Annotated in this window: 62 protein-coding genes (1 of these 62 cut by a window edge); 43 read left to right on the forward strand and 19 right to left on the reverse strand. The window is 71.9% G+C overall.

The window, feature by feature from the left end:
• The 19 genes from AB0J87_RS40555 to AB0J87_RS40645 form a co-directional block, all read left to right on the forward strand.
• The coding region (locus tag AB0J87_RS40555; protein WP_363963076.1) for an aldehyde dehydrogenase family protein at window positions 1-129 on the forward strand (129 nt) is incomplete at its 5' end.
• Entirely contained in the window at window positions 122-943 is an 822-nt protein-coding gene (locus AB0J87_RS40560) for an aldehyde dehydrogenase family protein (RefSeq protein ID WP_363974926.1), read from the forward strand. The genes AB0J87_RS40555 and AB0J87_RS40560, both read left to right, overlap by 8 nt.
• A 77-nt stretch (window positions 944-1,020) precedes the next feature.
• Window positions 1,021-1,962, forward strand: a complete 942-nt coding sequence (locus tag AB0J87_RS40565; protein WP_363974929.1) for a ribokinase — start codon at window positions 1,021-1,023, stop codon at window positions 1,960-1,962.
• Entirely contained in the window at window positions 1,959-2,363 is a 405-nt protein-coding gene (gene rbsD, locus AB0J87_RS40570; RefSeq protein ID WP_350735829.1) for a D-ribose pyranase, read from the forward strand. The genes AB0J87_RS40565 and rbsD overlap by 4 nt, the downstream gene beginning before the upstream one ends.
• Window positions 2,364-2,376: 13 nt before the next feature.
• Entirely contained in the window at window positions 2,377-3,870 is a 1,494-nt protein-coding gene (locus tag AB0J87_RS40575) for a sugar ABC transporter ATP-binding protein (protein WP_363974933.1), read from the forward strand.
• Entirely contained in the window at window positions 3,867-4,862 is a 996-nt protein-coding gene (locus AB0J87_RS40580; protein ID WP_350735823.1) for an ABC transporter permease, read from the forward strand. Before AB0J87_RS40575 ends, AB0J87_RS40580 begins: the two co-directional genes overlap by 4 nt.
• Window positions 4,863-4,873: 11 nt before the next feature.
• Window positions 4,874-5,875 (forward strand): substrate-binding domain-containing protein, encoded by a 1,002-nt coding sequence (locus AB0J87_RS40585; RefSeq protein ID WP_355199931.1) that lies wholly within the window; start codon window positions 4,874-4,876, stop codon window positions 5,873-5,875.
• 272 nt (window positions 5,876-6,147) lie between these two features.
• The gene (locus AB0J87_RS40590; RefSeq protein WP_363974937.1) at window positions 6,148-6,759 is read left to right on the forward strand and encodes a TetR/AcrR family transcriptional regulator; all 612 of its coding nucleotides are present in this window, start codon (window positions 6,148-6,150) and stop codon (window positions 6,757-6,759) included.
• 108 nt (window positions 6,760-6,867) lie between these two features.
• Window positions 6,868-8,442 carry an ABC transporter substrate-binding protein gene (locus tag AB0J87_RS40595; protein ID WP_363974940.1) on the forward strand — a complete coding sequence of 525 codons (1,575 nt, stop codon included), beginning with the start codon at window positions 6,868-6,870 and terminating at the stop codon, window positions 8,440-8,442.
• The gene (locus AB0J87_RS40600) at window positions 8,439-9,386 is read left to right on the forward strand and encodes an ABC transporter permease (protein ID WP_363974943.1); all 948 of its coding nucleotides are present in this window, start codon (window positions 8,439-8,441) and stop codon (window positions 9,384-9,386) included. The genes AB0J87_RS40595 and AB0J87_RS40600 overlap by 4 nt, the downstream gene beginning before the upstream one ends.
• A 1-nt stretch (window position 9,387) precedes the next feature.
• The gene (locus AB0J87_RS40605) at window positions 9,388-10,278 is read left to right on the forward strand and encodes an ABC transporter permease (protein ID WP_363974946.1); all 891 of its coding nucleotides are present in this window, start codon (window positions 9,388-9,390) and stop codon (window positions 10,276-10,278) included.
• Window positions 10,275-12,287: an ABC transporter ATP-binding protein gene (locus AB0J87_RS40610; protein WP_363974949.1), complete on the forward strand. Its 2,013-nt coding sequence runs from the start codon at window positions 10,275-10,277 to the stop codon at window positions 12,285-12,287. Before AB0J87_RS40605 ends, AB0J87_RS40610 begins: the two co-directional genes overlap by 4 nt.
• On the forward strand, window positions 12,284-13,216 hold the full coding sequence (locus tag AB0J87_RS40615) for a formylglycine-generating enzyme family protein (RefSeq protein ID WP_363974952.1): 933 nt from the start codon (window positions 12,284-12,286) through the stop codon (window positions 13,214-13,216). Before AB0J87_RS40610 ends, AB0J87_RS40615 begins: the two co-directional genes overlap by 4 nt.
• Before the next feature lie 20 nt (window positions 13,217-13,236).
• On the forward strand, window positions 13,237-14,805 hold the full coding sequence (locus AB0J87_RS40620; RefSeq protein ID WP_363974955.1) for a sulfatase: 1,569 nt from the start codon (window positions 13,237-13,239) through the stop codon (window positions 14,803-14,805).
• Window positions 14,806-14,852: 47 nt separating this feature from the next.
• Window positions 14,853-16,244: a sulfatase gene (locus tag AB0J87_RS40625; RefSeq protein ID WP_363974957.1), complete on the forward strand. Its 1,392-nt coding sequence runs from the start codon at window positions 14,853-14,855 to the stop codon at window positions 16,242-16,244.
• Between the two features lie 215 nt (window positions 16,245-16,459).
• Window positions 16,460-17,425, forward strand: a complete 966-nt coding sequence (locus tag AB0J87_RS40630; protein ID WP_363974960.1) for a sugar kinase — start codon at window positions 16,460-16,462, stop codon at window positions 17,423-17,425.
• Window positions 17,397-18,158 carry an IclR family transcriptional regulator gene (locus tag AB0J87_RS40635; protein WP_363974963.1) on the forward strand — a complete coding sequence of 254 codons (762 nt, stop codon included), beginning with the start codon at window positions 17,397-17,399 and terminating at the stop codon, window positions 18,156-18,158. The genes AB0J87_RS40630 and AB0J87_RS40635 overlap by 29 nt, the downstream gene beginning before the upstream one ends.
• On the forward strand, window positions 18,145-18,750 hold the full coding sequence (locus tag AB0J87_RS40640) for a bifunctional 4-hydroxy-2-oxoglutarate aldolase/2-dehydro-3-deoxy-phosphogluconate aldolase (protein WP_363974966.1): 606 nt from the start codon (window positions 18,145-18,147) through the stop codon (window positions 18,748-18,750). The genes AB0J87_RS40635 and AB0J87_RS40640 overlap by 14 nt, the downstream gene beginning before the upstream one ends.
• A 230-nt stretch (window positions 18,751-18,980) precedes the next feature.
• Window positions 18,981-19,382 (forward strand): cupin domain-containing protein, encoded by a 402-nt coding sequence (locus tag AB0J87_RS40645; protein ID WP_363974969.1) that lies wholly within the window; start codon window positions 18,981-18,983, stop codon window positions 19,380-19,382.
• Here the strand turns inward: AB0J87_RS40645 and AB0J87_RS40650 are convergent.
• The gene (locus AB0J87_RS40650; RefSeq protein ID WP_363974972.1) at window positions 19,379-20,062 is read right to left on the reverse strand and encodes an NAD(P)-binding domain-containing protein; all 684 of its coding nucleotides are present in this window, start codon (window positions 20,060-20,062) and stop codon (window positions 19,379-19,381) included. The genes AB0J87_RS40645 and AB0J87_RS40650 overlap by 4 nt on opposite strands.
• A gap of 10 nt (window positions 20,063-20,072) precedes the next feature.
• Here AB0J87_RS40650 and AB0J87_RS40655 point away from each other — a divergent pair, with 10 nt between their 5' ends.
• The 4 genes from AB0J87_RS40655 (at window position 20,073) to AB0J87_RS40670 (ending at window position 23,945) form a co-directional block, all read left to right on the forward strand.
• Complete coding sequence (locus AB0J87_RS40655) at window positions 20,073-21,149, forward strand: fumarylacetoacetate hydrolase family protein (protein WP_363974975.1); 1,077 nt, start codon at window positions 20,073-20,075, stop codon at window positions 21,147-21,149.
• Window positions 21,146-22,036, forward strand: a complete 891-nt coding sequence (locus tag AB0J87_RS40660; RefSeq protein ID WP_363974978.1) for an acetaldehyde dehydrogenase (acetylating) — start codon at window positions 21,146-21,148, stop codon at window positions 22,034-22,036. Before AB0J87_RS40655 ends, AB0J87_RS40660 begins: the two co-directional genes overlap by 4 nt.
• Entirely contained in the window at window positions 22,033-23,052 is a 1,020-nt protein-coding gene (dmpG, locus tag AB0J87_RS40665) for a 4-hydroxy-2-oxovalerate aldolase (protein ID WP_363974981.1), read from the forward strand. Before AB0J87_RS40660 ends, dmpG begins: the two co-directional genes overlap by 4 nt.
• A gap of 128 nt (window positions 23,053-23,180) precedes the next feature.
• On the forward strand, window positions 23,181-23,945 hold the full coding sequence (locus AB0J87_RS40670; protein ID WP_363974984.1) for an SDR family NAD(P)-dependent oxidoreductase: 765 nt from the start codon (window positions 23,181-23,183) through the stop codon (window positions 23,943-23,945).
• Between the two features lie 11 nt (window positions 23,946-23,956).
• Here the strand turns inward: AB0J87_RS40670 and AB0J87_RS40675 are convergent, their stop codons facing one another.
• Both AB0J87_RS40675 and AB0J87_RS40680 read right to left on the reverse strand, forming a co-directional pair.
• Window positions 23,957-25,237, reverse strand: a complete 1,281-nt coding sequence (locus AB0J87_RS40675) for a serine/threonine-protein kinase (RefSeq protein ID WP_363974987.1) — start codon at window positions 25,235-25,237, stop codon at window positions 23,957-23,959.
• Between the two features lie 63 nt (window positions 25,238-25,300).
• A complete protein-coding gene (locus AB0J87_RS40680) occupies window positions 25,301-25,921 on the reverse strand; it encodes a TetR/AcrR family transcriptional regulator (protein ID WP_363974990.1) in 621 nt (206 codons plus the stop codon).
• 93 nt (window positions 25,922-26,014) lie between these two features.
• On the opposite strand from AB0J87_RS40680, the gene AB0J87_RS40685 reads away from it, so the two are divergent.
• The 4 genes from AB0J87_RS40685 to AB0J87_RS40700 are packed head-to-tail and all read left to right on the forward strand — an operon-like array spanning window position 26,015 to window position 27,949.
• Complete coding sequence (locus AB0J87_RS40685; RefSeq protein WP_363974993.1) at window positions 26,015-26,296, forward strand: hypothetical protein; 282 nt, start codon at window positions 26,015-26,017, stop codon at window positions 26,294-26,296.
• Window positions 26,297-26,332: 36 nt separating this feature from the next.
• Window positions 26,333-27,472: an alcohol dehydrogenase catalytic domain-containing protein gene (locus AB0J87_RS40690; protein WP_363974996.1), complete on the forward strand. Its 1,140-nt coding sequence runs from the start codon at window positions 26,333-26,335 to the stop codon at window positions 27,470-27,472.
• A 42-nt stretch (window positions 27,473-27,514) separates the two neighbouring features.
• Window positions 27,515-27,676, forward strand: coding sequence for a hypothetical protein (locus tag AB0J87_RS40695; RefSeq protein ID WP_363974999.1), 162 nt, complete (start codon window positions 27,515-27,517; stop codon window positions 27,674-27,676).
• A 24-nt stretch (window positions 27,677-27,700) separates the two neighbouring features.
• Window positions 27,701-27,949 (forward strand): tautomerase family protein, encoded by a 249-nt coding sequence (locus tag AB0J87_RS40700; protein ID WP_363975002.1) that lies wholly within the window; start codon window positions 27,701-27,703, stop codon window positions 27,947-27,949.
• 8 nt (window positions 27,950-27,957) lie between these two features.
• Here the strand turns inward: AB0J87_RS40700 and AB0J87_RS40705 are convergent, their stop codons facing one another.
• On the reverse strand, window positions 27,958-29,145 hold the full coding sequence (locus AB0J87_RS40705) for an ROK family transcriptional regulator (protein WP_355199908.1): 1,188 nt from the start codon (window positions 29,143-29,145) through the stop codon (window positions 27,958-27,960).
• 107 nt (window positions 29,146-29,252) lie between these two features.
• On the opposite strand from AB0J87_RS40705, the gene AB0J87_RS40710 reads away from it, so the two are divergent.
• Both AB0J87_RS40710 and AB0J87_RS40715 read left to right on the forward strand, forming a co-directional pair.
• Window positions 29,253-32,789, forward strand: a complete 3,537-nt coding sequence (locus AB0J87_RS40710) for an alpha-N-acetylglucosaminidase TIM-barrel domain-containing protein (protein ID WP_363975005.1) — start codon at window positions 29,253-29,255, stop codon at window positions 32,787-32,789.
• Between the two features lie 79 nt (window positions 32,790-32,868).
• Window positions 32,869-33,099 (forward strand): hypothetical protein, encoded by a 231-nt coding sequence (locus tag AB0J87_RS40715; protein WP_350735747.1) that lies wholly within the window; start codon window positions 32,869-32,871, stop codon window positions 33,097-33,099.
• A gap of 67 nt (window positions 33,100-33,166) precedes the next feature.
• On the opposite strand, the gene AB0J87_RS40720 is transcribed toward AB0J87_RS40715, so the two are convergent.
• From AB0J87_RS40720 to AB0J87_RS40745, 6 genes are all read right to left on the reverse strand, one after another.
• Window positions 33,167-33,559, reverse strand: coding sequence for a DUF3147 family protein (locus tag AB0J87_RS40720; protein ID WP_363975009.1), 393 nt, complete (start codon window positions 33,557-33,559; stop codon window positions 33,167-33,169).
• Entirely contained in the window at window positions 33,556-33,897 is a 342-nt protein-coding gene (locus AB0J87_RS40725; protein ID WP_363975011.1) for a DUF3147 family protein, read from the reverse strand. Before AB0J87_RS40725 ends, AB0J87_RS40720 begins: the two co-directional genes overlap by 4 nt.
• A 69-nt stretch (window positions 33,898-33,966) precedes the next feature.
• Entirely contained in the window at window positions 33,967-34,386 is a 420-nt protein-coding gene (locus AB0J87_RS40730; protein WP_363975884.1) for a glycoside hydrolase family 15 protein, read from the reverse strand.
• A complete protein-coding gene (locus AB0J87_RS40735; RefSeq protein WP_363975014.1) occupies window positions 34,269-35,528 on the reverse strand; it encodes a glycoside hydrolase family 15 protein in 1,260 nt (419 codons plus the stop codon). Before AB0J87_RS40735 ends, AB0J87_RS40730 begins: the two co-directional genes overlap by 118 nt.
• A complete protein-coding gene (locus AB0J87_RS40740) occupies window positions 35,525-36,688 on the reverse strand; it encodes a heterodisulfide reductase-related iron-sulfur binding cluster (RefSeq protein ID WP_363975017.1) in 1,164 nt (387 codons plus the stop codon). The genes AB0J87_RS40735 and AB0J87_RS40740 overlap by 4 nt, the downstream gene beginning before the upstream one ends.
• A gap of 5 nt (window positions 36,689-36,693) precedes the next feature.
• The gene (locus AB0J87_RS40745; RefSeq protein WP_363975020.1) at window positions 36,694-38,148 is read right to left on the reverse strand and encodes an FAD-binding oxidoreductase; all 1,455 of its coding nucleotides are present in this window, start codon (window positions 38,146-38,148) and stop codon (window positions 36,694-36,696) included.
• A 158-nt stretch (window positions 38,149-38,306) separates the two neighbouring features.
• Between AB0J87_RS40745 and AB0J87_RS40750 the strand changes: the two genes are divergently transcribed.
• The 13 genes from AB0J87_RS40750 (at window position 38,307) to AB0J87_RS40810 (ending at window position 45,531) form a co-directional block, all read left to right on the forward strand.
• The gene (locus AB0J87_RS40750) at window positions 38,307-38,945 is read left to right on the forward strand and encodes a hypothetical protein (RefSeq protein ID WP_363975023.1); all 639 of its coding nucleotides are present in this window, start codon (window positions 38,307-38,309) and stop codon (window positions 38,943-38,945) included.
• A 73-nt stretch (window positions 38,946-39,018) separates the two neighbouring features.
• A complete protein-coding gene (locus AB0J87_RS40755) occupies window positions 39,019-39,573 on the forward strand; it encodes an SRPBCC family protein (protein ID WP_363975026.1) in 555 nt (184 codons plus the stop codon).
• A 109-nt stretch (window positions 39,574-39,682) separates the two neighbouring features.
• On the forward strand, window positions 39,683-40,003 hold the full coding sequence (locus tag AB0J87_RS40760) for a plasmid stabilization protein (RefSeq protein ID WP_355199900.1): 321 nt from the start codon (window positions 39,683-39,685) through the stop codon (window positions 40,001-40,003).
• 265 nt (window positions 40,004-40,268) lie between these two features.
• Window positions 40,269-40,757: a hypothetical protein gene (locus AB0J87_RS40765; RefSeq protein ID WP_363975029.1), complete on the forward strand. Its 489-nt coding sequence runs from the start codon at window positions 40,269-40,271 to the stop codon at window positions 40,755-40,757.
• 5 nt (window positions 40,758-40,762) lie between these two features.
• A complete protein-coding gene (locus AB0J87_RS40770) occupies window positions 40,763-41,923 on the forward strand; it encodes an SRPBCC family protein (RefSeq protein ID WP_363975032.1) in 1,161 nt (386 codons plus the stop codon).
• A 45-nt stretch (window positions 41,924-41,968) separates the two neighbouring features.
• Window positions 41,969-42,349: a gas vesicle protein GvpJ gene (gvpJ, locus tag AB0J87_RS40775; RefSeq protein ID WP_363975886.1), complete on the forward strand. Its 381-nt coding sequence runs from the start codon at window positions 41,969-41,971 to the stop codon at window positions 42,347-42,349.
• A 2-nt stretch (window positions 42,350-42,351) separates the two neighbouring features.
• Entirely contained in the window at window positions 42,352-43,161 is an 810-nt protein-coding gene (locus AB0J87_RS40780; protein WP_363975035.1) for a GvpL/GvpF family gas vesicle protein, read from the forward strand.
• On the forward strand, window positions 43,161-43,424 hold the full coding sequence (locus tag AB0J87_RS40785; protein WP_363975038.1) for a gas vesicle protein GvpG: 264 nt from the start codon (window positions 43,161-43,163) through the stop codon (window positions 43,422-43,424). The genes AB0J87_RS40780 and AB0J87_RS40785 overlap by 1 nt, the downstream gene beginning before the upstream one ends.
• Window positions 43,425-43,428: 4 nt before the next feature.
• Complete coding sequence (gene gvpO / locus AB0J87_RS40790; protein ID WP_363975041.1) at window positions 43,429-43,800, forward strand: gas vesicle protein GvpO; 372 nt, start codon at window positions 43,429-43,431, stop codon at window positions 43,798-43,800.
• Complete coding sequence (locus AB0J87_RS40795) at window positions 43,797-44,216, forward strand: gas vesicle protein (protein WP_363975044.1); 420 nt, start codon at window positions 43,797-43,799, stop codon at window positions 44,214-44,216. The genes gvpO and AB0J87_RS40795 overlap by 4 nt, the downstream gene beginning before the upstream one ends.
• On the forward strand, window positions 44,209-44,982 hold the full coding sequence (locus AB0J87_RS40800; protein WP_363975047.1) for a GvpL/GvpF family gas vesicle protein: 774 nt from the start codon (window positions 44,209-44,211) through the stop codon (window positions 44,980-44,982). Before AB0J87_RS40795 ends, AB0J87_RS40800 begins: the two co-directional genes overlap by 8 nt.
• The gene (locus tag AB0J87_RS40805) at window positions 44,982-45,221 is read left to right on the forward strand and encodes a gas vesicle protein (RefSeq protein ID WP_350735713.1); all 240 of its coding nucleotides are present in this window, start codon (window positions 44,982-44,984) and stop codon (window positions 45,219-45,221) included. Before AB0J87_RS40800 ends, AB0J87_RS40805 begins: the two co-directional genes overlap by 1 nt.
• Entirely contained in the window at window positions 45,202-45,531 is a 330-nt protein-coding gene (locus AB0J87_RS40810) for a gas vesicle protein K (protein WP_350735710.1), read from the forward strand. Before AB0J87_RS40805 ends, AB0J87_RS40810 begins: the two co-directional genes overlap by 20 nt.
• Before the next feature lie 6 nt (window positions 45,532-45,537).
• Here the strand turns inward: AB0J87_RS40810 and AB0J87_RS40815 are convergent, their stop codons facing one another.
• From AB0J87_RS40815 to AB0J87_RS40845, 7 genes are all read right to left on the reverse strand, one after another.
• Window positions 45,538-45,897: a hypothetical protein gene (locus AB0J87_RS40815; protein ID WP_363975051.1), complete on the reverse strand. Its 360-nt coding sequence runs from the start codon at window positions 45,895-45,897 to the stop codon at window positions 45,538-45,540.
• Window positions 45,884-46,261, reverse strand: coding sequence for a hypothetical protein (locus AB0J87_RS40820; protein WP_363975054.1), 378 nt, complete (start codon window positions 46,259-46,261; stop codon window positions 45,884-45,886). The genes AB0J87_RS40815 and AB0J87_RS40820 overlap by 14 nt, the downstream gene beginning before the upstream one ends.
• Window positions 46,258-47,487 carry a divalent metal cation transporter gene (locus tag AB0J87_RS40825; RefSeq protein ID WP_363975057.1) on the reverse strand — a complete coding sequence of 410 codons (1,230 nt, stop codon included), beginning with the start codon at window positions 47,485-47,487 and terminating at the stop codon, window positions 46,258-46,260. Before AB0J87_RS40825 ends, AB0J87_RS40820 begins: the two co-directional genes overlap by 4 nt.
• Window positions 47,484-47,915: a hypothetical protein gene (locus AB0J87_RS40830; RefSeq protein ID WP_363975060.1), complete on the reverse strand. Its 432-nt coding sequence runs from the start codon at window positions 47,913-47,915 to the stop codon at window positions 47,484-47,486. The genes AB0J87_RS40825 and AB0J87_RS40830 overlap by 4 nt, the downstream gene beginning before the upstream one ends.
• Before the next feature lie 163 nt (window positions 47,916-48,078).
• Window positions 48,079-48,642: a hemerythrin domain-containing protein gene (locus AB0J87_RS40835; RefSeq protein WP_363975063.1), complete on the reverse strand. Its 564-nt coding sequence runs from the start codon at window positions 48,640-48,642 to the stop codon at window positions 48,079-48,081.
• A 64-nt stretch (window positions 48,643-48,706) separates the two neighbouring features.
• A complete protein-coding gene (locus AB0J87_RS40840) occupies window positions 48,707-49,549 on the reverse strand; it encodes a family 16 glycosylhydrolase (protein ID WP_363975066.1) in 843 nt (280 codons plus the stop codon).
• Between the two features lie 209 nt (window positions 49,550-49,758).
• Window positions 49,759-50,154 carry a hypothetical protein gene (locus AB0J87_RS40845; protein WP_350735705.1) on the reverse strand — a complete coding sequence of 132 codons (396 nt, stop codon included), beginning with the start codon at window positions 50,152-50,154 and terminating at the stop codon, window positions 49,759-49,761.
• A 166-nt stretch (window positions 50,155-50,320) separates the two neighbouring features.
• Here AB0J87_RS40845 and AB0J87_RS40850 point away from each other — a divergent pair, with 166 nt between their 5' ends.
• Window positions 50,321-52,441 carry a hypothetical protein gene (locus AB0J87_RS40850; RefSeq protein WP_363975069.1) on the forward strand — a complete coding sequence of 707 codons (2,121 nt, stop codon included), beginning with the start codon at window positions 50,321-50,323 and terminating at the stop codon, window positions 52,439-52,441.
• 2 nt (window positions 52,442-52,443) lie between these two features.
• On the opposite strand, the gene AB0J87_RS40855 is transcribed toward AB0J87_RS40850, so the two are convergent.
• Both AB0J87_RS40855 and AB0J87_RS40860 read right to left on the reverse strand, forming a co-directional pair.
• Entirely contained in the window at window positions 52,444-53,772 is a 1,329-nt protein-coding gene (locus tag AB0J87_RS40855; RefSeq protein WP_363975072.1) for a hypothetical protein, read from the reverse strand.
• Between the two features lie 17 nt (window positions 53,773-53,789).
• Window positions 53,790-53,848: the end of a hypothetical protein gene (locus AB0J87_RS40860; RefSeq protein WP_363975074.1), read on the reverse strand. It continues 235 nt past the right edge of the window; the window shows 59 of its 294 coding nt (coding positions 236-294); its start codon lies off the right edge, out of view — the gene reads right to left on this strand; its stop codon occupies window positions 53,790-53,792.

The following is a 53,848-nucleotide window of genomic DNA, read 5'->3' on the forward strand; positions in this document are numbered from 1 at the left end:
CGGGCCGGGGTGGTGTGGGCCAACACGTTCAACAAGTTCGATCCGGCCTCGCCGTTCGGCGGTTACAAGGAGTCCGGCTATGGCCGCGAAGGCGGGCTGCACGGATTGGAGGCATACCTCGATGTCTGATCGACGAGTGACCGTGCGCAAAACGTACAAGCTCTTCATCGGTGGAGCGTTCCCGCGCTCGGAGAGCGGGAGGTCCTACCCCGTGACGCGAACGGAGCACGCCGCCAGGGCCTCGCGCAAGGACGCCCGCGACGCCGTGGTGGCCGCGCGCAAGGCGTTCCCCGGCTGGTCGGGCGCCACCGCCCACAACCGGGGCCAGATCCTCTACCGGGTCGCCGAGATGCTGGAGGGCCGCCGCGCCCAGTTCGCCGACGAGCTCGGCGGCCCGCGCAAGCAGGCGCTGGAGCAGGTGGACACCGCCGTCGACCGGCTCGTCTGGTACGCGGGCTGGTCCGACAAGATCGCCGCCGTGCGCGGCACGGCCAACCCGGTCGCGGGCCCGTACTTCAACCTGTCCTCGCCGGAACCGGCCGGGGTGGTCGCGGTCATCGCGCCCGCCGAGCCCCTCCTCGGCCTCGTCACCGCCGTCGCACCCGTGATCGTCACCGGCAACACCTGCGTCGTGGTCGCCTCGGAGCGCGCGCCGCTGCCCGCGATCACGTTCGCCGAAGTGCTGGCCACCTCCGACCTGCCGGGCGGCGTCGTGAACATCCTCACCGGGCACCAGGCCGAGCTGGCCCCGTGGCTGGCGGCGCACATGGACGTCAACGGGCTCGACCTCACCGGCGTGGCGGCCCCCGAGCTGAAGCAGGCCTGCGAACAGGCCGCGGCCGAGAACTTCAAACGCGTGCTCACCGCGGCGGAGGACCACGGGACGAGACGCATGACCACGTTCATGGACACCAAGACGGTCTGGCACCCCGCCGGGATCTGATCGACCCCGCACCCGCAAGGACACGGCACATGGGCCGTGCCCTCGGCTCATCCATCCCCGAATCTGGAGGAACCCCCATGGAACCCACCGGTGTTCTCGTCGTCGGGAGCATCACCGCGGACGTCACGGCGTTCAGCCGGCGACTGCCGCGGCGCGGTGAGACCGTGCTCGGCGACGACTTCACCCTCGTGCTCGGCGGCAAGGGCGCGAACCAGGCCGTGGCCGCGGCCCACTCGGGCGCGCCGACCTGGATGGCCGCGTGCGTGGGCCAGGACCCGTTCCGCGACATCGTGCTGTCCGGCCTGGAGACGCACGGCGTCACGCTCACCGAGGTCCGCACGGTCGAAGGCCGTACGGGCGTCGCCCACATCCGCGTGGACGCCTCGGGCGAGAACGACATCGTCATCACGCCGCTCGCCAACACCTCCCTCGACGAGGCGATGGTCACGGAGAGCATCGAGCGCGTCCGCGACCGGGTCGGAGTCCTGCTGCTCCAGCTCGAGATCCGGACGGAGGTCGCCTGCCACGCGGCGCGGGAGGGCGCGACGGCCGGGCTGACCGTGGTCCTGGACCCGGCGCCCGCCCAGGAGCTGCCGGACGACGTGTGGCCGTACCTCGACATCGTGACCCCGAACGAGAGCGAGGCCACCGTGCTGACCAGCGTGCAGGTCACGGACCTGGAGTCGGCGGAGCGCGCGGCGGCCTGGTTCCTGGAGCGCGGCGTGAGCCACGCGATCATCACCCTCGGCGCGGGCGGCGCCCTGTCGGTCACGAAGGAACGCACCCGCCACTTCCCCGCGTACGCCGTGACGCCCGTGGACACCACGGCGGCCGGCGACGCGTTCACCGGCTTCTTCGGCGGCGCCCTCGCCGCCGGCCTCGACGTGGACACCGCCATCCAGTACGGCATGGCGGCCGGCGCCCTGGCCACCACCAAGGCGGGAGCCAGCCCCTCGCTCCCCGGCAGGGACGAGGTCGAGCCAATGGTCAACACCTCCATGGAAGGAGCCACCCGATGAGGCGCAACCAAGGAACGCTCAACGCCCAGCTCGCCCGCGTGATCTCCGAGCTCGGCCACACGGACACGATCGTGGTCACCGACGCGGGACTGCCCATCCCGAGGGAGGTGGAACGCGTGGACCTGGCCGTCAGGGAGAACCTGCCGCGTTTCCTCGACCTGCTGGACGCGGTGCTCGACGAGGTGGCCGTGGAGGGCGTGCGGCTGTCCGAGGAGATCAAGCAGCACAGCCCGGACATGCTGGCCGCGATCGAGGAGCGGTTCGACAGGCTCGGCCTGACGCTGGAGTTCCTGCCGCACACCGAGTTCAAGCAGGCCACCGCCGGAGCCAGGGCGGCCGTGCGCTCCGGCGAGTTCACCCCGTACGCCAACGTCCTGCTCACCGCGGGCGTCGTGTACTGATCGGGAGCCTGGCATGCATCTCCAGCTGGCCGATGTGCGCAAGTCCTTCGGCGACAACAGCGTTCTGCGCGGCGTCAGCTTCGACGTCGGACCCGGCGAGGTCGTGGCCCTCGTCGGGGAGAACGGGGCGGGCAAGTCCACGCTCACCCGGGTGATCTCCGGCGCGCACCAGCCCGACTCGGGACGGCTGCTGATCGACGGGACCGCGACGGTGCTCAAGGACCCGCAGGCCGCGATGGCACAGGGCATCGAGGTCATCTACCAGGAGTTCCAGCAGAACCTGTTCCCGCACCTCAGCGTGGCCGAGAACATGTACGTGCTGGACCGCGAGCGCGTCTTCGGCCGCCTGTTCGTCTCCAAGCAGCGCATGGCCGCCGAGGCCAGGCAGGCGCTGCGCCGCCTCGGCATGGAGATCGACGTGCATCGCCAGGTCAGCGAGCTGAGCGTGGCCGAGCGGCAGATGCTCGAGATCGCCAAGGCGATGACGCACGAACTGCGGCTGATCATCCTCGACGAGCCGACCGCGGCGCTCGACGAGCAGGAGTCCGAGCAGCTCTTCGCGCAGGTGAACCGGCTGCGCGAGGCCGGCGTCTCGGTGATCTACATCAGCCACCGGCTGGACGAGGTCTTCGCCCTGTCGGACCGCATCGTCGTGCTCCGCGACGGCCGGGTCACGCTCGACGCCCCCACCGAACGGCTCACCCCGGCCGAGGTCGTCACCGCGATGGTCGGCGACGCCGTGGACGACTTCTACCCCAAGGACCGCAACGCCGGGGACGAGGTCGTGCTGGAGGTGCGCGGCGGTGGCGGCACCCGCTTCCACGACATCGACCTCCAGGTCAGGGCCGGCGAGGTGGTCGGCATCGGCGGCGTGGTCGGCTGCGGGCGCAGCGACCTGCTGCGCGCGCTGTTCGGCCTGCAGCCGATGACCGGCGGGTCCGTGCTCGTGGACGGCTCCGGCGTACGCGTCGCGAGCGTCCAGGACGCGATCGGCAGCCGGATCGCCTACCTGTCGCCCGACCGGCAGGCAGAGGGCCTGTGCATGGGCCAGTCTGTCGAGGCGAACGTGTCGCTGGCCTCGCTGCGCGACTTCAGCTCCGGGAGCGGAGTCGTACGGCGCGGCAAGGAGCGCGCCGCCACCGGCGCGGTCATCTCGGAGCTGCGGGTGCGCGCCGCCTCCCCGTCGATCGCGGTCAGCTCGCTGTCCGGCGGCAACCAGCAGAAGGCCCTGTTCGCCAAGTGGGTGATGACCCGGCCGCGGGTGCTGCTCATGGACGAGCCGACCCGCGGCGTGGACGTCGGGGCCAAGACCGAGATCTACCGGATCATCAACCAGCTCACCGCGGACGGCGTCGCCGTCCTGCTCGTGAGCTCCGACCTGCCGGAACTCGTCGCCATGTCCGACCGCGTGGTCGTGATGCGCGAGGGATGGCTCGTCGCCGAGCTGACCGGCGACGACCTCGACGAGCAGTCCATCCTCAAGCACGCACTGGTAGGTGCCGCATGACCTCGAAGCTCAAGACCGTCGCGGGCCGGCTGCGCGCGGTGTGGATGCTCCTCCTGGTAGGGATCGTCCTCTCGGTGGCCTCGCCGGTCTTCCTCACCCCGACGAACCTGCTCAACGTCGCGCTCGCGACCTCCGTGGCCGCGCTGCTCGCGGCCGGGCAGACCTATGTGATCATCCTTGCCGAGATCGACCTGTCCGTGGGCTCGGCGCTCGGCTTCTCCGCCGTCGTCACCGCCCTGACGCTCGGCCCGTACGGGCTGATCCCCGCCCTGGCCGCGGGCCTGGCGACCGGCGCGGCCATCGGGCTGGTCAACGGCCTGCTCGTGACCAGGACCAGGATGCCGTCGTTCATCGCGACGCTGGCCACGATGTCGGTGTTCGCGGGGCTCACCCTGCACATCACCTCGGGCAACCCGATCCCGGTGACGGACTACGACTTCCAGGGGATCGGGCAGGCTCGGTTCGCGGGCGTGCCGGTGCCGGTGTGGATCATGCTGGTGGCGTTCGGGATCTTCGGGTACGTCCTGGCCCGCACCCGCTTCGGCCGTTACGTCTACGCCACCGGCGACAACGTCGAGGCCGCCCGGCTGTCCGGCATCAGGGTGCACCGCGTCAAGATCCTCGCCTTCGTCATCAGCGGCGTGCTGGCGTCCCTGGCCGGGTTCATCATCACCGCCCGGCTGTCCACGGCCCAGCCGACCGCCGGCGCCGGCCTGGAGCTGGACGCGATCGCGGCCGTCATCATCGGCGGCACCAGCCTGGCCGGCGGTCGCGGCACCCTGCTCGGCACCCTCGTCGGGGCGCTCGTGCTCGGCGTCATCGACAACGGCATGAACCTGCTCGACGTCTCCCCGTTCCTTCAGGACGTGGTGAAGGGCCTGGTCATCCTCCTGGCCGTCTTCCTCGACCGCAATGTGGACATCCTGCGCAGGCTCGTGCCACGCAGAGCCGAATCCCCCGTCCGTACCCCAGAACTCGCCCAGCACATCTAAAGGAAAGATCCATGCGCACTCCCCGCAAACTCGTCGCCGTCGCGATCCTGGCCGCCGTCTCCCTCACCGCCTGCAGCCGGGGCGGCGAGGAGGCGACCACGGGCGCCTCCCAGGCGTCCGGCAAGAAGGACGCCACGATCATCATGAGCACGCTCGGCAACCCGTTCTTCATCAGCGTGAAGGACGGCGCCGAGGCCCAGGCCGCCAAGAGCGGCATCACCCTGAACGTGCAGAACGCCGACAACTCCGACGCCACCTTCCTCAACCAGGCGACGACCGCCATCTCCAAGCAGACCGGGATCCTCATCCTCGACCCGGTGGGCAGCCAGTCGGCCAGCAGCTCCGTCACCCAGGCGAACTCGGCGAGCATCCCCGTGATGGCCTTCGACCGCAAGCCGTCCGGCGGCAAGCTGGCCACGTTCGTCGGCTACGACGCCGTCCAGGCCGGCAAGAACGCGGCCGACGCGCTGGCCGAGGCCGTCGGCGGCAAGGGCAAGGTCGTCGAGATCCAGGGTATCCTCGGCACCAACGTGGCCCAGGACCGCAGCAAGGGCTTCCAGCAGCAGATCGCCACGCACAAGGACATCAAGGTCGTCGCCACGCAGGCGGCCGACTTCGACCGGGCCAAGGCCCTGAACGTCATGACGAACGTGCTGCAGGCCAACCCCGACATCGACGGCGTGTACGCGGCCAACGACGAGATGGCCATGGGCGTGCTGTCCGCGCTCAAGGCCCGCAACCTGGTGGGCAAGGTCAAGGTCGTCGGCAACGACGGCATCGCCGACGCGCTGGCCGCCGTCGCGGCGGGCGAGATGTACGCCACGAACGCCGAGTCGCCGTTCGCGCTCGGGCAGAAGGTGGTCTCGCTGGCCTCCGACGTCCTGGGCGGCAAGCAGGTGCAGGCCGACGAGACGCTGCAGGGCAAGCTCGTCAAGAAGGACAACGTGAAGGAGTACGCGGACTACCTCGTCGGCCTCGGCGACAAGTCCGGCGTCCCGGACAGCCTCAAGTAGGAGCTCCCTGGCCCATGGCGACCCCCGGTTCCGGGGGTCGCCATTACGGCTTTGTGGCGGTATCGCGGGTGGGGGCCCCTGGTCGGCCTGCCGCGGGACCTGCCGGCCGATCCGTGCGACGCGCTGCCGCGACCGCGTACGGAAGTCGCCGCCAAGCCGTAAGTTACTGACAAGTAGGGCTTCCTTACTTACCGAGTACTCGGTAAGTTGCGAGTAATTCACACCGTGATAACCGGACCAGTGAGCCGGTCGGCGTCGAAGAGGAGGCACGCATGGCACGAGCGGAGAGTGGCCGGGTCCGCCGCCCGGCCGCCGCGCGACGGGAGCAGATCCTCGCCGTCGCCGCGGACGCGTTCGCCGTCGCGGGCTTCCGGGGCACGAGCCTGGCCGACGTGGCCCAGAAGGTCGGAGTCTCCCAGCCGGGGCTGCTGCACCACTTCGACAGCAAGGAATCCCTCATCCTCGCGGTGCTCCAGCAGCGCGACCTCCAAGACGAGCAGCACGTCGAAGCGCAGTTCCAGGGTGTGGAGGTTACCACCAGGGAATGGCTGATGGCGTTCTGCCGCCGCAACGAGACCCAACCCGGCCTCGTCCGGCTGTTCACCGTCCAGTCGGCCGAGAGCCTCAACCCGGCGCACCCGGCCCACGACTTCTTCTACCAGCGCAACCAGCGAGTCCGCGGCCGGATCGCCCGGCTGGTCATCGCCGACCAGGAGAAGGGGCGGCTGTCCCCGTCCCTCGATCCGGCCGCCACGGCCGCCGAACTGGTCTCTCTGATGAACGGCCTGCAGCTGCAATGGCTCCGCGACCCCGCGATCGACATGTGCGGGCTCTTCGAGACGAGTCTGCTGCGGCTCGAAGCGATCCCGAGCACGAAGGCCTGACCTTCCAGAAACACCCCCCGGCGCCGGTCCCGCGTGGACCGGTGCGTCAGTCGGCATGACGGCGCAAGCGCAGGCGGCGTCGTCCCCGGCTTCACGAGGAGTTCCACCATGCGCACAGGCGTACAAAGCCGTCCATACTCCCGTACGAATCTCCGAGTCCTGCTGGCGCTGGCCCTGTCGTCCGCGTTGACGGCAGGCTGCCAGTCCGCGGTCCAGCTGGAGCGGCAACAAGCCGCCGGCGGGTCCACCGCGAGCTGCCGCGAGGGCGGCACGCTGGTCGTCGCCAGCGCCCAGCCGCCCATCCCCGGCCGGGTGCTCGCCCAGGGCGCCGCGAACCTGTTCTGGGTACGCGGGGTCTTCGAACCGCTCATGAGCGTCAAGGACGGCGACATTGCGAACCCGGTCCCGTTGCTGGCCACCGCGTGGAAGGTCGGCGCCGACGACCGGACCGCCACGCTCAGCCTGCGCCAGGGCGTGACCTTCCATTCCGGCCGCCCCTTCACCTCGGCCGACGTGCTGTTCACCTTCAAGCAGGCGCTCGAACCGGCGAGCCCGTCGAACGACAAGCAGATCATCGGCGGCTGGCGGCTCAAGGCGACCGGCGACCATGAGGTGACGATCGAGTCCGAGACACCCCTGTCGCCCGTGCTGGCAAGCGTCCTCGACGACACACCCATCGTGGACTCGCAGACCTACAAGGACCTCGCCGACGGCTCGAAGTTCGTCGGGACCGGGCCGTACAAGGTGGAGCGGTACCAGCCGGGCGCCCAGCTCGTGCTGGTCCGCAACGACCGCTACTGGCAGCGGGGCCTGCCACACCTCGACCGCATCGAGAACGTGGTCATCGCGGACTCGACCGCTCAGCTCGCCGCGCTGCGGTCCGGGCGGACGCAGCTGGCCTCCGGCCTGACGACGCAGGACGCCGCCACCGTCACCCAGAAGGGCGGCCAGTTCCAGCTCTACGAGGGCCAGCAGGTGCTGTACTCCCTCGTCCTGGACACCGCGAGCGGAGCGTTCGCCAAGAAGGAGGCCCGCCAGGCCGTCGGGTACGCCATCGACCGCGACCGCATCAAGCAGCAGGTCTTCAGCGGCCTCGGCGAGACCAGCGGCCTGGTGTGGCCGGCCGGACCGGAGTACCCCAAGGACCGAGAGAACGCCTACCGCCACGATCCCGCCCGGGCACGGGAGCTGATCAAGGAAGCCGGCGCGAGCGGGGCCGAGGTGCCGATCACCATCATCAACAACCCCCAGTTGCAGGCCGTGTACCAGATCATCGCCAACAACCTCACCGACGTCGGGCTCCGGCCGAAGCTGATCGCCCTGCCCGCGCCGGACTACCAGTCGCGGCTGGCCGCCGGGAAGGGCGGCAACTACCTGTCCTTCCGCGGGCAGGTGCCCAGCCCGTCGCTGGTCGCGCAGACGAATCCGGACGTACGCCTGCAAGGCGCCCACCGCACCTTCACCAGCAAGGAGTACACCGCCCTCGTGCGCGGGGTGATCGAGGCGGGCGGCGGGCAGGCCGGCGCGGACGCGGTGCAGAAGCTCACCGCGTACATGCTCGACCAGGCGGTCCAGCACGTGCTGGCGACGACGCCGGCCATCACGGTCAAGTCCACGGCCGTCCAGGGGTTCTCCCTGGTCTCCGGCGGGCTCCTCTCGCGTGAGACGTGCCTGGTCCGATGATTCGTTACCTGGTCAAGCGCGTCCCGTCGGTGGTCCTGGTGCTGCTGGCCACCAGCGTGATCGCGTTCCTGCTGCCGCGGCTGACCCCCGGCGATCCGGCCGCCGTGATCGCCGGCCCGGAGGCCACCCCCGAGACCATCGCCGCCGTACGCGCCCAGCTGGGCCTGGACCAGCCGCTGGTGTCGCAGTACCTGAGCTGGATGGGCGGCCTGTTCACCGGCGACCTCGGGCGGTCCTTCCAGTACGGCCGTCCGGTGGCCGAGCTGATCGCGACCCGGGTCGGCAGCACCGTGGAGCTGGCGGTGCTGGCCGGGCTGTTCCTGGCCGTGGTCGGGATCGGCCTGGGCGTGCTGGCCGGCTCCGCCCGCTCGCGGTGGTCGCGTGCGCTCGCCGACGCGACGAACACCAGCCTGCTGGCCGCGCCCCCGTTCCTGGTCGGGCTGCTGCTCATCCTGGCGTTCGGGGTCGCGATCCGGATCCTGCCGATCAGCGGGGAGATGTCGGTGCTGGAGCGCCCGGACCTCGGGCTGCAGTACCTGCTGCTGCCCTCGCTGGCGCTGGCCCTGCCGATGTCGGCCGGGGTGGCGCGGCTGGTGCAGACCTCGATGCTGGCGGTGCGCCAGGAGGACTTCGTCGACCTGGCGGTGGCCAAGGGCGTGCCGACCCGGCGGATCAGCGTCCGGCACGTGCTGCGCAACAGCCTCGGCCCGGCGGTGGTGGCGATCGGGATCAGGTTCGGCGACCTGCTGGCCGGCGCGGTGGTCATCGAGGCGATCTTCGCCAGGAACGGGCTGGGGCAGCTGGCCGTCTCGGCCGCTCAGAGCGCCGACTACGCGGTCATCCAGGTGCTCATCGTCGGCACGGTGCTCATCGCCGTGATCGCGCAGCTGCTGACGGAGATCTCCCTGGCCGCCCTCGACCCCCGCATCCGATTGGGGCAGTGACATGACGATTGCGAAGAGAGTGCCCGTGATCGCGGCGGGGGAGAGGCCGGTCCGGCGGCGGCGCGAGCGCGGCGGCGCGCCGGCCCGCTACGCGCAGGCGTTCCGGACCCCGAAGGGGCTCGCGGGGGCCGTCCTGCTGACGCTGCTGGTCGCGCTGGCCCTGCTCGCGCCGGTGCTCGCCCCCGGTGGCTACGACCAGCAGGCCAGGGACGCGCTCGCCGGGCCGTCCATGGGACACCCGCTGGGCACCGACGAGTTCGGGCGCGACATCGTGGTGCGGACGCTGTACGGCCTGCGTACCGACCTGAGCCTGATCCTCACCGCGGTGCCGGTGAGCATGGCGATCGGCACCCTGCTCGGCCTGTCCGGCTACGTGTCGCGCAGGCTCGGCTCGGTGACCCAGCGCGTGCTGGACATCATCCTCGGCTTCCCCGGCCTGATCCTCGGCATCATGATCGTCATGATGATCGGCGCCGGCTGGAAGGCGCTGTTCACGGCGATCGTCATCGCCGGTCTGCCCGGCTTCGGCCGGCTCGCCCGCGCGGGCCTGCTCGCCCAGCAGCAGCGGGAGTACGTGCTGGCGGCCCGGGTGCTCGGCGTGCCGCGCTCGACGGTGATGGTCCGCCACATCCTGCCCAACGTGGCCGACCCGATCCTCGTGCAGGCCACCGTGTTCATGGTGGTCGCGATCTTCATCGAGGCCGGGCTGAGCATCGTCGGGCTCGGGATCAACCCGCCGAACCCGTCGCTGGGCGCGATGCTCAACGTGGGCGCCCGCTACATCGACAGCCTGCCCTCCTACGTGCTCGGCCCCGGCCTCGTCCTGCTGCTGCTCGCGCTGGCCTTCACCCTCCTGTCCGACGCTCTGAACCAGGCGGCGAACCGACGATGAACGACTCCCTGCTGGAGGTGCGCGGCCTGCGTACCCAGTTCGACACGCCGGACGGCGTGGTCCACGCGGTCAACGACGTGACGTTCTCGATCAGCCCCGGGCAGATCATCGGCATCGTGGGCGAGTCGGGCTCCGGCAAGTCCGTGGCCGCCCGCTCGATCCTGCGCATGGTGCGTCCCCCGGGACGGATCACCTCGGGGGAGGTGCGCTACCGCGGCACGGATCTGCTGACCCTGCCGGAGAAGCGGATGCGGGAGCTGCGCGGCCGGGAGATCGCGATGGTGTTCCAGGACCCGCAGTCCGCGCTCAACCCCGCGATGACCGTCGGCGACCAGATCGCCGAAGCGCTGATCGTGCACGGCACCGGCAAGCGGGCGGCCCGGCGGCGGGCCCTGGAGCTGCTGGTCCAGGTCGGCATCCCCGACGCCGAGCGCCGGATCGGCGACTACCCCCACCAGTTCTCCGGCGGCATGCGGCAGCGCGTCGTGATCGCGGTGGCCCTGGCCGGCTCGCCCTCGCTGCTGATCGCCGACGAGCCGACGACCGCGCTGGACGTGACCGTCCAGGCGCAGATCCTGCGGCTGCTCGGCAGGCTCCGCGACGAGCTGGGCATCGCCGTACTGATGATCACCCACGACATGGGCGTGGTGGCCGAGATGTGCGACGAGGTCGTCGTGATGTACGGCGGCCGGGTCATGGAACGCGGCCCGGTGGACGTCATCTTCGGCCGCCCGGAGCTGCCGTACACCGCCGACCTGCTCGCGGCCATGCCCCGCATCGACGAGCACTCCGCGGGGCGGCGGCTGCCCTCCATCCCCGGCGCTCCCCCCGACCCCGCCCGCCTGCCGGAAGGCTGCCCCTTCCACCCGCGCTGCCGCCTGAGCGAGGACGTCTGCGCGCGGGAGGTGCCGCAGCTGTCGCCGCGCGGCGGCGACGGGCACCTCGCCGCCTGCCATGTCACGCGGCGCGGCGCGGCGATCCCGCCGATGCGCACCGCCGCCGCCGAGGGACGGCGCGACCGGACGCCGGTGCCGCTGCTGGAGATCGACGGCCTGCGGGTGGACGTCGCCGCCGACAGGGCGGGACTGATCCGGCGTCACCGGCCGGTGTACGCCGTCGACGGGGTCAGCCTCACGGTGTCCAGCGGGGAGACCGTCGGGCTGGTGGGCGAGTCCGGCTGCGGCAAGTCCACCCTGGCCCGCACCATCGTCGGCATCAACGCGGCGGCCTCGGGGTCGGTCCGCGTCGGGGCCGGCGCCAAGGAGCTGCGGGAGACGGTGCAGTACGTGTTCCAGGACCCGTACGCGTCGTTGAATCCGCGCCGCACCATCCGCCAGTCCCTGGACGAGGCGCTCGCCGTGCGCGGCCTGCCGGCGGGCGAGCGGGACGCCGAGGTGGTGGCGCTCATGGAGCGCGTCGGCCTCAGCGAGCGCCACCTCGACCGCTACCCGCACGCCTTCTCCGGAGGGCAGCGCCAGCGCATCGGCATCGCCCGCGCCCTCGCGGCCCGGCCGAAGCTGCTGGTGCTCGACGAACCCGTCTCGGCGCTGGACGTGTCGATCCAGGCGCAGATCATCAACCTGCTGGAGTCCCTGCGTGACGAGCTCGATCTCGGCTACCTGTTCATCGCCCACGACCTCGCGGTGGTGCGGCACCTCAGCGACCGGGTCGCCGTGATGTACCTGGGCCGGTTCGTCGAGATCGGCGACGCCGAGTCGGTCTACACCGCGCCGCAACATCCGTACACGGCGGCGTTGCTGGCCTCGTCGCCGGTCCCGGACACCGCCGGGCGCGCCCGCGAGCGGATCGTGCTCGGCGGGGATCTGCCCAGTCCCAGGAATCCGCCGACCGGCTGCCGGTTCCGCACCCGCTGTCCGATCGGGCCGCTGAACCGCCCGGACCGTACGGTCTGCGTCGAGCGGGCGCCGGAGCTCACGCCCACCGAATCGGGGCAGCTGGCCGCGTGCCACTTCGCCGGAGAGCTGGCCGCCACCGGAGCGGTGGCATGAGCGGGTGCTGCACCCCGGGCCGCCCGCCGTCCGGCGCGCCGACGGCGGCGGCTCAGCCCCCGCGGGCGGGGCGCGGCTCCGACGCCGGGATGGTGCGGCTGCCCGGCGGGCGGTTCCGGATGGGCAGCGAGGATGCCGAGGGCTTCCCCTCCGACGGTGAGGGCCCGGTCCGCCCGGTGGAGCTCTCGCCGTTCCTCATCGACCGCTGCGCAGTAACGAATGACGATTTTTCGGGATTCGCGGCCGAGACGGGCTACGTCACGGAAGCCGAACGGATCGGCTGGTCCTACGTCTTCGTCCGCTTCCTGAACCGGGACCTGCGCCGGATCTCGCCGCGGCCCGAGGTCACCCCGTGGTGGGCGGCCGTCCGGGGGGCGGACTGGCGCCATCCCGAAGGGCCGGGGAGCGGCCTGGACGACCGCGGCGACCATCCGGTCGTCCACGTGTCCTGGCACGACGCCGGCGCCTACGCCCGCTGGGCCGGCAAGCGGCTGCCGACCGAGGCGGAGTGGGAGTACGCCGCCCGAGGCGGCCACGACCAGCGCCGCTACCCGTGGGGCGACGAGCTCACCCCCGAGGGCCGGCACCTGGCCAACATCTGGCAGGGCCGCTTCCCGGTCACGAACACGGCCGAGGACGGCTACGCGGGGACCGCCCCGGCGCACGCGTTCCCGCCCAACGACTTCGGCCTGCACAACATGGCGGGCAACGTCTGGGAGTGGTGCGCCGACTGGTGGGGCACGGACCACCCCGCGCAGGCGCGGAACCCGGCCGGTCCGCCCTCGGGCACCGACAGGGTGACGCGCGGCGGCTCGTACCTCTGCCACGCCTCCTACTGCAACCGCTACCGGGTCGCCGCCCGCTCGCACAACACGCCGGACACCTCCGGAGGCAACACCGGCTTCCGCTGCGCCCGCGATCTCGACTGACCGACACACGAAGGGTTTCCATGCGCGTCATCTACATCGACGTCGACACGCTCCGAGCCGACCACACGCAGCCCTACGGATACCAGCGGCCGACCACGCCGAACCTGCAGGCCCTGGCCGACAAGGGCGTGGTGTTCGAGCGTTACTACTGCTCCGACTCGCCCTGCCTGCCCTCGCGCACCGCGCTGACCAGCGGGCAGTTCGGCATCACGAACGGCGTCGTCGGGCACTTCGGCGAGGCCGCCAGGTACCGCCTCGACTCGGGCCACGGCAACCATCCCGAACGCCCGCTGCTCGGCCAGCGGCTGGGCGAGCACGGCTACTACACGGCCGCCGTGTCGATGTTCGCCGAGCGGCACCGGGCCTACTACTTCCTGGGCAACTTCCGCGAATCGATCCGGGCCAGCAACGAGATCAACGACGAGGACGGGCGCGACATCAACCGGGTCGGGCTGGACTGGATCCGCCGGCACGCGCACGAGGACGACTGGTACCTGCACCTGACCTACTGGGAGCCGCACACGCCGTACCTGACCGAGCCGGGCTGGACCGAGCGGGCGGCCGCCTCCGGGCCGCCCCCGGCCTGGCCCGACCAGGACGCCATCGACGGCCACGCGGAGGTCTACGGGCCGCGCAGCGCCCTCGACCTGCACTATTCCGTCCTGCCGCGCAGCTCCCCGGTCCCGCACAACATGCCGGAGGCCATCCGCACCCGAGCCGACTTCGAGCACCTCATCAACGGGTTCGACGGCACGATCATGTACTGGGACAGCCTGTTCGGGGAGTTGCTGGCCACGCTGGAGGAGCTCGGCATCGCCGGCGAGACCGCGATCATCGTCAGCGCCGACCACGGGGAGTCCTTCGGCGAGAACGGCTCCTACGCCGAGCACGGGCACGCCAACGAGCCGGTCCACCGGGTGCCGCTGGTCGTCTACTGGCCGGGCGTCACCGACGACCTGCCCGAGGACGCGCGCCGCTGCGACGCCCTGCTGTACAACATCGACCTCGCCCCCACGCTCTGCGACCTGCTGGACATCCCGGCCCCGGGCGGGTGGCAGGGCGACTCCTTCGCCGACGCGGTACGCGGGTCCGAGATCCCGTCGCGCCCGTACCTGGTGCTCGGCCACGGGGCCCACACCTACCAGCGGGCGGTCCGCACCCGCGACCACCTCTACATGCGGACCTACCATCCGGGCAGCTTCCGCGCCGAGTGGGAGCAGCTCTTCAACGTCACCGCCGACCCGCACCTCACCACCGACCTGATCGAGAAGGAGCCGGAGCTGGCGGCGCAGATGCGTACGCACCTGTCGGAATGGTGGCACACCTACGCGGGCCGGCCGGGCGCGCTGCCCGACCCCATGCAGGCGACGCTGCAGGTCGGGCCGACCTACTACAACGACCCGGTCCGCTACATGGAGCACCTGCGCGCCACCGGCCGCGCCCACCTCGCGGACGACCTGGCGGAGCGACTGTCCACCGCCACCGGCGCCACGCCGGTCTCGTGGCACGCCACGGAGGCCGCCTGGACGCCCGAGCGGCACGCCGCGTGGGAACGCAGAATCGCCGCGGCCGGCCGCAAGGGCTCCTGATGGCCGTCCGCGCCACCCTTGACATGAACGGCCGCTGAGGAGACCGCATGCCACCGAACATCCTGCTGATCACCGCGGACGACATGGGCGGCGACACCCCGGGCTGCTTCGGCGGCCCGGCGGAGGTGACCCCCGCCCTGGACCGGCTCGCCGCCGAGGGGATGACCTTCGGCCGCGCGCACGTGGCCATCGCGGTGTGCCAGCCCAGCCGGTCCGCGATCATGACCGGTCGCTGGCCGCACCGCAACGGCGCGCAGGGCTTCGAGCCGATCGCCGACGGAGTGCCGGTGCTCACCCGGGTCCTGCGCGAGGCCCGGTACATGTCGGGCATCCTCGGCAAGGTGGAGCATCTGCAGCCGGTGGAGGCGTTCGGCTGGGACTATACGCGCGGCATGCGCGAGCTGGGGATGGGACGCGATCCGCGCGCCTACGGCGAGGCGTCGCGGCGGTTCATGGAGGAGGCGGCCGCGCAGGGGCGGCCCTGGTTCCTCATGGCCAACGCGCACGACCCGCACCGGCCGTACTCCGGCAGCCAGGACGAGCTGGACCGGTTCCCGGCCGAGGCCAGGGCCTCCTACCCGGCCCCGTCGAAGGTCTTCGGGCCGGCGGACGACGTCGGAGGGGTGCCCGGGTTCCTCCCCGACCTGCCGGAGGTGGCGCGGGAGTACCGCGAGTACCTGAGCTCGTCCCGCCGCTGCGACGACGTCGTCGCCGAGGTGCTGCGCGCGCTGGACGAGAGCGGCGCCGCGGGGGGCACCCTGGTGGTGTTCCTGTCGGACAACGGGATCGCCGTGCCGTTCGCCAAGGCGAACTGCTACCTGCAGAGCAGCCGGACCCCGCTGATCGTCCGCTGGCCCGGGGTGACCCGCCCGGGCGGGCGCGAGAACACCGCGTTCGTGTCGACGATCGACCTGTTCCCCACGTTCTGCGCGGCGGCCGGCCTGCCCGGACCGGCCGGGCTGGACGGGCGGACCCTGCTCCCGCTGCTGCGCGGGGAGCCCCAGGACGGCCGGGACGCGGTGTTCACCGTGTTCCACGAGACGGCGGCGAAGGGCCGGTACGAGATGCGGTGCCGGCAGGACGACCGCTTCGGCTACATCTGGAACGAGTGGTCCGACGGCACCCGGGAGTACCGGGCCGAGAACATGATGGGACGCACCTGGCCCGCGATGCTCGCCGCCGCCTCCGGCGACGAGCGGCTCGCCGAGCGCGCCCGTTTCTACCGGCACCGGACGCCCGAGGAGCTCTACGACCTGCACGCCGACCCGCATTCGCTGGCCGACCTGTCCGGCGACCCGGATCGCCGGAAGGACCTCGACGCGGCGCGGCAGGACCTGCTCGCGTGGATGGCCGGGACCGGCGACCCGCTGCTCGACACCTACCGGGCCTACCTCCAGGGGGCCGCCGTCAAGGCGCTCGACGACCCCGGCGCCGCTTGAGGGGTGTCAGGCCCGGTCGGCCGGTTCGAGAAGGGGGCTATCCGCTATATTGCAAATGCAGCATAGGCGTTGCGGTATTTGCAATGAAGGAGTGCTCTCATGCGCGTGGTCACGTGGGCGGCGGTGGATCGGATCGCTCAGCAGGACGGCCCGATCACGGAACCCTCGGACGGGCAGGTCCGCGGACGCCGGCGCCCGCGGACGGTGAGCGGCCGATGAGACCCGCAGACGTGCTCGCGATCGGCGAGACCATGGTCATGGTCACCCCGACGGCGGGCGGCCGGCTCGACGCGGACAGCGCGTTCATCCTGCGCCCCGGCGGCGCGGAGTCGAACGTCGCCGCGCTGCTGGCCCGGCTCGGCCACGCCACGGCCTGGGCGAGCGCCGTCGGCCGCGACCCCCTCGGCGACCTGGTCCTCGACGCGCTGCGCGGCCACGGCGTGGACGTCGATCTGGTCCGCCGCGACGACGAGCGGCCCACCGCCGTGTACTTCAAGGACCCGACCGCCTCCGGCACCCGCGTCTACTACTACCGGCGCGGCTCGGCCGCCTCGGCCATGACCGTGGCCGAGGTCGCGGGCTGGGCCGCCCGGCCGTCCAGGATCACGCACATCTCCGGCATCACCGCGGCCATCTCCCCGCAGTGCCTGGAGCTGACCAGGCACATCGTGTTCGACCGGCCGCTCGGACCGGCCACGGTCAGCTTCGACGTCAACCACCGGCCGAGCCTGTGGAAGGACGGCGACGCCCCGGCCGTGCTCCTGGAGCTCGCCCAGCGCGCCGACATCGTCTTCGTCGGGCGTGACGAGGCGGCGGCGCTGTGGGGGACCTCCGACGCCGAGAGCGTGCGCCGGCTCATCGACCGGCCCCCGTACCTGATCGTCAAGGACGCCGCGATCGAGGCGGTCGCCTTCACCCCGGAGGGCGTCCATCGGGCGCCGTCGACGCCGGTCGAGGTGCTCGACGCCGTCGGCGCGGGGGACGCCTTCGCGGCCGGCTGGCTGAGCGGGTTCCTCGACGGCCGGGACGAGCTCACCCGCCTGCGGCTGGGACACTACGCGGCTTCCCGTGTCCTGACGTCCCCGGCCGACATGGCCGATCTTCCTCCCGCCGGTGAGATCGTCTCGCTGCTCGGACAAGGAGGACACCAGCATGTCGCAGACCGTCGCGCGGGCCATTGACATCGTCGGGTTCGTCTCCGTACGTCACCGCACGCTCGGCGAGATCGCCGATCACCTCGGCGTGCACAAGTCCACCGCGCTGCGCCTGCTGCAGACGCTGGAGGAAGGCGGCTTCGTACGGCGCGTCCCCGGCGGCATGTACGGCATGGGCTTCCAGCTCATCGCGCTCGGCCAGCTCGCGCTGGACCAGGTCGAGGCTCGCTCGCTCGCGCACCCGATCCTGCACGGCCTGAGCGAGCGCTACGGCCAGACGGTCCACCTGGGAGAGCTGGCCGGGGACCAGGTCATCTACGTGGACAAGATCGACGGCCGGGGCACCGTGGCCATGGGCTCGCGCATCGGGCTGCCCGCCCAGCCGCACACCGCCGCCGTCGCCAAGGTCATCTTCGCCTACCAGGACGCCACGACCTGGGCGCGGGTCATGGAGCGCATCACGTTCACCCGCTTCACCCCCACGACGATCACCACCGCCGAGGCGCTCGCGGCCGAGCTCGCCCTGACCAGGGAACGGGGCTGGGCCGAGGACGACGGCGAGCACGAGGACTACATCAACTGCGTGGCGCTGCCGGTCTTCGACGCCCGGGGCAAGGTCACGCACGCCATCTCGATCACCGCTCTGCGGGCGGTCGTACCACTGGAACAGCTGCGCGCGTACGTCGACGACCTGCGCGACGCGGCCCACGAGATCTCCAAGAGTCTGGGCTGGGGAGGAGACCGCTATGGACGCCGCTGACTTCTTCGACACACACCTCGGGAGCTGCCCGATTCTGGGCATCTTCCGCCACCTCGACCCCGTGGCCACCGTGGCCATGTGCGAGCGCGCCTGGGCGTTCGGCGTCGAGCTCATCGAGGTGCCCGTGCAGACGCCCGACGCGCTGCCGTCCCTGCGCGCGGCGCTGGACGCCGCCCGGGCCAACGGCAAGAGCGTCGGAGCGGGTACGGTCACCACTGCCGAGCAGCTGACCGCTGTCAGCGACCTGGGCGCCGCCTTCACCGTCGCGCCCGGACTCCACCCCGAGGTCGTGGCGGAGACGCTGCGGCTCGGGCTGCCGCACCTGCCGGGCGTGGCCACCTCCACGGAGATCGCCACCGCCCTCGGTCACGGGTTCACCTGGCTGAAGGCGTTCCCCGCCGCGCAGCTCGGGCCCGACTGGATCAAGGCGCAGCTCGCGCCGTTCCCCGGCGTCCGTTTCGTCGCCACGGGAGGTGTCGACGCCGGCAACGCGGCCGCCTTCCTGGCCGCGGGCTGCAGGGGAGTGGCCGTGGGATCGGCGCTGAGCGATCCGGACGCGCTGGACCAGCTGCGCAAGGTCACGAATTCCTGACCTCTCGACAGAGGGTGTTCTGCGGGTACGTGTCACACCAGGTCCTGTCACACGCGCTTGACCAGGTGTTTCATGGGCGATGAGCCGCTGCCGGGGCGCGTTCCCCGTCGGCGGCCACCCGCTGAACCGCCGAAAGGACGACCACGCATGGCACAGGACACGCAGCCGTCAGGCGCGCAGGCCATCGTCGACCCGGACGGCTGTCTGACACCTCGCGGACGGAGACATCCATGAAGATCGTGAAGCAGCCGCCGACCGTCAAGCTGCCCGCCGAGTGGTTCACCGGCGACGCCTGGGCCGACGTGATCTACCGGGGCGAGGACCCCTCCCGCGCGCGGGCGAACATGGTCAGGTTCGCGCCCGGAGCCCGTACCGCCTGGCACTCGCACGGCCTGGGCCAGACGCTCTACATCGTCGAGGGCGTCGCGCTGATCCAGTCGCGTGGCGGCGAGATCATCGAGGCCCATCCCGGCGACATCGTCCACACGCCGCCGGGCGAGGAGCACTGGCACGGCGCCGCCCCGGACCGGTTCATGATCCACCTCGCGATGTGGGAAGGCGACGACGCCGCCTGGCTGGACCACGTCACCGACGCCGAGTACAACGGGCCGCGCGTCAGCACGAAGCGCTAGAGGACGGCCTGGTCGGCCAGCTTCTTGACCTGGTCGGCGGGCACCGGAACTCCAGGGGTGTCCACGAACCAGCGGTACGACTCTTCGAAGTCCAGCCCCTCGGGTCGCTGCGACGGGAAGTACGGCTGGACGTAGACGGGGGTGCCGGGCTGGACGCGCCAGCTGTCGGCGATGCTGCCGATGTCCGCCGCGTCATGGCCGAGCGCGTCCAGGAGCCCCGCCACCTGCGCCTTGGCGCCTTCGTCGTCACCCGCGATCGGCAGGGCGCTGCGGTCGGGTGCGCCGGCGGGGCGGGCGAGGGTGAGCAGGCGGTGGAAGTCGATGTTGTCGAACGCCTTGACCACGTGGGCGCCGGCCAGGTGCCGCTGCACCAGGGCGGTGGAGGTCAGCGTCCCGCCGCTCAGCTCCGGGAGGTCGCCGTCGCGGTCGGGATAGTAGTTCATCGTGTCGATGACGGTCTTGCCGGCCAGGTCCGCGGCCGGGAGCCGGCCGTAGGCGTGCAAGGGGATGGTGGCCACCACCAGGTCGCCGGCGCGGGCGGCCTCGGCGGGCGTGGCCGCGGTCGCGTGCTCGCCGAGCTCGGCGACGAGGTCGGCGAGAGCTTCCGGCCCGCGCGAGTTGCTGAGGACGACGTCGATGCCGGCGGCGACGGCGAGGCGGGCCACCGTGCCGCCGATCATGCCGCTGCCGATGAGGCCGACAGTCGCCGCCGCCCTGCGCGCCCGCCCCGCCGGCGAGGACGACTGGACGGCGCTGCGGCGGGCGCTGGACGCCGTCGTCGAGCTCTATCACCAGGACCCCGCCGGCACCCTCGCGACGACCCGCCTCATCAAGGACACCCCCGCGCTGTGCGCGCGAAGCCTCGACAGGACGCGCGGCCCGTTGTTCCCCCGGCCCGCCTGGCGGGACGGTTCGCTTGCCCGGCGTCGCCTTCGAGCAGCAAGGTCTGCCCGGGAGAACAACGGAAGGATCACGATGGACCCTCGTTCCACAGGTGACGCCGTGGCCGGGCTGCTGGATGCGTACGCCACGCGGACCCCGATCGCGCCGCTCACCACGACATACGCGGACATGTCGGTTTCTGATGCGTACGAGATCCAGCTCGCGCAGGTGGAGGCGTGGCAGGCGGGCGGCGCCCGGATCGTGGGGCACAAGGTCGGCCTGACCTCGGCGGTGATGCGCCGCCAGCTCGGGGTGGACCAGCCCGACTACGGTCACCTGCTCGACGGCATGGCGTACATGGACGGCGCCCCCATCGACGCCGCGCGCTTCCTGCAGCCGCGCATCGAGCCGGAGATCGCCTTCGTCCTCAAGAGACCGCTGGCAGGCCCGGGCGTCACGGCCGCGACGGCGGCGGCCGCGGTGGACTTCGTGCTGCCGGCCCTGGAGATCATCGACTCGCGCATCGCGGACTGGAAGATCACGCTGGCGGACACCATCGCCGACAACGCCTCCAGCGGCGGGTTCGTGCTCGGCACCCGGCCGACGCCGCTCGCGGACGCCGATCTGGCGCTGACCGGCTGCCTGCTGCACCGCAACGGCGAGCTGGTCCAGACGGGCGCCGGCGGCGCCGTACTCGGATCTCCGCTGAACGCGCTGGTGTGGCTGGCGAACGTCCTCGGCGAGCGCAAGGTGGCGCTGGAGGCCGGGCACGTCGTGCTCCCCGGCTCGGTCACCGCGGCCATCCCCGTCGAGCAGGGGGACATCGTGACGGCCACGTTCGCCGGGCTCGGCACGGTCACCGCGAACTTCAGGCAGGCGTCGTGAGCAGACTGACGGCGGCCATCGTCGGCCCCGGCAACATCGGCACCGACCTGCTGGTCAAGCTGCTGCGCAGCGAGGCCGTCGAGGTCCACTCCATGGTGGGCGTGGATCCGGGCTCGGACGGCCTGGCCCGGGCCCGTTCGCTCGGCGTCGAGGCCTCGGCGGGCGGCGTGGACTGGCTGCTGGCCCAGGACACCCTGCCCGACCTGGTCTTCGAGGCCACCTCCGCCAAGGCGCACGCGGCCAACGCCCCCCGCTACGCCGAGGCGGGGATCACCGCGATCGACCTCACCCCCGCCGCCGTGGGCCCGTTCGTGTGCCCGCCGGTCAACCTGGACACACTGTCGGACGCGCCCAACCTCAACATGATCACGTGCGGCGGGCAGGCGACGATCCCGATCGTGCACGCCGTCTCCCGCGTGGTCCCGGTGGCGTACGCCGAGATCGTCGCCTCCATCGCCTCCCGCTCGGCCGGCCCGGGCACGCGGGCCAACATCGACGAGTTCACCCAGACCACCGCGCGCGCCATCGAGACGGTCGGCGGCGCCGCCAAGGGCAAGGCGGTCATCATCCTCAACCCCGTCACCCCGCCGATGATCATGCGGGACACGGTGTTCTGCGCGATCCCCGCCGACGCCGACACCGCCGCGATCGGCGCGTCGATCGAGGCGATGGCGGCCGAGGTGGCCGCGTACGTGCCCGGCTACACCCTGCGGGCCGAGCCGCAGTTCGACCCGCCGCGCGACATCTGGAACGGCATGGCCCGCGTCGCCGTCTTCCTCGAGGTCCGCGGCAACGGCGACTACCTGCCGCCGTGGGCCGGCAACCTCGACATCATGACCGCCGCGGCCGCCCGCGTCGGCGAGCGACTCGCGAAGGTGGGCGCATGACCGGCAAGATCAGGATCACCGACTCCACCCTGCGCGACGGCAGCCACGCGATGGCCCACCGCTTCACCGAGGAGCAGGTACGCGGCGTCGTGCACGCCCTGGACGGCGCCGGGGTGGAGGTCATCGAGGTCACCCACGGCGACGGGCTGGGCGGCTCGTCGTTCAACTACGGGTTCTCGCTGGAGGACGACATCACGCTCGTCGCCGCCGCCGTGGACGAGGCGGAGAGCGCGAAGATCGCCGTCCTGCTGCTGCCCGGCCTCGGCACGGTCGAGGACCTGCGCAAGGCCCACGGCGCGGGGGCCTCCGTGGCGCGGATCGCCACCCACTGCACCGAGGCCGACGTGTCGCTGCAGCACTTCGCCGCCGCCCGCGAGCTGGGCATGGAGACGGTGGGCTTCCTCATGCTGTCGCACCGCATCGGCCCGGCCGAGCTGGCCGCGCAGGCCCGGATCATGGTGGACGGCGGCGCGCAGTGCGTCTACGTGGTCGACTCGGCCGGCGCCCTCGTGCTCGGCGAGGCCCAGGCCCGCGTCAGCGCGCTGGTCGGCGAGATCGGCCACCAGGCGGAGGTCGGCTTCCACGGCCACCAGAACCTCTCGCTCGGCGTCGCCAACTCGGTGCTGGCCACCCAGAACGGCGCCCGCCAGATCGACGGCGCGCTGTGCGCGCTGGGCGCAGGTGCGGGCAACTCGCCCACCGAGGTGCTGGTCGCCACCTTCGAAAGGCTCGGCATCCCGACCGGGGTGAACGTGCAGAGCGCGCTGGCCGCCGCCGAGGACGTGGTCAGGCCGTTCCTGAACCGCCTGCCGTTCGCCGACCGATCGGCGATCACGCAGGGGTACGCGGGGGTGTACTCCAGCTTCCTGCTGCACGCCGAGCGCGCCGCCGAGCGGTACGGCGTACCGGCCCACGAGATCCTGCAGCGGGTCGGCGAGGCCGGCTACGTCGGCGGCCAGGAGGACATGATCATCGACGTCGCCCTCCAGCTCGTCGAGGAGCGCGACCGGTCCTGACGGGTGCGAGGCCCCGCCTCGTCGCAGGTCCGGGGCCTCACGCGAGCCGCGCCGCCCCGAGACCGGGTCCGGCGGGCGGCGGAGTAATCTGCGAGGTGAATCACGAACGTGGCTGACGGAGGGCTTCCATGGCGGATCGGCTGAACGGCACCGTGGCGCTGATCACGGGAGCGTCGAGCGGCATCGGGGCCGCGACCGGGCTGGCGCTGGCCGCCCAGGGAGCCACCGTGGCGCTGGTGGCCAGGCGAGCCGACCGCCTGGAGGAGCTGGCCGACCAGATCCGCGGCCAGGGCGGGACCGCGCTGACGCTCGTGGCCGACGTCGGCGACGAACGGCAGGCCAAGGAGGTCGTGGAGCGCACCGCGACCGAGCTCGGACGGCTGGACACCCTGGTCAACAATGCCGGGGTGATGCTGCTCGGCCCGGCCGCCGACGCGCCGCTCGAAGAGTGGCAGCGCATGGTGCAGGTCAACGTGCTCGGCGTGCTCTACTGCGCGCACGCCGCGCTGCCCTACCTGGTACGGGCCGCCGCCGACGGCCCCCGCCAGGTGGCCGACATGGTGAACATCAGCTCGGTGGCCGGGCGGGTGGCGCGCAGCGGCAGCGGGGTCTACAACCTCACCAAGCACGGCGTGGGGGCTTTCAGCGAGTCGCTGCGCCAGGAGTTCGCCGGGCGGCACGTCCGGGTGTCGCTGGTCGAGCCCGGAGCGGTGGAGACCGAGCTGACCGGCCACAACCGCCCGCAGATCCAGGAGCAGATCAACCAGCGGTTCTCCTCCGTGGAGCGCATGCGGGCCGAGGACATCGCCGACGCGATCAGCTACATCGTGACCAGGCCCCGGCGCGTCGCGATCAACGAATTGCTGGTGCGCCCCACCGAGCAGGAGGGCTGAGCACCCCCTGATCATCCGGCCGGCCAGGTGAACCTGTTCGACACGACTCGTTCCCCGTCCGGCCCTTCGGCGACGATCCACACCTTCTGGCCGGTCGCGTTGCACGGGAACCGGTCGTCGGTGTGCTGCTCGCCGTTCTCGTCGCTGGTGAGCGTCGCTCCAGGGTTGAACGCCCCCCAGTTGTCGGTGTACGGCCGGAAGACGTACTTCGTGTTCGGCTTGAGGCCGGTGGCCCGGAACTCGACGAAGGCGCAGTTCTTCCGGCAACTGCCATAGGTCGTCGAGGGGCCTTTGGACACGACGATCCCCGCCTTTTCGCGGGGCGCGCCGGACGTCCGGGGCACCGAGACCGGCGGAGGAGCGGTGGGACGATCGTCGCGGTCGGCGAGCCAGGCGGTCCCGGTCGCGGCCAGCGCCAGGGCGGCCGCCCCCGCGGTGAGCGCCGGCCACCGGCGCCTGGCGGCATCGCGGGTCCGCCGCCACAGCGGGGGCGGGTCGGTGATGTCGCGCAGCGCGTCGCGGGCTCCGGCCGCGGCCGGCCGCCTGCCCGGCTCGCTCTGGAGCATCGCCGTCAGCACCGGACGCAGCGGCCCGATGTCCGCGCTCATCTCGATGACGCCGTGGTGTGCCGCCCATCCCGCCATTCGCCGGTCGTCGTCGGGGACGCGCTCGTCTCCTTCGCCGTGGGCCCAGGGGCGAGGGGGATTCCCGGCGACCAGCGCGTAGACGGTGGCGCCGAGCGAGAACACGTCGGAGGCCGGGGCCGGGCGGCCGCCGATGAGCTCGGGTCCGGCGTAGTCGGGCGTGTAGGAGATCGGGCGCTCGGGCGAGATCGTCTCCACGCCCCCGATCCGCCGCGCGGCGTCGAAGTCGGCCAGTTTCGCCAGCCCCTCGGCGTCCATGACGATGTTGGCGGGCTTCACGTCGCAATGGATCAGCCCCTTGCGGTGCAGCGCCGTCAGCGCGTCGGCGATCTGCGCGCCGATGCGGGCCGCCTCCTGGGGTGAGAACCTCCTGCCCGACAGGCTTCCGGCCGGCACCCGCTCCATGACCAGCCAGGTGCCGGCCCGAGGACCGTCGTCCACGGTCAGGACGTCGTGGACGGTGACGATGTGGGGATGGACGAGCTTGGCGAGAGCGCGGGCCTCACCCGAATGGGTGCGTTTGAGCACGACGGGGAGGTCCAGCTCCTCGTCATGGGCGAACAGCACCTCGGCCCTGCCCTCGGCGACGGTCGCCCCCCGCTCCACCCGGAATCGCGCGCCAAGTCCTTCGTCTCCGTTCAGCCGCAATGTGTCCGCCTCCACCGTGACCGCGACGTGCTCGTACCAGGGCGAAGCATCCCAGAACTATCGTCACTCGCGGTAGGTCGTTCGCTCGCCAGAGTGACAAGGACCGCCGGTCGCGTGCCGGACCAGTGCTTCGAGCTGGGCGGTGACATCGTCGAGGGGACGGATGTCGCGTTGGGCGCGGCACATCGCCACCGTGCCCTCCGTCGCCGCCACGATCAGGGTGGCCAGCTGGGCGGCCTGGGCCTGGCCGGCGCCGTGGTCGCGCAGTGACGCGGCGAGCATCCGTTCCCACGTGCCGAACACCTCGGCGGCCGCGTCGATCGCCTCGGGAGGGCCGTCGGCGGGAGGTTCTTCGACCGCGACGGCCAGGACGGGGCAGCCGGCGCGGAAGTCGCTGTCGAGGACGGTCTGCCGCCACAAGGTCAGGAACGCGCGCAGACCGGCCGCCGGGCCGGCCCGAAGCTCCCGCTCCAGGACCCGCGTGACCAGGTCGCCGGCGAACCGGACCGCCTCGGCGGCCAGCTGCTGCTTGCCGCGCGGGAAGTAGTGGTAGGTGGAGCCGAGGGGCGCGCCGGAGTGCGCGGCCAGATCCCGGACCGTGCTCCCGGCCAGGCCGCGCCGCCGGATCAGGTCGGCCGCGCCGAAGATGATCCGCTCCCGTGACCGCGGTTCCCGCTGTGCCATGTAGTACCCCAGGTTGATTATGACGTGCGTTATAGCCTACCGTGAGCAGCGGTTATAACGATCGTCATAACTCGTCCTCCCAGGAGGTGTCTCATGCCGATGATCCAGCTCACCGCCCCGTCCGGGGCGCTGACCGACCAGGGCCGGGCAGAGGTTCAGCGGGAGCTCGCGCGGGCGCTGCTGCGCTGGGAGGGCGCCCCGGACACGGCGTTCTTCCGCGCCCAGGCGTGGAGCCACCTGACCGAGCCGCCCGCGCGGGCGCAGACGACCGCCGAGGACGACCTGCCGCGCTTCCGCGTCGACGTCACCGTCCCGGAGGGGGCGCTGTCGGACCGGCGCAAGAGCGGGCTGGTCGAGGACGCCACGGATGCGTGAGACCGTGGGTACGGCGGTCGGTCCGCGAGCGCGGCGATGACCCCCGGCAGCGTGCGCGAACTCGTCTTCCTGCGCAGCGGCCGCCTCGCCTGGCGCGAACGTGCCGCGCCTCGACCGGCCAAGCCGGGCGACGCCGTCGTCCGCCCGTTCCTGGCCGGCCGCTGCGACGGCGACACCCTCCCGATCCACCGGCCGGTCTCACGAGCGCTGCAGGCGGGGATGGCACTCGGCCTGGTGGACCCGATCGTGGCTTCCATCTGCGGGAAGATCCCCTTCCAGGGGCCCTTCCCGATCGGCCACGAGTGCGTCGCCGAAGTCGTCGCCGTCGGGTCCGGCGTGCGGCGGATCCGGATCGGCCAGACCGTCGTCGTCCCCTGGGCGGTCTCCTGTGGCACCTGCCCCCGCTGCCTGGCCGGGCTCACCTCCAAATGCGCCACCACCACCCGAGGCACCCTCGCCGCCTATGGCTTCGGCCCCGCCAGCGGCCCGTGGGGCGGCATGGTCACCGACCGGATCCGCGTCCCCCACGCCGACCACATGCTCGTCCCCGTCCCGGACGGCGTACCGCCGCTTCGCGTCGCCGCGGCGAGCGACAACCTCGCCGACGCCTGGCGGACGGTCGTCCCGCCGCTCGCCCGCCGCGAAGGCGCAAAGGTGCTCATCCTCGGTGGCGGCGCCAAGAGCATCGGTCTGTACGCCGCCGGGCTCGCCGTCGCCCACGGCGCCGCGACCGTCCACTACCTCGACGACGCCCCCGGGCGGCGCCAGATCGCCGAATCCTTCGGCGCCGAGGCCCGTCCACTGTCGGGCCCCGTCCGTGACACGTACGACATCGTCGTCGAGGCCACCTCACGAGCCCCGGGCCTGCGCCGGGCGCTGGCCGCGACGGCTCCCGGCGGCGTGTGCACCGCGGTGGGCTACTACCTGGCGACCGGCACCCGCGTCCCCCTCATGCGCATGTACGCCACCGACACCACCCTCCGGGTAGGCGTCTCCCATGCCCGCGCCACCCTGCCCGACCTCCTGGAGTTCGTCCACCGCACCGGCTTCCCCGCCGAACGCGTCATCACCCTGCTCGCGGACTGGGACGACGCCCCCACGGCCTATGCCGCCCGTACCACCAAACTCGTCCTGGCCCGCGACCCGCTCCCGACCGGAAACGGGCCGACACCGTGATCAACCTGCACCACGCCCACCACCGACGAGCTGGAAACCGTCGTGGAACGGCTGCGCGCCATGGGCGTCCCGGTCACCGGCATCCGCCGCGAACCCACCGCCCGCCACGCCATGGCCGAGGGCCCCGACCGGCTCCTGCTGGAGATCTTCCAACCCGACCCCGCGGCCCTGCCCCCGGAGCTGCGGGCCTGTTTCGCCCTTTGAGGACGACCGTCACAGGAGGAAACGATGACAGTGATCACGGTGACCGCGCCGCAGGGACGGCTCAGCGTCGAGCAGCGGCGCGCGCTGGCCCGGACGCTGACCGACGCGGTCCTGGTGCCGGCCCCGTCCCCGGCGTGGTGGGTGAACTTCCGGGTGATCGAGGACGGCAGCTGGGCCTCGGGCGGCCGCGTCCTGTCGATCCTCGACCTGCTCGACACCGGGGTCTTCACCGAGGAACGCGCCAAGGCGGTGCGCGCGGCGCTGTCCTGCTGACCGCGAGGTCAGCAGCCGGCCAGGGTGTCGCGCCACACCTCGTCCAGGGCCAGCTGGATCGCGCCCGTGAGCACGGTGCCCTCGGCCAGCTCCGACAGCTCCACGCTCGGCGGGGTGAGGGTCAGGTCCTCGAGGTGCCGTGCGATGGCGTCCAGTAGGACCGCGCCGGCGCGGGCGATGCCGCCGCCGATCACGATCGCGTGCGGCGACAGCACGAGGACGGCGGGGGCGATCGCCTCGGCGAAGACGGCGGCGACCCGGTCGACGACCTCCACGGCCATCGGGTCGCCGTCGGCGGCGGCGGCGAAGACGGCGGCCGCGTCCGTCGCGCGGGCGAGCCCGGACTCCGGCTGGCCCGCGGCGCGGCGGCGGGCGAGATCGACGATCGCCTCGGCGCCGATCGCGCGCTCCAGCGGCCCGCGGCCGTCCCCGGCCGGGTCGGGGAGGTCGCCGATCGGACGGATGAAGCCGATCTCGCCGGCCTGGCCCGCGCCCCGGTGCAGCCGCCCGTCGATGACGACCCCGGCTCCGAGCCGCTCGCCCCACTGAACCGCGAGCAGGGTGCCCGCGCCGGTGTGCTGGCGGACGGCCGCCAGCGCGGCCAGGTTCGCGTCGTTCTCCACCGTGACCGCGCACCTGAAACGAGCGCGCAGGCGTCCTGCGAGGTCGATCTCCGGCCAGCCCGGCACGCTCGGGGCGAACAGCACCCGGCCGGTGGCCACCTCGACGATGCCCGGGGTCGCCGCGGTGACCGCCGCGATCTGCTCGGCGGCCAGGCCGGCCGCCGCCAGAGCCGCGCCCGTCGCCTCGTCGACCGCCTCGAGCAGGTGCCGGGCACCACGACGGCCGACCGGCCGGCGGATCAGCGCGAGGCGCTCGCCGGCCAGGTCGGCGATCCCCGCCGTCACGGTGTGCGGGCCGACGTCCAGGGCGAGAACGGGCGCCGCCCGGCCGTTCAGCGAGAACCGCGTGGCCGGTCTGCCCACCGTGGCCTGCTGCGGCGCGACCTGCCGCAGCCAGCCGGCGGCCAGCAGGTCCTCCACCGCCTGGGCGACCGTCGGGCGGGTGAGCTCGGTCAGCCGGGCGAGTTCGGCCACCCGTACGGGCTCCGGCGCGCGCCGCCGGACCGCGTCGAGCACCGCGGCCCGGTTCATCCTCCGCAGGACCGGTGTGCCCGCCGGCCGCTCCTCCGTCATCAACGCCCCTCTTGACCTTCTGTCGTCTCCGGCTGAGTATATTTCGCAGAGACCTTACGAAAAGTCTTTACATAATAGGTTCGCCCTCCCGGAGGTGGCCGCCCCCCATGACACCGCAGATCTCCGCCGCCCCGTTACCGCGCCGACGGCGACCGCTCCTGGCGGCGCTCGCCGTCCTGCTCACGATGCTCGCCGTCCCGTTCGCCGCCCAGCCCGCGGCGGCGGCCGGCACCCCCGCGCAGGAGGCGTCCGCCCGGCTCGACGGCCCGGCGGCGCAGGCCCTGGAACGGCTGATCGGGACCTCGCGCGCCAGGCAGGTCACTCTGCGCGCGATCGACAAGGGCACGGGCCGGGACCGGTTCGAGGTGTACGGCGAGAACGGCCGCCTCGTCGTCGCCGGCACGACGCCCGCGGTGCAGCTGACCGGTTTCGGCTACTACCTGCGCCAGGTGGCGCACGCCGACGTCTCGATCAACGGCTCCCAGGTGGACCTGCCCCAGCGCCTCCCGCTGCCCGCGGCTCCCATTGCCAAGGACTCCTCGGTGGACCATCGCTTCGCCCTCAACGACACCAACCAGGGCTATGCGGGGGCGTATCTGAGCTGGCCGGAGTGGCAGCGGCGGATCGACGTCCTCGCGCTGCACGGCATCAACGAGGTGCTCGTCTACGAGGGCCAGGAGGCGGTCTACCAGCGCACCTTCATGGAGTTCGGCTACTCCGACCAGCAGATGCGCGAGTGGATCCCGCAGCCGGGCCACCAGTCCTGGTGGCTGCTGCAGAACATGTGCTGCACCGACAGCCCGATCTCCCAGCAACTCATCGACCGGCGCATCGAACTCGGCCGCAAGATGGCCGACCGCCTGCGTTCCCTGGGCATCGTCCCCGTGCTGCCCGGCTATTTCGGCACCGTGCCGACCGACTTCAAGGTCCGCAACCCCGGCGCCAACACCGTGCCGCAGGGCACCTGGAACCAGCTCGAACGCCCCCACTGGCTCGACCCGACCGATCCGGTCTTCGCGCGCGTCGCGGCCACGTTCTACCGGGTGCAGACCGAGCTGTTCGGGCCCAGCACGATGTACAAGATGGACCTGCTGCACGAGGGCGGCACGGCCGGCACGGTCAACGTCGCGCAGGCGTCGCAGGCGGTGCAGCGGGCACTGAACGACGCCCACCCCGGCGCGCTCTGGACGATCCTGGGCTGGCAGAGCAACCCGCTCCCGGCGACGCTCCAGGCCATCGACCGGACCAAGATGTTCATCGTCGACGGCATCAGCGAGGAATCCGGCATCACCGACCGGGACAAGGACTTCCTCGGCACCGGGTACGCGTTCGGCACCATCTGGAACTTCGGCGGCCACTTCAACCTCGGCGCCCGCCTGACGCTGTGGAACCAGAAGTTCCACGCCTGGCGCGGCAAGTCCGGCACGGCGATGAACGGCATCGCGCTGATGCCGGAGGCCATCGACAACAACCCGGCCGCGGTCGCGTTCTTCGCCGACCTGCCGTGGCAGGACGGCCCGGTCGACATGCGGCAGTGGTTCGACGACTACGCCACCGCCCGGTACGGCGGCGACGATCCGCACGCCAAGGCGGCCTGGCGGATCCTCCTCGACACCGTCTACAGCTGGCCCGCCGGCGCCGACAGCCGGCACGTCACCGGCCTGTACGACGACGAGCCCGGCCTGGCGAACACCGGCTACCCGCTGCAGTACGACATCGCCGCCTTCGACAAGGCGCTCGACGAGCTGCTCCAGGTCGACCGGCGCCTGCGCGGCTCCGGCGCCTACCGCTACGACCTCGTCGACGTCGCACGGCAGGTGCTGGCCAACCACAGCCGGCTGCAGCTGCCCGAGATCCGCGCCGCCTACCGCGCCAAGGATCTCGACCGCTTCGAGCGCCTCACCGGCCAGTGGACGGACCGGATGCGGCTGATGGACCGGCTGCTCGGCACCGACGAGAACTTCCTGCTCGGCGCATGGCAGAAGGAGGCCCGACGGCAGGCCGCCACCCCGGCCGAGGCGGCGACCCTCGACTACAACCTGAAGTCGCTGGTCACGCTCTGGGCCTCCGGCGCCCGCCTGCAGGACTACGCCCGCAGGGAGATGAACGGTCTCGTCGGGCAGTACTACGCCAAGCGGTGGCAGCTGTTCTTCGACAGCCTGAAGACCGCGCTGCGCTCGGGCAAGGACTATCCCGAGCCGATCGACTGGATGGCCGTCGCCCAGGACTGGGCCAAGGCCGGCACCAAGCTCGCCTCCGAGCCGCGCGGCGACGCCTACACCGAGGCGAGCCGGGTGGCCGCGACGCCCGACGGCGCGGTGACCGTCGGGGCCGACCGCAAGGGCGTCAAGCCGGGCGGGACCGTACAGGTCACCGCCGTGTTCACCAACGACAACACGCTGCGGCCCACCGGCCGGGTGACGCTCCAGCTCAGCGCCCCGCGCGGATACCAGGTGCGGGCGACCTCGCCGACCCGCGCGGACCACGTCGCACCGCGCGACAAGCTCACCGTGACCTGGACGGTGACCGTTCCCGCCGGCGAGGCCCCGGGCGGTACCCCGGCGCTGGACGCCACCGCCTCCTGGCGCTCCGACGACGCCGAACAGCGGGACACGGCCTCGACCCGCCTGCTGGTCGCCGGAGCCGCGCCCGCGTCGTACCGGACGATGAGCAACACGCAGGCCGAGTTCGCTGCCACCGGCGACGGGATCGCGATCGCGGCGGGCGGCGCGGACCTGTGGCGGGAGTCCAACGAGCTGGCCACCGCCTACCGCGCGGACGCCCTGGCCGACGGGCAGCAGCTCGTCAGCACGGTGCTGCGCCAGGACGGCGCGTCGGACTGGACCCGGTCCGGGCTGGTGGTGAGCGACGACCTGGCCACCCCCGGGTCCACCGGCTACGCGAACATCGCCGTCACACCCGGCCACGGCTGCGTGTTCAGCTGGGATTCCGACGGCAACGGGCAGCTCGACTCGTACGCCGAGGTGGGCGGGTTCGCGCCGCCCGTACACGTGCGCGTCGGCAGGTCCGGCGACCGGCTCACCGGGTCGTGCAGCGGCGACGGCAGGAACTGGGCGGTGATCGGGGCGGCCCGCGTCCCAGGCGCCGCCGCCGCGCTCGACGCCGGGCTGTTCACCAGCGCGGCCAACCGGGACACCGGTCAGCAGGCGATCGCCGTGCTGACCGATCCCGCGCCTGCCCCGTCGACCGCCCGCGACGGCGCGCAGGACACCCTGCAGAGCCTCCGCAAGCCGGTCACGGCGCTGAGCTGGGAGCCGAACCGGGGCCCCGAGCACGCGAACGACGGCAGCCGGGCCAACTCGCCGTACTTCGCCAGCCAGATGACCTGGGACACGACCTGGTGGCAGGTCGATCTCGGGACGGTCGACGACGTCTCGCGCGTCAACGTGCGCAACTACGTCGGGGGCGGGCGCTACTACGAGTACCGGCTGGAGGGCAGCCTCGACGGCGTCACCTGGTACACCCTCGGCGGGCGCCGCGGCCCCCGGGCCGCGACCGACGCCGGGGACACGATGACCACCGAGGCGAAGGCCCGGTACGTACGGGTGATCGGCACGTACAACACCGCCAACCTGTCGTTCCACCTCACCGAGGTCAGCGTGTACGGGACGCCGGCGCAATGATGTTGACAGGTCACGTGATCCGGAGAGAATAAAGTTCGGTCGCGTTGCTTGAAGTTCACGTGCTCCTGGAGGGACCTTCGTGAGAGTTAAGCAGGGGATTGTCGCGGCGACGATGATCGCCGCCATGCTCGCCGTCGGCTCGACGCCGGCTCATGCCATTCCGCCGCCTCCACCGGGAGGCGACAACCTCACGGTCCTCAGTTACTACGCCGGGGACACGCTCGTCGGACAGCGCTGGTTCGGGTGCAGTCAGTCGGGCCAGTGGGGGTCGCTGGAGGGCCAGCTGAAAGTCACCTGGACACCCTGCTGAACACCCGCTGAACATGGGGCGGCCTGGCCGGCGTACGGCCAGGCCGCTCCCACGTCCGGCTGACGGCTCATCGGCCGCGGCGGGCGCCGAACGCCAGGTACAGCAGACCCGCGACGACCGCCCAGGCCACGGTGGCCACCGCCAGGACGAGCGGAGCTGGCAGCAGGGTCGCCAGCGCCCACACGCACGCGGCGAAGGTGATCATGCCCGTCGCGCCCAGCACCGCGCCGCGGGCGTCCTGGGCGGCCGGGTCGCGCCGATGCTCCTCCTCCTCGATGAGGGTCAGAGTGGCCGCGAGGATGGCGGGAAAGGCCAGGAACACTCCCCCCGCCACGGGCCCCCAGCGCAGCCCGACCAGCCCGGCGGCCACGGAGACGATCGCCCCGAAGGCGAAGCGCACCACCATCCCGCCTACCGGCGTGTCCCGCAGCTTGGCCGGCTGCAGCCGGATCGCGTTCATGTGATCAGCGCCCAGCCCGCGCCGGCGACGGCCGCCCACACCACGAGCGCCGTCAGCGAGCCCGCGAAGGCGCCCAGGTGGCGTACGAGCGGCACGGCCGCCGCGCAGTAGGCCACCAGCGCGACCGATCCGGCGATCATGCCGAGCGCGGACTCGTCGAGCTGATGTTCGCCCTCGTGCAGCACGGTGATGGTCATCCCGGCCAGGGCCACGGCGGGGGCGGCGGCGAAGATGCCGGCGAACCGCTTGGGCGTCAGCATCTCGCCGATCACCGCGAAGACCATCACGAGCAGGCCGCCGAGCAACCCGCGTCCTACGATCCACCACACCTCGCTCATCAGCGGCCCCTCTCGCCGTTCCGCTGCCCGCCGGCCGATCCGGTAACCCCCGATGAGGTAAAGGCCGTCTCACTCGTTCAGGCGGGCGGCGCATTCGAGGAGCAGCGCGTGGACGAAGGCCTGCGGGAGGTTGCCGCGCATCTGCCGCTGCGTCACGTCGTACTCCTCGGCCGGCAGGCCCGCCGGGCCGCACGCGGCGCGGTTGCGCTCGAACCAGCGCAGCGCGGTCGGCAGGTCGTCCTGCTGGTGGGCGGCGAGCGCGACGAGGAATCCGCAGAGCAGGAACGCGCCTTCGGTCTCCCCGAGCGGCCGGTCGTCGTGCCGGAACCGGTAGGCGTACCCGTCTTCGGTGAGGGCGGCCAGGTACGCGTTCAGCGTGCGCTTGCCGCGCGGGTCGCCGGCGGGGACGGCGCGTTCTCCCCGACGGCGAGCAGCCCGGCCGCGCAGTTCAGGCGGCTGTGCGTCCAGGCGCGGTCGTCCAGCTCCCAGATGCCCGCGTCCGGGTCCCGCCGGCGTTCCTCGACGGCCGCCACCGCGGTACGCAGCGCGCGGCGGCCGTCGGCGTCGAGCCGGTCGTGCCGGTCCGCGGCGGCGAACAGCAGCAGGGCGTCGCCGAAGGAGTCCAGCTGGAACTGGTGGGTCACCCGGCTGCCGGCCAGGTCGTAGCCGCCCGGGTAGCCGGGCAGGTCCAGGCGGCGCTGCTCGGGCACCGGTCCGCCCGTGCCGGTGTAGGCGGGTTTGAGATGCGGCCCGTCCTCCAGCAGCCGCGCGCCCACGAAGCGCACCGCGTCGTCCAGGAGCGGGTAGGCCCCGGCGGCGGCCGACGCCAGGCCCGCGTAGCACTGGTCGCGGATCCAGACGTACCGGTAGTCGTAGTTGCGGTCGGCCTCGCTGCGTTCGGGCAGGCTGGTGGTGGCCGCGGCCACCATGCCGCCGCCCGCGCCGGTCAGGCCGCGCATGACGGCGTAGGCGTGGTGGGCGTCCCGGTCGGCGATGGTGTGCAGGCGCGGCATCGCGCGGCCCCACGCCTGCTCGGTGGCGTGCCAGGCGCGGCCGGCGTCGGGCGGCCCGCCGCGCGGCGGGCGGTCGGCGATCTCCAGGACCAGGTCGTGGTGCTCCCCGGCGGGGACGGTGAGCTCCAGCTCCAGACCGTGCCCGGGCCTCGCCTTTTCGGCGCCGGTCCAGCGGAACCACAGACCTTGCCCGTCCGCCTCCCACGCACCGCGGAAGCGCGGCCGGCACGCGCCGAACCCGGGTCGCGGGTCGCAGACGACCTGCACCCGCGCGTCCCCGTGCCGGGCGATGATCCGGCGCAGCAGCACGGCGCGCCCGCGCTCGCCGGGGAACGCGAGCGCCTCGCGGCACTCGATGATCCCGGGGGTCGTCACCCACCGGCTGCGCCAGATCAGCGAGCCCGGCTCGTAGGCGCCGCTCCACACGAAGCGCTCCCGCGGCGTGACGGCGTAGACGCCGGCCCCGCCGATCAGCGAGGCGAAGATCGCGTCGCTGTCCCATAGCGGCGCGCACATCCAGCACAACTCCCCGCGCGGGCCCACGACGGCACCGCGCTCACCGTCAGCGAGGAGCGCGTACTCGCGCAGCACCTGCGCCGGATACCGTTCGTCGTTCATGCCACGTGAGGGGCCCGCGCGCCGGTCCGGCCGGGGGCCCGCGGCGAAGTCGGTCGCAGCAGCTCCGCGAGCAGTTCGGCCAGGTGCCGGGCCTGGACCCCGGTGCCGGAGGCGATCTGGGTACGGCAGGAGAAGCCGTCGGCCAGTACGGTCGTGCCCGGGTCGGCCTCCCGGACCGCCGGCCACAGCCCCAGCTCGGCGGCGCCGGTGGAGACCTCGTAGTGGCCGCGTTCGAAGCCGAAGTTCCCCGCCAGGCCGCAGCAGCCCACGTCCAGCACCTCGGCCTGGACGCCGGCGCGTCGCAGCACCTCCTGGTCGGCGTCGAACCCCCAGATGGCGTGCTGGTGGCAGTGCGGCTGGGCGATGGCCTTACGGCCTGTCCCGGGCAGCGGCGCGGTGATCGCCTGCGGCGCCCGGTCGAGCAGGAACTCGGCCAGCGATTGGGTCTGCCCGGCCAGTCGTCTGGCGTCCGGGTCGCCGGACAGCAGTTCCGGGGCGTCGGCGCGGAAGACGGCGGTGCAGCTCGGTTCCAGCCCGATCACCGGGATCCCGGCGCGCAGCCGGGGAGCGAGGGCGCGGAGGGTGCGGCGCAGCACGCGTTCGGCGATGTCGAGCTGTCCGGTGGAGATCCAGGTGAGCCCGCAGCACAGCGGGACCGGTGGCAGCTGGACCTGGAACCCGGCCGACTCCAGGACGCGGATGGCGGCCCGGCCGATCTCGGGATGGAAGTTGTTGGTGAAGGTGTCCGGCCACAACAGGACCGGCGGCCCGTCGACGTGAGACCCGTTGAACTCGTCGGTCAGGCGCTTTCGGGCGAAGTGGGGCAGTTCGCGGTGCTGGTCGATGCCGCCGGCGCGTTTGACGAGCCGGTCGAGGAGTGGGGCGTGGGCGAGGGCGTTGACCGTGCCCGGCGCGAGCGACGCCAGGCGCGCCCACAGCGGCAGCCAGCCCATGGAGTAGTGCGACATCGGGCGCAGGCGGCGATGGTAGTGGTGGGACAGGAACTCGGCCTTGTAGGTCGCCATGTCCACGTTCACCGGGCAGTCGCCGCGGCATCCCTTGCAGGCCAGGCACAGGTCGAGGGCCTCGCGGACGTCCTCGGAACGCCACCCGTCGGTGATGACGGCGTCCTCGCCGCCGCCCGGCATGCCGCGCATCATCTCCATCAGCAGGCGGGCCCGGCCCCGCGTCGTGTGCTTCTCCTCGTGGGTGACAGCCTTACGATCTCCTCGCCGAACATGATCGGCAGCAGTTCGGCGCGGGACTGGCCGTCCCCGTGCTCGCCCGACAGCGACCCGCCGTAGGAGGCGACCAGCCGCGCGGCGCGCTCGACGAAGCGCCGGTACGTGGCCGTGCCCTCGGGGTCCTCCAGGTCGAAGCCGATCCGGGTGTGCACGCAGCCCTGGCCGAAGTGGCCGTACAGCGACGCCGATCCGTGGCCGAACTCCTCCAGCAGGGCGCGGAAGTCACGCAGATGGTCGCCGAGTCGCTGCGGCGGGACTGCGGCGTCCTCCCAGCCCTCGTGGGTGTCGGGGTCGCCGGGCGGGTAGGCGGTCGCGCCGAGCCCGGCCTCGCGGACCTTCCACAGCCGCTCCTCCTCCTGCGGGTCGTCGAGATAGGCGACGCGGGGATCGTGTTCGGAGCGGTGGATGTCCTGCAGCAGGCGGTCGGCGCGTTCGTCGGCCTGCTCGCGGGTGTCGCCGCCGAAGCGCACCATCAGCCACCCCGATCCTTCGGGCAGCTCCCGCAGCACTCTCTGCTTGGCGACGTGCTCGGCGCGGGCCAGATCGATGAGGGTGTGGTCGAGCCCTTCGAGAGCCAGCGGGCCGTGTTCGGCCACGGCGGGGACGGCGTCGCCGGCGGCGGCGATGTCCTCGAAGCCGAGGACCACCAGCGACTGGTACTTGGGCACGGGCACCAGATCGATCTCCGCCTGGAGCACGGTGACCAGCGTCGACTCGCTGCCGACCAGCGCGCGGGCGAGGTCGAAGCCGTTCTCCGGCAGCAGGGAGTCGAGGTTGTAGCCGGAGACGCGCCGGGGGATGTGCGGGTATCGGGTGCGGATGAGCGCCAGGTTCTCGTCGGCGAGTTCGCGCAGCGCCCGGTAGATCTCGGCCCGCCGGCCTCCCTCGGTCTCGGCGAGGATGCGTTCGTAGTCCTCCTGGTCGGTCGGTCCGACCCACATCCGGGTGCCGTCGTAGGTCAGCACCTCCATGCGCGCCACCGAGTCGGCCATCTTGCCGTACGTCTGGGCGGACGCGCCGCAGGAGTTGTTGCCGATCATCCCGCCGATCGTGCACGTGTCATGCGTGGACGGCTTCGGCCCGACCATCAGGTGATACCCGGAGAGCTCGGCGTTGAGATCGTCCAGGCAGGCCCCGGGCTCGACCACGGCTCGCGGGCGCTCCGGGTCGACCCGCACCAGCCGGCGGCAGTACTTGGACCAGTCGAGCACGACGCCCGTGTTGCAGCACTGCCCGGCCAGGCTCGTCCCGCCGCCGCGCGAGAACACCGCGACGTCGTGCCGGCGGCACACGGCCACCGCCTCCACCGCCGCGTCAACGGTGCGCGGGATCACCACGCCGGTCGGCACCTGCCGGTAGTTGGAGCGCCTGGTCATGGCTCCTACCGTCGCCGATTATCTGCTCCTGCGCCTGCGTCAGTGGGGTGTGGGGCACCTGTTCGGCTATTCGGGCGACGGCATCAACGGGATCATCGCGGCGCTGGGACGCGCCGAGGACCGCCAGCGGTTCGTCCAGTCCCGGCACACTGCGGGCCATGGGCGGCGCGCCCAAGTTCGAGGAGCCCCAGACCCTGCCGGATGTGTCCTATGCCGGCTTCGCCAGCTCGCTGGACCTGGAGGGCATCGAGGTCGAGAAGCCCGAGGCGATCGGCCCGGCCTGGGACCGTGCCCTGGCCGCCGACCGGCCCGTCGTCCTGGACGGCCACTGCGACCCCGACATCCCGCCGATCCCGCCGCACACCGACTTCGAACAGCTCAAGGACGTCGCCGAGGCCATCATCAAGCGCGTTCCGCGGTCAGAACCAATATCGCCGGCCGCCGACCGGACGGCCGATGGAGCCCAGGACGAGCAGGATCACGCCGATGACGAGCAGGATGGCGCCGATCGTGTAGAGCAGCGAGATGCCGAGCAGCCATCCCAGGAGCAGCAGGATGATGCCGATGATGATCATGTTCTCACCGATCCCGATACGTTGATTTTGTCGAAAACTCGGCTACCCGAGGTGTACGCGGTAAACGTTCACGGTGCCGTGCCGGGGTCCCGGACGAACTCCGGCAGCGCCTCCGCCAGGACAGGACACCGGCCTCCGGCCGGACGGCCTCGGCGAGGGCTTCAGGGTGCGGTTGATGACCACGGCTTGCGCGGTTCGGGACCTCTCCGTTGGACGTCATAGGGCCGCATGGCCGAACGGTGACCGTCGAACGGTTGACGTTAGCCGCGATCCAGGGCGGGCAGGGGGCGAGGCCATGAGCACGATCGAGTACTCCCTAGACGTCAAGGTCCCGATCCGCGTCGCCTACAACCAGTGGACGCAGTTCGAGACGTTCCCCGAATTCATGGAAGGGGTGGAGTCGGTCAAGCAGCACACCGACACCCGCGCCACCTGGCTGGCCGAGATCGCCGGGGTGAAGCGCGAGTTCGAGACCGAGATCACCGAGCAGCACCCCGACGAGCGCGTCGCCTGGCACACGCTCGACAAGCCCCACCACGCCGGCGTCGTCACCTTCCACCGCCTCGACGACACCACCACCCGCGTCACCCTCCAGATGGAGTACGACCCCGAGGGCTTCGTCGAGACCGCCGGCGACTGGCTCCAGATCGTCCGCATGCGCGTACAGGGCGACCTGCGCCGCTTCAAGGACTACATCGAGACCCGCGGCAGCGAGACCGGCGCCTGGCGCGGCAGCGTGCCGCCCCAGCACGCCGGTGACTCGGTCCCCCGGCCCGATGCGCCGCTGCCGGGAACCGGCACGCCGTCGCCGCGTCCCGGCTATCCGCCGCCCACCCAGCCCGGCCTGTAGTCCACGCGGCCGCGCCTCCCGCCCGGGAGGCGCGGCCGGTTCGTTTCGTGGCTTTCAGCTGGGTAGATGGCGAACACGCCAACCGCGAACATCGGGCAAAGGGGGAAACATGCCTCGCGGATCAAGCCGGAAACGGGAACGACAGTACGAGCACATCAAGAACAGCGCCAAGAAGCGGGGCGAAAGCACCAAGCGGGCCAAGGAGATCGCCGCCCGGACCGTGAACAAGGAACGCGCCAGGGCCGGTGAGTCTCGGACCGCCAGCCGTACCTCGACTCAGGACATCTCCTCGAGCCGGCGCGGAGGGCTGCGCTCGCACTCCGGAGCGGGCGGCCGTACGCGGGATCAGCTCTACGAGGAGGCCAGGCGCCGCAACATCAAGGGCCGCTCCAAGATGAGCAAGGCACAACTGGAGAGGGCTCTCGGTTGACCGGACGCCCTGCCGGGGAACTGCAGGCCCCCGCGGTGTTCCGGCAGGGCGTCAACCGCGTCACTCCAGGCACCGAAGCCCCCTCCACCCTGATCGTGATCGCACGAACCCCCATGCGTGATGCGTCTGCGTATTTCTATTTTCACGTAGAGTAATCGTCGCCAGCCGAACGAAGCTCTGTCCATTTTTGGGGTTTATGTGTTTCCGTGTCCGCTTCACGGGCAGGGAGGGACCGATCAGGTCAGCCGAGTGAGGAGGGCTGGTCATGAAGGACAGGTGCCGAGTGGCGCTGGCTCTCGCCGCAGGTTATTACTTGGGCCGGCGTCGCAAGCTGCGCTGGGCGACCGCCCTGGCGGCGGCTGGGGTGGCCGGTGCGTTGCGAAAGAGCGATGGTGGCGGGGGCCTCCTGGGGCAAGGGCTGAAGATTCTCGGCTCGTCCCCGGAGATCGAGCAACTCACCGGCAGGCTGCGCGGAGAACTGCTTGAGGTCGGCAAGGCGGCCGCCGTCGCCGCGACGAGCAGGCAGATCGACTCCCTGACCGAGAAGCTGCACGGGCGAGCCGAGTCGATGCGGCAGGCGGGGCGCCCGCGTGCCGCGGAGGAGGAGCCGGAAGACGAGGAAGAGTACGGCGAGGAAGAGTACGGCGAGGAAGCGTACGACGAGGAACCTCCGGAGGAGGAGAAGCCCCGCGTGCGGCGGCCGAGAGCCGGGCGGGTGCCGTCCGTCCCGCCTGTGCGCAGAGGGCGGAGGTGAGATCGATGGCGCAGGAGAGCAAGGCCGGGCCGGTCCAGAAGGTAGCCCAGGAAGTGCTGCCGAAGGATCTCCTCATGGAGGGCGCGCAGAAGCTGGTCCAGGCTCTGGTGGAGCGGGCGCTGTCGTCTCTCACCGATCGGCTCGAAGGCATGACGGGCAGGCTCAACGATGTCGCGGAGGGCGGCGGAACCGGACTGTTGAGCGCCATCACGGGATCGGAGGGCCTGAGTCCCGGGAAAATCCTCGGGAAATCGATGCTGGCCGGGGCGGGAGAAGCCGTCAAGGAGACGGTTAAAGGGCTGGGGAAGAAGGGGAAAAAGGCCGGGAAGACGCGGATCACCAACATCGTCGAATCGATTGATGTGGGTGCTCCGATCCGGATCGTCTATAACATGTGGACCCAGTTCGAGGCTTTCCCGGGCTACATGAAAAAGGTGGAGAACGTCGACCAGGAGTCCGATCAGAAGGTCAACTGGAAGGCGCAGATCTTCTGGTCCCATCGGAACTGGGAGTCGCACATCGTCGAGCAGGTGCCCGACCAGCGGATCATCTGGCGGTCGAAGGGGCCCAAGGGCTTCGTCGACGGCGCGGTGACCTTCCACGCCGTCACTCCCGACCTCACCCGCGTCCTGCTCGTCCTCGAGTATCACCCGCAGGGCCTGTTCGAGCGCGTCGGCAACATCTGGCGGGCGCAGGGCAGGCGGGCGCGTCTGGAGTTCAAGCACTTCCGGCGGCACGTGATGACGCAGACGATGCTGCATCCGGAAGAGGTGGAGGAAGACGGCTGGCGTGGTGTGATCCACGACGGCAAGGTGGTCAAGTCGCACCAGGACGCCGTCGAGGAGGAGCAGGGCGAAGAAGAAGAGGAGCGGCCGGAAGAGGAATTCGAGAAGGCCGAGAAGCCCGAAGAAGAAGAGCGGGAACCCGAAGAAGAAGAGCGGGAAGAGGAGCCGGAAGGCGAATACGAGGAGGAAGAGGAGCCCGAAGAAGAATACGAGGAGGAGCCGGAAGAAGAAGAGGAAAAGGAAGAGGAAGAGAGAACCCGTCGCCGCGCCGAGACCGGCAGGGGCCAGGGCGCCCGGCGTCCGGTGCGACGGCGTCCCGCGGAAGAGGAGGAAGAGCCCCGGCGGCCGGTGCGCCGCAGGGTGGCGACCCGACGCGGGTGACGCTCGAGGAGCGAGGAAATGACTGTACAACCCGCGGCGGGCGGAATGGCGGAACGTCCGACCCCGACGGGTCTGGCGGACGTGATCGACACGATCCTCGACAAGGGACTCGTGATCGACGCCTACGTCCGGGTCTCACTGATCGGCATCGAGATTCTGACCGTCGACGCGCGCATCGTGATCGCCAGCGTCGACACGTATCTGCGCTTCGCCGAGGCCGTGAACCGGCTGGATCTCGCCGAACAGAGCCAGGGGCTGCCGGAGGTCATGCAGGAGATGAAGGGCGGCCAGATCGGCGACAGGACCAAGGACATCACGCAAGGGGTGCTGGAGGCCGCAGGGGACAAGCTGCACGAGCTGGTCGGCGACCTCACCGAGGACACCGAACGCCGGCCCGCCCGGCGTAGCCGGAGGGAGGAAGGCTGACCATGGCCGAGTCTGTCGACACCGTTCCCTCCTCGGCCGAGGAGGAGCGCACACCCCTGGATCGGGACCTCAGCACTTACGTCTACGGGATCGTGCCTGAGGACGTCCAGGTCTCCGACGACGCGCGCGGCGTGGGCGCCGCCCCCGTGCGCCTCGTACGGCACGGCAAGATCGGCGCCCTGGTGAGCGAGGTGGCGGTCGCCGGCCCGCTGGGCACGCCCGACGACCTCGTGGCGCACCAGCAACTGCTGGACGCCACCGCCGCCGAGGTTCCCGTGCTTCCCCTCCGGTTCGGCGCGGTGCTGACGAACCGGGAGGCGGTGGTGGACGAGCTGCTGGCCCCGCATCACGACGAGTTCCTCGCCGCCCTCGACGAGCTGGAGGGACGGGCCGAGTTCGTCGTCAAGGGACGCTACGACGAGCGGGCGGTGCTCATGGAGGTGCTGAACGAGAACGTCGAGGCGGCCCAGCTGCGCGACGAGATCCGGGGCAAGCCCGAGGCCGCGACCAGAGAGGCGCGCATCCGGCTGGGTGAGGTCGTCAACCAGGCGGTCAGCGCCAAACGGGAGGCCGACACCGAGTCCATCCTCGACCGGCTCGCCCCGCTCAGCGTCTTCACCGTCGTACGCGAGCCGTCCCACGAGCGGGACGCCGTCCACCTGGCGCTCCTGGTCGAGAGCGACCGCCGGGACACGCTGGAGGAGGCGGTGGAGGAGTACTCCAGGCTGTGGGCGGGACGGATCGAGCTGCAGCTGCACGGCCCGCTGGCGCCGTACGACTTCGTGGTGAGCGCCGGGGAGGGCGGCGGCTGATGGGCCTGCTCAGCCTCGTCTTCGGCTGGCCGCTGGCGCCGCTGCACGGCGTGATCCGGCTCGGTGAGCTGATCCAGGAAGAGGTCGAGCGCGAGCTGCGCGATCCGACGGTGGTCAGGCACCGGCTGGAGGAGATCGAGGAGTCCCGGGCCGCCGGCCTGATCTCCGAGGAGGAGGAGGCCCTGGAGACGCAGGAGGTCCTGCAGGGGATGATGGGCGGCCCCGGTCGGGTCGAGCCGGCGCGGCGGGACGAGGGGAGGTGATCCTGTGCCTGAGAGGCGAAGGGCTCGCGAGGAGGGGGTTCCGCCTCCGGCGCGTTCGAGAGACCCCGCCCGCGACACCGCCGAACGGCCGAAGCGCCGCCCTCGTGGCCTGTCCGCCGTGACCGCGGGTGGGTTCGGGTTGCAGCACATCGCGGACCTGACCGGCAGGGAGACGGAGGGCGTGACCCGGGTGAAGCCTGAGGACGACGGGTGGCTGGTCAACGTCGAGGTCGTCGAGGACCGCCGCGTCCCTTCCTCCGGCGACATCCTCGCACTCTACGAGGCCGAACTGGACACGGAGGGCGATCTGCTCTCCTACCGGAGGCTGCGGCGTTACCGGCGCGGCAGCGGCGACTACGTGGAGGAGTCGCGATGACCGAGCAGTACCGGCCGGGGGTCGTGGGACGCCAGTCCTACCCGTCCTCGGTGTCCTCGGGTCGCGAACCGGCCAACCTGGGCGACATCCTCGAACGGGTCCTCGACCGGGGCGTGGTGATCGCCGGGGACATCCGCGTGAACCTGCTGGACATCGAGCTGCTCACGATCAAGCTGCGGCTGATCATCGCCTCGGTCGACACCGCCAGGGAGATGGGCATCGACTGGTGGGAGCACGATCCCTGGCTCACCGGCAAGGACAGGGCCCTCGTCGAGGAGAACCGCCGGCTGCGCGACCGGATCGCGGCCCTGGAGGAGGGCCGGCCGCGGCGCCGCGCCATCGAGCCGATCGAGGGCGAGATCGAGGCCGAGGAGGTCGAGGAGCGGCCGGTCAGAAGGGGACAGCGCGGTGGATGACGCCGGTACGTACCTCTACGCCGTGGCGAGCGACGTGGCCGTCCCCTGCCCGGAGGGCCTGAAGGGGGTGGCCGGCCGGGACGTGCGGGCCATCGCCGAGTCCGGCCTGGTCGCGTACGTGAGCACCGTCCCGCTGGACCAGTTCGGCGAGGAGCCGCTGCGGCGATCCATGGAGGACCTCGACTGGCTGGGCGCGACCGCCCACGCCCACCACCGCGTGGTGGAGGCGGTGGCGCGGCTGGGGCCGGTCGCGCCGGTGCGCCTCGTCACGGTCTACAGCGGCGAGGAGCAGGTCCGCCGCCTGCTGGAGGAACGGCACGACGACTTCGCCGACACGCTCACCCGCGTCGCGGGCCGGCAGGAGTGGGGGGTGAAGGCGTACGTGGTGAAGACCGAGACCGCCCCGGTGGCGCCCGAGACGAGCAGCGAGGAGCCGGCCAGTCCCGGCACCGCCTACCTCAAGCGGCGCCAGGCGAGCCTGCGCACCCGCGAGGAGTCGTGGCGGGACGCGGGGGCGCGGGCCGAGCGCATCCACGACGTCCTCAGGTGCGTCGCGGTCGCGAGCCGGCGGCATCGGGCGCAGGACCCGCAGCTTTCCGGCAGGGACGAGTGGATGGTCCTCAACGGCGCCTACCTGGTCGACGAGGAGCGCGCGGAGGAGTTCGCGCGGACCCTGGACGACCTGCGCGGGCAGGGGATCGAGCTGGAGCTCACCGGCCCCTGGGCCCCCTACTCGTTCACGGTTCTGGAGGAGGGAGGCCCGTGATGACCCACGACGCGCCACCGCGCGGCGCCGTCCTGGCCGCGGAGGAGCGCCTGCCGGCGGAGCGGGTGGCGCTGGTCGACCTGCTGGACCGGCTGCTGGCTGGCGGCGTGGTGGTGAGCGGGGATCTCGTCCTGTCCATCGCGGACATCGACCTGGTACGCATCTCCGTCCGCGCGCTGATCATGTCGGTGCGCGAATCCGACACTTTCGGGGGCGTCGATGGCGAGCTCTGGAGATGAGCCGGCCACCCGGGTGCGGGAGGCGCGATCCAGCCGCCTGCGCATCGAAGCCGACCGCGAAGCGGTCGAACGTGACCTGTCGCGCCTCGTCCTCACCCTGGTCGAGCTCGTGCGCCAGCTCGTGGAGCGGCAGTGCGTGCGGCGGATGGAGCAGGGCGACCTGTCGGACGAGCAGGTCGAGGTGCTGGGCGTGACGTTGATGCGGCTCGAGGAGGCCATGACGGAGCTGTGCGAGCGCTTCGACCTGTCGCCGTCGGACCTGAACCTCGACCTCGGGCCGCTCGGCACGCTCCTCCCCGAGGACCGCTGACCCGGCTCAGGGGCCGCTCTCACGGTAGAGGTCATGGACCGAGGTCAGCTCGCGCAGGGGCACGCGGAGCAGGACGCCGAGGTCGTCGATCCTTTCGACGTGCTCCCACGGGACGTAGCGGGTGTGGCGGTGCAGCACCCTGAGCAGGGCCCTGACCAGCCAGGGGCCCTTGATGGCCGGGCCCCGTTCGTAGCCGAACAGCCGTCCGGTGTGGCGGGTCACGACGATCAGGCCGGCCACGCGGAAGGCGTGGTGGACCTGCCGGAGCAGTGGCCCGTCCTGCACCAGGCGCACGTCGGCGACCTGGCCGACGGCCCGGCCCGAGCTGTCGCGGACCGGGCGGGCGAGCAGGTCACTCAGTCTCATGCCAGGCTCCGGGGATGGGTTCGATGAGGTGGGTGCGGACCCAGCGTTCGAGCGCCGGCCGGGTCAGGTCGCCGCCGACGTGCACGGCACTGGCGACGCGGCTGACGTCCGCCATGGGGATGCGGGGCGGGGCCTCGGAGCCGAGCAGGCGGGCGACGCCTGTCATGAGCCTGCCGAGCACTCCTCCGATGCGCGGCCCGAGCGCGAGCGGGCCCGTCAGGATGGCGGTGACGTACGGGCGGCCCTGCTCGTCGAAGGCCAGCTCCAGATCGTCGACCTTGCACACCAGACGGCCGTCGCGGTCGTGCACGACCTGCCGGTCGAGCAGGTGCAACTGCGCGTGCAGGACGCGTGCCCTCGTCATTGGCCCGCCTTCGTGGCCAGCATGAGGGGGATGGCGGCGATCGACACCGCGACGAGGAGGATCATGAAGACCGTGCCCAGGGTGTTGGAGAAGACGCCGTTCACCTTGTCCCCCATGTAGTCCCGATCGTTGGCGATCATCAGCACCGGCAGGTACGTCAGCGGCAGCGCCGCCGCCGAGAACACCAGCGAGTACTCGGTCACCATGATCGGGTCGATGCTGGTCAGGATCAGCGCGGTCGCCACGATCATCACGACGAGCACCGTGGCGTGGAAGCGGGCCGCCTCGCGCGGGCGCACCCGCTTGCCCCACTGCCAGCCGAAATACTGGCTCAGGCAGTAGCCCGACGACAGCGCCACCTCGAGCGTCGCGCCGAGCGTGGCCGCGAACACGCCGAGGATCACCAGCGCCAGCCCGATCTGGCCCGCCCCGAGGGCGACCGGCAGCACCATCTGGTCCAGGGACTCCACCTGCACGTGGACCGGCAGGAACACCGTGGCCGCGCACGCCGCGATCGCCAGCGACAGCAGCCCGCCGAGCGGGAAGCCGATCAGCACGTTCGCCCGGGAGATCGACAGGTCGCGGCGGGTCCAGTTCTCCTCCACCCCGCCGGAGGAGAAGAAGAACACCTCGTACGGGGTCATCGCCCCGCCCAGCAGCGCGATCGCGTAATAGAAGTAGGTGGGCAGCCCCTCGTCCGGCGGCGGCGCGGGACGACTGGCCTGCCGCCACAGCTCCCCCCAGTCGGGCCCGAGCTGCCACAGCGCGACGACGAAGATCAGCAGCGCGAGCCCGGCCAGCCCGAAGACGCGCTCCAGCGTCTCGAACCGCACCCGCCACATCACCAGCCACGCCGCGAACGCCACGGCCGGCACCCACAGCAGGTAGTCGACGCCGGTGGCCAGCTCCAGGGCCAGCGCCGCGCCGCCGATCTCGGCCGCCACCGTCATCGCCAGGATGAAGAACGACGCGCCCAGGTTCGCCAGGCCCGCCTTCGGGCCGAGCCGCTCACGTACCAGGTCGAACACCGCCCGCCCCGAGACCGCCGCGATCCGGCCCGACATCTCGGCGAACACGCAGATGCCCAGCACCCCCAGCAGCACCACCCACGCCAGCGACATCCCGAACCGCGAGCCCACCAGAGAGTTGGCGACCAGATCGCCGATGTCCACGAAGCCGCCGATCGCGGTGAGGATGCCCAGCGTGATGCCCAGAAACCGCTTCATTCGTGCTCGTCCTGGAAGCGCCGCAGGCTCTCGCCCAGCCCGGCCAGCTCCCGTGCCGCTCCGGCCGGATCCTCGACGCGATCGCGTCTGACCTGCACCAGCAGCCCGGAGACGGCCTTCCCGGCCCGCTCGCCGATCTCCAGTAACCGCCCGCCCAGCACCTCGGCCCGCTCCGACGGCGGCTGCACGGCCCCGAACTCGTCGTTGACGCCCTGCACCTGCTCGGTCGCGTTGGTCAGCAGCACTGTCAGGTACGGTCGCGTCAGCCGCCCGCCCCCGCCGACGGCCAGCCGGACCGCCTCGACCGTCGAGCCGACCGCCTCCGCCGACGCGGCCGCCTTCAGTTCGTAGTCACGGTCGTCCCACGCCGGACTCGAACACCCCGGCACCAGGAGTCCCACCAGCGCGAGCGCCCACACTCGCCTCATGCGCGCCGCCGCAACAGCACGTACGCGAGCGTGCCCAGCAAGGCGAGATACTGTCCCCAGGCCACCAGTAAGACGAGACCCTCATCCATCATGACCATGGACTGCCCCGGCCGACGCCGAACAGTCACCGGCCCTCACCGAGGGGCCTGGGGACGGATTCACTTCAGGAGCGGCCCCGGCCGGTGAGGGCGTCGCGGATGCGATCCACCAGCCCCGTCCCCGCCGCCAGCAGCTTGTTGGCCGGCGGGGTGTCGGGCGCCGACGGGTGCGGCCGGGTGGGAGCCGTCTTCTTGGCCCGCTGCACCTTGGCCCCGAGTTCTCTCAGCTCCGCGGGTGCGCAGGCCTCGCGCAACCGGGGGAACAGATCGTTCTCCTCTTCGCGGACGTGGGCGCGGATCTGGCTCATCAGCAGGTCCGTGGTGGGCCAGAACTCGGCGTCGCCCGGCTCCAGCCCTTCGAGCCGCTTCATGGTCTCCTCGGCGTCGGCGTGCTCGGAGATCTCCTGATCGGCCAGCTTGGCGCCGCCTGGGACGTGCTCGCGGACGGCCGGGTACAGGTACTGCTCCTCGGCGACCGAGTGCCTTACCAGTTCGATGACCACCTGCTCGGTCAGCGTCTTGGGCTCCTCGCCGATCGCACCCCTCATGTGGTCGAGCTCGGAGAACATCCGCTCGACCTCACGGTGGTCGGTGACCAGGACCTCGATCACATCTTGCTGCGTGTTCATGCGAGCCTCCTCTCGCGGCCCACATTCCCGCTGACAGCGGCCGAAACCTGCGGCGGCCCGGCCGTCACCAGGCGCGCGTCCGCCCGAACCACACGTTGCGGGCGCGGAAGAAGGTGTCGCCGTCGGGACCGGGCCGCTGGTCGGCCCAGCCGGCGTCGCCCTCCTCGATGTTGGAGGCGTAGGAGCCCATCTGCAGGTTGATGATGAGCGTCTGCGCGACCCCGGCCCAGCCGTAGCCGGTGTGGGTGTCCACGTAATTTCCGTCGAAGTAGTAGTCGAGCTTGACGTCGTCGCCGCTCTTGTACATCCAGACCCGATATTTGTGAAACCCGTCGGGGTTGTCGACGGGGACCTCGGAACGCTGGTAGGTCGCTCCGCCGGCTGTCTTGTAGTACGTGTTGAAGAAGTTGACGGCCTTGCCCTGCTCGTTGACGCCGACGTATTCCAGGATGTCGGTCTCCGGCGGCCATTCCGGCCAGGTGCCGGTGGTCCAGAAAGCCGGCCAGATGCCCGGCCCGGTCTGCGTCCGGAACTCGCCCTCGATGTCGTACTCGGGGAACTGGTCGTTGACGATGATCTGCTGCTTGGCGTGGATGGCCCCGGAGCGGTACCACAGGGGGGCGTGCGGCGGCTGCGGGCTGGTCCCGGCAGAGGCGGACAGCCTGGTCGCCTTCAAGGTCAGCACGCCTTGGCTGAGGGAGACCTGGGCGGCCTCCATGCGCGCGGCGCCGTTGTGGGTGTCGGGGTCGCTGTCCCAGGGATAAAGGTAATTCCACGCCGCGTTGAAGGCCGTTTGACTGTTGAAGGAGCTTTTCTCGACGAGATTCTCCCAGGTGGCCGCACTACGGCCGGCGCGGGTGGCGGCTGCCTGGGCGTCGGCGGGGATGAGTGAAAGCCCCAGACCCATGCCGCCTGCCGCCGCCGAGGTCAAGAATGTACGCCGATTGATTTCCTGATCGGACATTTCTTCCTTACGCGGGGATGAGAAGTGCGGGAATGCCGGATCGGCCCTTAATCGGGTTAATGATCATGGTCGGGCGGACTCAGTATGCCCCATGGGCCGCCACGTCCGCCACCGCCCCGCGGGCCTGAGACCTCGCCTCTGCCGCTACGTCCTCACCGCCGGTCGGGCGGACCTGGCGTGCCGATGTTGATGGAGCCGGAGATGTCACCGGCCTGGATGACCGTGCCGGTGATGCGCGCGTCGCCGCCGATGGTGTTGCTCACGTCGTGCTTGTACTGAAGGAGCCGGGCCGTCTCACCGGCCCAGTCCGCCAGCGATCGCTGGAACTCGGCGTCCGCGTGCGCGTGGTCCACCAGGACCCGCGTCGTCTCCTCCGGTGACCTCGTGTCAGCCTGCTCCAAGGCGGCCGTGACGGCGGCATCCGTGCCGAACCGCCGCCGCACGAGGGCCGTCAGCGAGCCCCACGCGCTCTTGCCGGCCTCGCCCGCGGCGCCTCCGACGATGGCGGAGACCACCGCCGTCAGGGTGGCGATGACACTCGGATCCATCGCTCCTCTTTCGCGTGTGAGAGGTGTCCTTCGAGCGTAGATCCACACCGGGGCCGAGCGCGCACGGCACGGGCACTCATGCCGATCGGTTATGGCTTCCCTGTGCGGATCCGAGAGTCCCGGCCGAGGGGGAACACTCCTGAATCGTGACCGGCGAAGAGCGTTCATGGGCGAGGCGGGCGTGGTGAGCGCCGAAGGGGGCGGAATCGTCCGCAATGAGCTCTCCGGGCAGGTGACCGGTGCGGTGGTGCAGGCCGGGGACGTCGGTGTCATCAACATCGCCGCCGCGCCCGCCATACCCGCCGCTCCCGTCCGAGTCCCCCGGCAGGTGCCCGCGGAGCCGCCCGGCTTCGTCAACAGGACGTTCGAGCTGTCGTTGCTCGACCGGCACCTCGCCGACGGTCCCGCCGTGGCGGTCGTCTGCGGCCTGAAGGGAGTCGGCACGAGCGCCGTCGGGCGGCGCTGGGCCCACCAGGCGCGGGAGCGCTTCGGCGACGGCCAGCTCTACGTGGACCTCGGGGCGCTGCGGCACGGTGGGGCGACCGGGGTGAGCGACGTCCTCGCCGCCTTCCTGCGGGCGCTCGGCGTCCACGAGAGCTGGATCCCGGAGGGGCTGCCGGAGCGGGCGGCGATGTTCCGCTCGATGACGGCGGGGTCGCGGCTGCTCGTGCTGGTGGACGGCGCGGAGCACGCCGCGGAGGTGACGCCGCTGTGCCCGGCCTCGCCCGGCAGCGCCGTGGTGGTGACCAGCCACCGTCAGCTGCGCGGGCTGCTCGCCGAGGGCGCGGTGCCCGTCACGGTCGGCCCGCTGGATGCCGAGCAGGGGTTGCGGCTGCTGACCGGGATGCTCGGGGAGGAACGAGTCGGCGGGCAGCGTACGCACGCCGTCGAGCTGGTGCGGCTGTGCGGCGGGCTGCCGATCGCCCTGCGGATGGCCGGCGCGCAGCTGCTGCGGCACCCGGCGTGGTCGGTCGAGCGGCTGATCCGCGACCTGGCCGAGGCCGGACGGCGTCTCGACCGGGCGGCCACGGAGGGCGGGGTGTCCATGGACGCGTTCTTCGAGGCTGTCTATGAGGGATTGCCGGAAGGCGCCGCCCGGCTCTACCGGCTGCTCGGCGTGCTGCCCGGCAGCGCGTTCAGCCCGGGGCTGGCCGCCGCCGTGCTGGACGACGAGCCGGATCAGGCGCTGGACCTGCTGCTCGACGCGCATCTGGTGGAGGAGTTCGCGCAGGACCGCTACCGGATGCACGACCTCGTCCGCCTGCACGCGGCCCGTCGTGCGCGCAGTGCGGAGCCGCCCGAGGCGCGGGAGTCGGCGCTGCGGCGGGCGGCGGAGTGGTATCTGGCCGGGGCGGCCGCCGCCGACGCCGCGATGGGCAGGCGGTTGCGGCTGGCCGACCACGGTGAGCGCGCTGGGTGGTCGTTCGCCTCGCGCGGTGAAGCCCTCGACTGGCTGGACACCGAACGCGCCGACCTGCTGGCGGTGGTGCGCGCCGCCGCCGCGCGCGAGTGGGACGAGATCGTCTGGCAGCTCGCCGAAGCGCTCTGGCCGCTGCACCACGATCGCGGCTATCACGCCGACTGCGCCGAGGCCAACGCTCTGGGGGTGGAAGCCGCGCTCCGCCTGGAGGCTCCCGCCGTGGAGGCCAGGATGCGCAACCAGCTGGCGCGTGCCCAGCTGATGCTCGGCGAGCTCGACCAGGCTCGGGATCAGCTCGTACGGGCCCGGCAAGCGGCCCGCGCGTCCGGCGACCCGAGGATGGAGGCGGTGATCCTGGAGTCGCTGGGCCGGGCCGCCCTCGTCCAGGCGGAGCCCGACACCGCCGCCGAGAGCTTCGCCGCGGCCTCGGCCATCCACGAGCGGGCGGGCAACGGCCGAGGGGTCGGCATGCAGCAGTACCACCTCGGGCTCGCCCACCTGGACGCCGCCCGGCACGGGGAAGCCGCGGCCGCCCTCGGCCGCGCCCTGCCCCTCATGGTGGCCGCCGGAGACGCGCTCAGCCAGGGGCGGATCCACCTGGAGCTGGCCAGGGCCCAACGCGGGCTCGGACGCCGTGCCGACGCGATCCGGTCGGCGCGGACCGCCGCGGAGATCACGCGCGAGTGCCGGGTGCCGGTGAAGGAGACCCAGGCGTGGGAGCTCCTGGCGGAGCTGGCTGAGGACGGCGGCGACCGCGAGGAGGCGGCGGACTGCCTGCGGCGGGCCCTGTCGGTCTGCCTGGCCTCGGGCAACCTGCCCAGGGCCGAGACGCTGCGTGCCCGCCTGGCCGCCGTGGACCGACCCTGATCTCAGGCGTCACAGTTGACGACCACCTGCCGATCGCCCACCCGGACGGTGATCCCGGAGCGGAGATCCTCCCGGCTCCGGCCACGCACGAGCCAGCCGTACACCGCGGACGGCAGGCAGCGGGGCTCAGGATCGCCGCCGGGGGCCGGCGTGGTGCCGACCCGCAGCCGTTCTCCGTCCCTCAACGTCAGGTCGACCGACCGGTCGCCGACGATCTCGGCCGTCATGAAGCAGCCGGGGTAGCGTCGCAGCGTCTCCTGAGCCCAGCCCGGCCGCGGGTCCCGGCCGACCACGATCGCGGCGTTCTCCAGCAGCCGGGGGTTCACCTCCTCGGCGTCCACGACCAGATGCGGGTCACGCACCTGGCCGCCGGGTCGGCGCTCCAGGACGGCGGGATATCGGCGGACGGTCACGCAGTCGCCGCCGACCACCGCCTCCACCTCGAAGGAGAGCACCTCGCCGCGCTCGGGCAGCGGCTCGGCGAGTGGCCGGGCGGTCGCGGGCGCGGCGGGCTCGGGCAGCTCCATCAGCCGGTACGCCAGGCGCCGCAGCAGGCCGTCCGCCTGACCGGGCATGCCGAAGGTACGTCCGGTGACGTCGTCGTGCGGACCGTGGGCCGCCATGACCCGCTCGATCTGCGGCAGGACGGCGCCGGCCGGGTCCAGCCGGGGCAGGGTCCCGGACAGCAGGGCCGTGGGGGAGCCGGGGTCGAGCTCCTCGGCCTCGCGTCCGGAGGAGGCCAGGAGCACCGGGCGGCCCAGGGCGGCGCCGTAGAAGGTGACGGAGCCGTGATCGCCCACGATGACGTCCGACGCCACGAGCGCGGCCTGCCAGCCCTGCTGCGGCGGGAGCACCAGCAGGCCGCCGTCGCGGGCGTCGGCCGGCCACAGGCGTACCTGCAGGCCGCCGTGGCCGTACCAGGCGTTGGGGTGTGCCACCAGCACGACCTGGTATTCGTCGACGGGGAGCTCGGCCACCAGCCGGGCCACGAGGTCGCCGTTCGCGCCGAGCAGGGAATGCGCGCCCCACGTCGAGCTGACCAGCACCAGCTTGCGGTGCGGGCCCACCCCCAGAGCCCGCCGGTAGCGGTCACGCCGGGCGAGGTTGGCCCGGATCCGGTCGAACACCAGGTCGCCGACCACCACGGCCCGCGGGAGCGCCTCGGGACAGTCCCGCTCCAGCCGCGCCAGTTGCTCGTGATGCGACAGGGCGATGGCCGCCGGCACGATCCTGCCCTCGTGGACGAGCTGGCGCCGCGCCAGCCCCGAGACCCCGCTCTCGGGGCCGTCCGCCGGGCTGAGGAGCCGGTTGTACCCGGCGCCGTGCGGCACCACCCACAGCGGGGGCTTCAGCCCGAGACGGCGAGGTGGAACGGCGTCTCCACGGCCTGCGACCAGGGCACGGTCC

Source organism: Nonomuraea sp. NPDC049625, assembly GCF_040675285.1.
GTDB classification, from domain to species: domain Bacteria; phylum Actinomycetota; class Actinomycetes; order Streptosporangiales; family Streptosporangiaceae; genus Nonomuraea; species Nonomuraea angiospora_A.

Excerpts from the sequence above, each read along its gene's own strand:
- AB0J87_RS40680 (WP_363974990.1), bottom strand. The coding sequence starts at position 25,921 with ATGGCACAGCGGGAACCGCGGTCACGGGAGCGGATCATCTTCGGCGCG.
- AB0J87_RS40795 (WP_363975044.1), top strand. The coding sequence starts at position 43,797 with ATGACCGAGCAGTACCGGCCGGGGGTCGTGGGACGCCAGTCCTACCCG.
- AB0J87_RS40630 (WP_363974960.1), top strand. The coding sequence starts at position 16,460 with ATGAGACCCGCAGACGTGCTCGCGATCGGCGAGACCATGGTCATGGTC.
- AB0J87_RS40600 (WP_363974943.1), top strand. The coding sequence starts at position 8,439 with ATGATTCGTTACCTGGTCAAGCGCGTCCCGTCGGTGGTCCTGGTGCTG.
- AB0J87_RS40625 (WP_363974957.1), top strand. The coding sequence starts at position 14,853 with ATGCCACCGAACATCCTGCTGATCACCGCGGACGACATGGGCGGCGAC.
- AB0J87_RS40725 (WP_363975011.1), bottom strand. The coding sequence starts at position 33,897 with ATGAGCGAGGTGTGGTGGATCGTAGGACGCGGGTTGCTCGGCGGCCTG.
- AB0J87_RS40700 (WP_363975002.1), top strand. The coding sequence starts at position 27,701 with ATGACAGTGATCACGGTGACCGCGCCGCAGGGACGGCTCAGCGTCGAG.
- AB0J87_RS40810 (WP_350735710.1), top strand. The coding sequence starts at position 45,202 with ATGGCGAGCTCTGGAGATGAGCCGGCCACCCGGGTGCGGGAGGCGCGA.
- AB0J87_RS40580 (WP_350735823.1), top strand. The coding sequence starts at position 3,867 with ATGACCTCGAAGCTCAAGACCGTCGCGGGCCGGCTGCGCGCGGTGTGG.
- AB0J87_RS40785 (WP_363975038.1), top strand. The coding sequence starts at position 43,161 with ATGGGCCTGCTCAGCCTCGTCTTCGGCTGGCCGCTGGCGCCGCTGCAC.
- AB0J87_RS40750 (WP_363975023.1), top strand. The coding sequence starts at position 38,307 with ATGGGCGGCGCGCCCAAGTTCGAGGAGCCCCAGACCCTGCCGGATGTG.
- AB0J87_RS40760 (WP_355199900.1), top strand. The coding sequence starts at position 39,683 with ATGCCTCGCGGATCAAGCCGGAAACGGGAACGACAGTACGAGCACATC.
- AB0J87_RS40825 (WP_363975057.1), bottom strand. The coding sequence starts at position 47,487 with ATGAAGCGGTTTCTGGGCATCACGCTGGGCATCCTCACCGCGATCGGC.
- rbsD (WP_350735829.1), top strand. The coding sequence starts at position 1,959 with ATGAGGCGCAACCAAGGAACGCTCAACGCCCAGCTCGCCCGCGTGATC.
- AB0J87_RS40840 (WP_363975066.1), bottom strand. The coding sequence starts at position 49,549 with ATGGGTCTGGGGCTTTCACTCATCCCCGCCGACGCCCAGGCAGCCGCC.
- AB0J87_RS40805 (WP_350735713.1), top strand. The coding sequence starts at position 44,982 with ATGACCCACGACGCGCCACCGCGCGGCGCCGTCCTGGCCGCGGAGGAG.
- AB0J87_RS40820 (WP_363975054.1), bottom strand. The coding sequence starts at position 46,261 with ATGACGAGGGCACGCGTCCTGCACGCGCAGTTGCACCTGCTCGACCGG.
- gvpJ (WP_363975886.1), top strand. The coding sequence starts at position 41,969 with ATGGCGGAACGTCCGACCCCGACGGGTCTGGCGGACGTGATCGACACG.
- AB0J87_RS40685 (WP_363974993.1), top strand. The coding sequence starts at position 26,015 with ATGCCGATGATCCAGCTCACCGCCCCGTCCGGGGCGCTGACCGACCAG.
- AB0J87_RS40770 (WP_363975032.1), top strand. The coding sequence starts at position 40,763 with ATGGCGCAGGAGAGCAAGGCCGGGCCGGTCCAGAAGGTAGCCCAGGAA.
- AB0J87_RS40605 (WP_363974946.1), top strand. The coding sequence starts at position 9,388 with ATGACGATTGCGAAGAGAGTGCCCGTGATCGCGGCGGGGGAGAGGCCG.
- AB0J87_RS40705 (WP_355199908.1), bottom strand. The coding sequence starts at position 29,145 with ATGACGGAGGAGCGGCCGGCGGGCACACCGGTCCTGCGGAGGATGAAC.
- AB0J87_RS40595 (WP_363974940.1), top strand. The coding sequence starts at position 6,868 with ATGCGCACAGGCGTACAAAGCCGTCCATACTCCCGTACGAATCTCCGA.
- AB0J87_RS40815 (WP_363975051.1), bottom strand. The coding sequence starts at position 45,897 with ATGAGACTGAGTGACCTGCTCGCCCGCCCGGTCCGCGACAGCTCGGGC.
- AB0J87_RS40610 (WP_363974949.1), top strand. The coding sequence starts at position 10,275 with ATGAACGACTCCCTGCTGGAGGTGCGCGGCCTGCGTACCCAGTTCGAC.
- AB0J87_RS40735 (WP_363975014.1), bottom strand. The coding sequence starts at position 35,528 with ATGAACGACGAACGGTATCCGGCGCAGGTGCTGCGCGAGTACGCGCTC.
- AB0J87_RS40845 (WP_350735705.1), bottom strand. The coding sequence starts at position 50,154 with ATGGATCCGAGTGTCATCGCCACCCTGACGGCGGTGGTCTCCGCCATC.
- AB0J87_RS40755 (WP_363975026.1), top strand. The coding sequence starts at position 39,019 with ATGAGCACGATCGAGTACTCCCTAGACGTCAAGGTCCCGATCCGCGTC.
- AB0J87_RS40590 (WP_363974937.1), top strand. The coding sequence starts at position 6,148 with ATGGCACGAGCGGAGAGTGGCCGGGTCCGCCGCCCGGCCGCCGCGCGA.
- AB0J87_RS40655 (WP_363974975.1), top strand. The coding sequence starts at position 20,073 with ATGAGGCCGACAGTCGCCGCCGCCCTGCGCGCCCGCCCCGCCGGCGAG.
- dmpG (WP_363974981.1), top strand. The coding sequence starts at position 22,033 with ATGACCGGCAAGATCAGGATCACCGACTCCACCCTGCGCGACGGCAGC.
- AB0J87_RS40850 (WP_363975069.1), top strand. The coding sequence starts at position 50,321 with ATGGGCGAGGCGGGCGTGGTGAGCGCCGAAGGGGGCGGAATCGTCCGC.
- AB0J87_RS40765 (WP_363975029.1), top strand. The coding sequence starts at position 40,269 with ATGAAGGACAGGTGCCGAGTGGCGCTGGCTCTCGCCGCAGGTTATTAC.
- AB0J87_RS40650 (WP_363974972.1), bottom strand. The coding sequence starts at position 20,062 with ATGATCGGCGGCACGGTGGCCCGCCTCGCCGTCGCCGCCGGCATCGAC.
- AB0J87_RS40565 (WP_363974929.1), top strand. The coding sequence starts at position 1,021 with ATGGAACCCACCGGTGTTCTCGTCGTCGGGAGCATCACCGCGGACGTC.
- AB0J87_RS40710 (WP_363975005.1), top strand. The coding sequence starts at position 29,253 with ATGACACCGCAGATCTCCGCCGCCCCGTTACCGCGCCGACGGCGACCG.
- AB0J87_RS40670 (WP_363974984.1), top strand. The coding sequence starts at position 23,181 with ATGGCGGATCGGCTGAACGGCACCGTGGCGCTGATCACGGGAGCGTCG.
- AB0J87_RS40745 (WP_363975020.1), bottom strand. The coding sequence starts at position 38,148 with ATGACCAGGCGCTCCAACTACCGGCAGGTGCCGACCGGCGTGGTGATC.
- AB0J87_RS40560 (WP_363974926.1), top strand. The coding sequence starts at position 122 with ATGTCTGATCGACGAGTGACCGTGCGCAAAACGTACAAGCTCTTCATC.
- AB0J87_RS40720 (WP_363975009.1), bottom strand. The coding sequence starts at position 33,559 with ATGAACGCGATCCGGCTGCAGCCGGCCAAGCTGCGGGACACGCCGGTA.
- AB0J87_RS40835 (WP_363975063.1), bottom strand. The coding sequence starts at position 48,642 with ATGAACACGCAGCAAGATGTGATCGAGGTCCTGGTCACCGACCACCGT.
- AB0J87_RS40690 (WP_363974996.1), top strand. The coding sequence starts at position 26,333 with ATGACCCCCGGCAGCGTGCGCGAACTCGTCTTCCTGCGCAGCGGCCGC.
- AB0J87_RS40620 (WP_363974955.1), top strand. The coding sequence starts at position 13,237 with ATGCGCGTCATCTACATCGACGTCGACACGCTCCGAGCCGACCACACG.
- AB0J87_RS40575 (WP_363974933.1), top strand. The coding sequence starts at position 2,377 with ATGCATCTCCAGCTGGCCGATGTGCGCAAGTCCTTCGGCGACAACAGC.
- AB0J87_RS40645 (WP_363974969.1), top strand. The coding sequence starts at position 18,981 with ATGAAGATCGTGAAGCAGCCGCCGACCGTCAAGCTGCCCGCCGAGTGG.
- AB0J87_RS40740 (WP_363975017.1), bottom strand. The coding sequence starts at position 36,688 with ATGATGCGCGGCATGCCGGGCGGCGGCGAGGACGCCGTCATCACCGAC.
- AB0J87_RS40640 (WP_363974966.1), top strand. The coding sequence starts at position 18,145 with ATGGACGCCGCTGACTTCTTCGACACACACCTCGGGAGCTGCCCGATT.
- AB0J87_RS40830 (WP_363975060.1), bottom strand. The coding sequence starts at position 47,915 with ATGAGGCGAGTGTGGGCGCTCGCGCTGGTGGGACTCCTGGTGCCGGGG.
- AB0J87_RS40615 (WP_363974952.1), top strand. The coding sequence starts at position 12,284 with ATGAGCGGGTGCTGCACCCCGGGCCGCCCGCCGTCCGGCGCGCCGACG.
- AB0J87_RS40780 (WP_363975035.1), top strand. The coding sequence starts at position 42,352 with ATGGCCGAGTCTGTCGACACCGTTCCCTCCTCGGCCGAGGAGGAGCGC.
- AB0J87_RS40635 (WP_363974963.1), top strand. The coding sequence starts at position 17,397 with ATGTCGCAGACCGTCGCGCGGGCCATTGACATCGTCGGGTTCGTCTCC.
- AB0J87_RS40585 (WP_355199931.1), top strand. The coding sequence starts at position 4,874 with ATGCGCACTCCCCGCAAACTCGTCGCCGTCGCGATCCTGGCCGCCGTC.